General features: G+C 73.5%; 39 protein-coding genes and 2 pseudogenes. 25 read left to right on the top strand and 16 right to left on the bottom strand.

All coding sequences use genetic code 11. The features are described 5' to 3' along the window. On the top strand, positions 1-491 hold a 491-nt coding region (locus tag AB0M83_RS37220; RefSeq protein ID WP_364524555.1), incomplete at its 5' end, for an SDR family oxidoreductase. 388 nt (positions 492-879) lie between these two features. Here the strand turns inward: AB0M83_RS37220 and AB0M83_RS37215 are convergent. After that, complete coding sequence (locus AB0M83_RS37215; protein ID WP_364524553.1) at positions 880-1212, bottom strand: DUF5994 family protein; 333 nt, start codon at positions 1210-1212, stop codon at positions 880-882. A 209-nt stretch (positions 1213-1421) separates the two neighbouring features. Between AB0M83_RS37215 and AB0M83_RS37210 the strand changes: the two genes are divergently transcribed. Next, the gene (locus AB0M83_RS37210) at positions 1422-2570 is read left to right on the top strand and encodes a N(5)-(carboxyethyl)ornithine synthase (protein WP_364524551.1); all 1149 of its coding nucleotides are present in this window, start codon (positions 1422-1424) and stop codon (positions 2568-2570) included. An 8-nt stretch (positions 2571-2578) separates the two neighbouring features. Here AB0M83_RS37210 and AB0M83_RS37205 read toward each other — a convergent pair whose 3' ends face one another. Then, the gene (locus tag AB0M83_RS37205) at positions 2579-3031 is read right to left on the bottom strand and encodes a DUF6292 family protein (protein ID WP_364524549.1); all 453 of its coding nucleotides are present in this window, start codon (positions 3029-3031) and stop codon (positions 2579-2581) included. Between the two features lie 175 nt (positions 3032-3206). Here AB0M83_RS37205 and AB0M83_RS37200 point away from each other — a divergent pair, with 175 nt between their 5' ends. The 8 genes from AB0M83_RS37200 to AB0M83_RS37165 all read left to right on the top strand — a co-directional run bounded on the left by AB0M83_RS37200 (position 3207) and on the right by AB0M83_RS37165 (position 8822). Further along, complete coding sequence (locus tag AB0M83_RS37200; RefSeq protein WP_364524547.1) at positions 3207-3641, top strand: hypothetical protein; 435 nt, start codon at positions 3207-3209, stop codon at positions 3639-3641. 20 nt (positions 3642-3661) lie between these two features. Further along, positions 3662-4228 (top strand): sigma-70 family RNA polymerase sigma factor, encoded by a 567-nt coding sequence (locus AB0M83_RS37195; RefSeq protein ID WP_364524545.1) that lies wholly within the window; start codon positions 3662-3664, stop codon positions 4226-4228. Between the two features lie 158 nt (positions 4229-4386). After that, entirely contained in the window at positions 4387-5124 is a 738-nt protein-coding gene (locus AB0M83_RS37190) for a GAF domain-containing protein (protein WP_364524543.1), read from the top strand. A gap of 9 nt (positions 5125-5133) precedes the next feature. Next, entirely contained in the window at positions 5134-5886 is a 753-nt protein-coding gene (locus tag AB0M83_RS37185; protein WP_364524541.1) for a GAF and ANTAR domain-containing protein, read from the top strand. Between the two features lie 222 nt (positions 5887-6108). Continuing rightward, positions 6109-6765: a phosphoribosyltransferase family protein gene (locus tag AB0M83_RS37180; RefSeq protein ID WP_364524539.1), complete on the top strand. Its 657-nt coding sequence runs from the start codon at positions 6109-6111 to the stop codon at positions 6763-6765. A gap of 163 nt (positions 6766-6928) precedes the next feature. After that, positions 6929-8005, top strand: a complete 1077-nt coding sequence (locus AB0M83_RS37175) for an acyl-CoA desaturase (RefSeq protein ID WP_364524537.1) — start codon at positions 6929-6931, stop codon at positions 8003-8005. A 148-nt stretch (positions 8006-8153) separates the two neighbouring features. Then, positions 8154-8402 (top strand): hypothetical protein, encoded by a 249-nt coding sequence (locus AB0M83_RS37170; RefSeq protein WP_364524535.1) that lies wholly within the window; start codon positions 8154-8156, stop codon positions 8400-8402. Positions 8403-8456: 54 nt separating this feature from the next. Then, positions 8457-8822 (top strand): hypothetical protein, encoded by a 366-nt coding sequence (locus tag AB0M83_RS37165; protein ID WP_364524533.1) that lies wholly within the window; start codon positions 8457-8459, stop codon positions 8820-8822. Between the two features lie 8 nt (positions 8823-8830). Here the strand turns inward: AB0M83_RS37165 and AB0M83_RS37160 are convergent, their stop codons facing one another. Continuing rightward, on the bottom strand, positions 8831-9505 hold the full coding sequence (locus AB0M83_RS37160) for a BON domain-containing protein (protein WP_364524531.1): 675 nt from the start codon (positions 9503-9505) through the stop codon (positions 8831-8833). Between the two features lie 93 nt (positions 9506-9598). On the opposite strand from AB0M83_RS37160, the gene AB0M83_RS37155 reads away from it, so the two are divergent. Continuing rightward, positions 9599-10291 carry a response regulator transcription factor gene (locus AB0M83_RS37155; RefSeq protein ID WP_364524529.1) on the top strand — a complete coding sequence of 231 codons (693 nt, stop codon included), beginning with the start codon at positions 9599-9601 and terminating at the stop codon, positions 10289-10291. On the opposite strand, the gene AB0M83_RS37150 is transcribed toward AB0M83_RS37155, so the two are convergent. Then, positions 10239-11129: a hypothetical protein gene (locus tag AB0M83_RS37150; protein ID WP_364524527.1), complete on the bottom strand. Its 891-nt coding sequence runs from the start codon at positions 11127-11129 to the stop codon at positions 10239-10241. The genes AB0M83_RS37155 and AB0M83_RS37150 overlap by 53 nt on opposite strands. Positions 11130-11299: 170 nt before the next feature. Here AB0M83_RS37150 and AB0M83_RS37145 point away from each other — a divergent pair, with 170 nt between their 5' ends. The 4 genes from AB0M83_RS37145 to AB0M83_RS37130 all read left to right on the top strand — a co-directional run bounded on the left by AB0M83_RS37145 (position 11300) and on the right by AB0M83_RS37130 (position 16023). Beyond that, complete coding sequence (locus AB0M83_RS37145) at positions 11300-12880, top strand: GAF domain-containing protein (protein ID WP_364524525.1); 1581 nt, start codon at positions 11300-11302, stop codon at positions 12878-12880. Between the two features lie 65 nt (positions 12881-12945). Beyond that, positions 12946-13794, top strand: coding sequence for a hypothetical protein (locus AB0M83_RS37140; protein WP_364524523.1), 849 nt, complete (start codon positions 12946-12948; stop codon positions 13792-13794). Positions 13795-13918: 124 nt separating this feature from the next. Further along, positions 13919-15259, top strand: a complete 1341-nt coding sequence (locus AB0M83_RS37135) for a GH25 family lysozyme (protein WP_364524521.1) — start codon at positions 13919-13921, stop codon at positions 15257-15259. A 35-nt stretch (positions 15260-15294) separates the two neighbouring features. Beyond that, the gene (locus tag AB0M83_RS37130) at positions 15295-16023 is read left to right on the top strand and encodes a D-Ala-D-Ala carboxypeptidase family metallohydrolase (RefSeq protein WP_364524519.1); all 729 of its coding nucleotides are present in this window, start codon (positions 15295-15297) and stop codon (positions 16021-16023) included. A gap of 145 nt (positions 16024-16168) precedes the next feature. Here the strand turns inward: AB0M83_RS37130 and AB0M83_RS37125 are convergent, their stop codons facing one another. Then, positions 16169-17143, bottom strand: a complete 975-nt coding sequence (locus AB0M83_RS37125) for a helix-turn-helix domain-containing protein (protein WP_364524517.1) — start codon at positions 17141-17143, stop codon at positions 16169-16171. A 586-nt stretch (positions 17144-17729) separates the two neighbouring features. On the opposite strand from AB0M83_RS37125, the gene AB0M83_RS37120 reads away from it, so the two are divergent. Continuing rightward, positions 17730-21122 (top strand): TM0106 family RecB-like putative nuclease, encoded by a 3393-nt coding sequence (locus AB0M83_RS37120; protein ID WP_364524515.1) that lies wholly within the window; start codon positions 17730-17732, stop codon positions 21120-21122. 6 nt (positions 21123-21128) lie between these two features. On the opposite strand, the gene AB0M83_RS37115 is transcribed toward AB0M83_RS37120, so the two are convergent. After that, the gene (locus tag AB0M83_RS37115) at positions 21129-21644 is read right to left on the bottom strand and encodes a hypothetical protein (protein ID WP_364524513.1); all 516 of its coding nucleotides are present in this window, start codon (positions 21642-21644) and stop codon (positions 21129-21131) included. 224 nt (positions 21645-21868) lie between these two features. Between AB0M83_RS37115 and AB0M83_RS37110 the strand changes: the two genes are divergently transcribed. Both AB0M83_RS37110 and AB0M83_RS37105 read left to right on the top strand, forming a co-directional pair. Then, positions 21869-24130 (top strand): serine/threonine-protein kinase, encoded by a 2262-nt coding sequence (locus AB0M83_RS37110; RefSeq protein ID WP_364524511.1) that lies wholly within the window; start codon positions 21869-21871, stop codon positions 24128-24130. A gap of 181 nt (positions 24131-24311) precedes the next feature. Then, positions 24312-25145: a hypothetical protein gene (locus tag AB0M83_RS37105; protein ID WP_364524509.1), complete on the top strand. Its 834-nt coding sequence runs from the start codon at positions 24312-24314 to the stop codon at positions 25143-25145. A 46-nt stretch (positions 25146-25191) separates the two neighbouring features. Here the strand turns inward: AB0M83_RS37105 and AB0M83_RS37100 are convergent, their stop codons facing one another. The 3 genes from AB0M83_RS37100 to AB0M83_RS37090 all read right to left on the bottom strand — a co-directional run bounded on the left by AB0M83_RS37100 (position 25192) and on the right by AB0M83_RS37090 (position 28758). Further along, positions 25192-26517 (bottom strand): glycoside hydrolase family 6 protein, encoded by a 1326-nt coding sequence (locus tag AB0M83_RS37100; RefSeq protein ID WP_364524559.1) that lies wholly within the window; start codon positions 26515-26517, stop codon positions 25192-25194. 120 nt (positions 26518-26637) lie between these two features. Further along, positions 26638-28224 (bottom strand): long-chain-fatty-acid--CoA ligase, encoded by a 1587-nt coding sequence (locus AB0M83_RS37095; protein WP_364524507.1) that lies wholly within the window; start codon positions 28222-28224, stop codon positions 26638-26640. A gap of 93 nt (positions 28225-28317) precedes the next feature. Further along, entirely contained in the window at positions 28318-28758 is a 441-nt protein-coding gene (locus tag AB0M83_RS37090) for a hypothetical protein (protein WP_364524505.1), read from the bottom strand. An 88-nt stretch (positions 28759-28846) separates the two neighbouring features. Between AB0M83_RS37090 and AB0M83_RS37085 the strand changes: the two genes are divergently transcribed. Next, positions 28847-29620, top strand: a complete 774-nt coding sequence (locus tag AB0M83_RS37085; RefSeq protein ID WP_364524503.1) for a maleylpyruvate isomerase family mycothiol-dependent enzyme — start codon at positions 28847-28849, stop codon at positions 29618-29620. On the opposite strand, the gene AB0M83_RS37080 is transcribed toward AB0M83_RS37085, so the two are convergent. The 3 genes from AB0M83_RS37080 to AB0M83_RS37070 are packed head-to-tail and all read right to left on the bottom strand — an operon-like array spanning position 29580 to position 33482. Next, entirely contained in the window at positions 29580-31703 is a 2124-nt protein-coding gene (locus tag AB0M83_RS37080; protein ID WP_364524501.1) for an iron ABC transporter permease, read from the bottom strand. The genes AB0M83_RS37085 and AB0M83_RS37080 overlap by 41 nt on opposite strands. A 7-nt stretch (positions 31704-31710) precedes the next feature. Beyond that, positions 31711-32688 carry an iron-siderophore ABC transporter substrate-binding protein gene (locus AB0M83_RS37075; RefSeq protein WP_364524499.1) on the bottom strand — a complete coding sequence of 326 codons (978 nt, stop codon included), beginning with the start codon at positions 32686-32688 and terminating at the stop codon, positions 31711-31713. 32 nt (positions 32689-32720) lie between these two features. Continuing rightward, positions 32721-33482: an ABC transporter ATP-binding protein gene (locus tag AB0M83_RS37070; RefSeq protein WP_364524557.1), complete on the bottom strand. Its 762-nt coding sequence runs from the start codon at positions 33480-33482 to the stop codon at positions 32721-32723. 249 nt (positions 33483-33731) lie between these two features. Between AB0M83_RS37070 and AB0M83_RS37065 the strand changes: the two are divergent. The 4 genes and pseudogenes from AB0M83_RS37065 to AB0M83_RS37050 form a co-directional block, all read left to right on the top strand. Then, positions 33732-34196: pseudogene (locus AB0M83_RS37065) on the top strand (acyl-CoA dehydrogenase family protein); the annotation flags it as partial. Positions 34197-34438: 242 nt separating this feature from the next. Then, positions 34439-34531, top strand: a pseudogene (locus AB0M83_RS37060) (hypothetical protein); the annotation flags it as partial. Between the two features lie 259 nt (positions 34532-34790). Beyond that, the gene (locus AB0M83_RS37055; RefSeq protein ID WP_364524561.1) at positions 34791-35039 is read left to right on the top strand and encodes a hypothetical protein; all 249 of its coding nucleotides are present in this window, start codon (positions 34791-34793) and stop codon (positions 35037-35039) included. A gap of 94 nt (positions 35040-35133) precedes the next feature. Continuing rightward, positions 35134-36198, top strand: a complete 1065-nt coding sequence (locus AB0M83_RS37050) for a hypothetical protein (RefSeq protein ID WP_364524497.1) — start codon at positions 35134-35136, stop codon at positions 36196-36198. Between the two features lies 1 nt (position 36199). Here AB0M83_RS37050 and AB0M83_RS37045 read toward each other — a convergent pair whose 3' ends face one another. From AB0M83_RS37045 to AB0M83_RS37030, 4 genes are all read right to left on the bottom strand, one after another. After that, positions 36200-38449, bottom strand: coding sequence for a hypothetical protein (locus AB0M83_RS37045; protein WP_364524495.1), 2250 nt, complete (start codon positions 38447-38449; stop codon positions 36200-36202). Between the two features lie 144 nt (positions 38450-38593). After that, on the bottom strand, positions 38594-39811 hold the full coding sequence (locus AB0M83_RS37040; RefSeq protein ID WP_364524493.1) for a sigma-70 family RNA polymerase sigma factor: 1218 nt from the start codon (positions 39809-39811) through the stop codon (positions 38594-38596). Continuing rightward, positions 39811-40191, bottom strand: coding sequence for a YciI family protein (locus AB0M83_RS37035; protein WP_364524491.1), 381 nt, complete (start codon positions 40189-40191; stop codon positions 39811-39813). Before AB0M83_RS37035 ends, AB0M83_RS37040 begins: the two co-directional genes overlap by 1 nt. A gap of 106 nt (positions 40192-40297) precedes the next feature. Continuing rightward, positions 40298-41503, bottom strand: a complete 1206-nt coding sequence (locus AB0M83_RS37030) for a glycosyltransferase (RefSeq protein WP_364524489.1) — start codon at positions 41501-41503, stop codon at positions 40298-40300. 135 nt (positions 41504-41638) lie between these two features. Between AB0M83_RS37030 and AB0M83_RS37025 the strand changes: the two genes are divergently transcribed. Next, complete coding sequence (locus tag AB0M83_RS37025) at positions 41639-42325, top strand: hypothetical protein (protein ID WP_364524487.1); 687 nt, start codon at positions 41639-41641, stop codon at positions 42323-42325. A 41-nt stretch (positions 42326-42366) separates the two neighbouring features. Beyond that, positions 42367-43836 carry a serine hydrolase domain-containing protein gene (locus AB0M83_RS37020; protein ID WP_364524485.1) on the top strand — a complete coding sequence of 490 codons (1470 nt, stop codon included), beginning with the start codon at positions 42367-42369 and terminating at the stop codon, positions 43834-43836. The last annotated feature ends 122 nt before the right edge of the window (positions 43837-43958 follow it).

The following is a 43958-nucleotide window of genomic DNA, read 5'->3' as shown; positions in this document are numbered from 1 at the left end:
CGAACGCGGCCACCGCCGCGTTCGCGACGCTCGAGCAGGTCACCACCGAGGAGTACGACCGCATCTTCGACGTCAACGTCAAGGGCACGCTGCTCACCGTGCAGAAGGCGCTGCCCCTGCTCAACGACGGCGCTTCGGTGATCCTGAACGCCTCCACGGCCGCCGACAACGGCGCCCCGGCCTTCGGTGTGTACGCGGCGTCCAAGGCCGCCGTCCGGTCGTTCGCGCGGACCTGGGCCCACGAACTCACGGGTCGCGGCATCCGCGTCAACGCGGTCTCACCGGGACCGATCGACACCAACGGGATCACCGAGCTCGTCGGCGAAGAGAACGCGGACGACTTCAAGGCGAAACTGGCCGGCGACATCGCGATCGGCCGGATGGGTCACCCGGACGAGGCGGCCGCCGCGGTCGCGTTCCTCGCCTCGCCGGACAGCAGCTTCATGCTCGGCAGCAACTTGTACGTCGACGGTGGCGAGAACCAGATCTGAGGCCGGACGGCTGTGGCGTGGCTCGTCACGCCACGGCAAGAAGGCAGGGCCGCCTGGCCGGACGGCGAAGTAGCCCTCGGCCAGGCCGGCGGTCACCGGTGGGCGCGGCGCCCGGAGGGGTCGTGGGCCCGGCTGCTCGCCGTGCCGGGGCCGCCGCGCCGGGGACCGTGGCCGGCGTCGGGGGTGGGGCGGGCCGGCGGGGCGTACGTCGGCTGCAGGAACAGGCTGCCGTACCGGTCGTCCTGGGGTGCCGTGAGCGCTCCGGGCCGGATTTCCTCGGCGACGGGGTGGCTGAACAGCGGGCTGTCTAGTGCGGAAGTACTGATGAAGAGCTCCTCTCGTGCACGCGGCCGGTCGGCGGCGTGGTGGGTGCGGGGGCCGGAGTGGCCTAGTCCGCGACGTCGGTGAGCGCCTTGCGCGCGTCACCGGGGGCGGTTTCCGGGGGCACGACCCGCAGGGTCAGCCGATGCCGGTTCCAGCCGATCACCGTCAGGCTGCCCGACGGCTGGGACCGGAACCCTTCGAGCCGGACGACGCCGTCGTCGTAGGGCAGCCGGCGGTCGGGGACCGGCCAGTCCGCGAGGTGGTAGGTGACCCGGTCGATCCGTCCCAGCCGGGCGGTCATCGCCTCGAGCAGTGTGGGCAGCTCGTCGGCGAGGTCACGCGTCCGGGGCCACCACCCGCCGTCGACGGGTCCGGGGGCGGGCGTGGCCGATTTCATCCGCAACCGAGGTTCGGTGTCCGGTGAAAGGGTGTTCGGGCCCGACGGCATGTCGGTGCTCCCGTCTCCAGCCGAGGACATCGGCCGGACCAGGACCGAGGACGGCGCAGGTTCGATCACTTGCGCACGAAATGCTCCCGGTCACCACCCAGTGTAGCCGACGGCCGCGGGCGGTGTGTTAAGACTGGTACCTAGCAAAGGGGCCTCTGGTGCACCAGCTCAGTCTCGGCGTCATCGCTCGTTCACGCAAAGAGAACGAACGACGGCTGCCGATCCACCCGGACCACCTCGGCCGGATCGACGCCGACCTCCGGAAGTCCATCTTCCTCGAACACGGCTACGGCGAACCCTTCGGCGTGTCCGACGATCGGCTGGCCCGCAGCGTCGGCGGGCTGCGTTCGCGCGAGCAGCTCATCGCCGAATGCGACGTCGTCCTGCTGGCCAAGCCCCTGCGGGAGGACGTCGCCGAACTGCGTCCCGGCCAGGTGCTCTGGGGCTGGCCGCACTGCGTGCAGGACGCCGAGCTGACGCAGCTGGCCATCGACCGGCGGCTGACCGTGATCGCCTTCGAGGCCATGAACCACTGGCGCGGCGACGGTTCGTTCGGCCTGCACGTCTTCCACAAGAACAACGAGCTGGCCGGCTACTGCTCGGTACTGCACGCCCTGCAGCTGGCCGGGTCGACCGGGGACTACGGCCGCCGGCTGCGGGCGGTGGTGATCGGGTTCGGCGCGACCGCGCGCGGTTCGGTGACCGCGCTGAACGCCCACGGGATCCACGACGTCGACGTCCTCACCGCCCGCGGCCTGAGCGCGGTCGGCTCGCCGATCCACTCGGCGAACATGGTGCACTTCGACCACGACGTGAACCACCCGGGCGACCCGCGGCGCAGTCACGCGCACACCGATCACGGCCGGGTCCCGCTGGCGGGGTTCCTCGCCGAGCACGACATCGTCGTCAACTGCGTGCTGCAGGACACCGCGGCGCCGCTGACGTTCCTCGTCGAAGAGGACCTCGCCGCGTTCGCGCCGGGCAGCCTGGTCATCGACGTCTCCTGCGACGAAGGCATGGGCTTCAGCTGGGCGAAGCCCACGACGTTCGAGCGGCCGACGTTTCCGGTCGGCGACGGCCTCACGTACTACGCCGTCGACCACAGCCCGTCCTACCTCTGGAACTCGGCGAGCTGGGAGATCAGCGAGGCACTCCTGCCGCACCTGCGGACCGTCCTCTCCGGACAGTCCACATGGGACGGTGATGAAACCGTACGACGGGCGGTCGAGATCCAGAACGGCACGATCCGGAACCCGGCGATCCTGTCCTTCCAGCACCGCGCCGCGGAGTACCCCCACCTCCGCTGACGGCGTCGTCAGCCCGCCGAAGGGCGCACCCCCGGTTCGCGGGCGTCGTGCAGGTACGGCCGCAGCCGTTCGGCCAGGGAACCCCGGGCCGGGGCGTGCGCCGGGCCGGTCCGCTCCGGACCGGGGTGCCGCCCGGCGGCGGCGTCGGCGACGAACCGCGCGACCGCGCTCGGCGCCGGCACCAGGTCGTCGCCGCCCTGGCGCGCGATGAGGACCGGCTCGTCGGCGGGATCGGTTTCCACCGCCAGCGACCACCCGCGCCGCTCGCTCCACACCAGCATGACGTCGTGGTCGGGCCGGTCTGGCCAGCGCCGGGGGAGCCCGAGGTAGGCGGTGGCCGTGTCGCTGATCTCCACCGTGGTGCTCTCTTCCGGGACGCCCGTGGCGGCGGCGACCGCCTGCACGTATCCGCGCAGGCTGCGCTCGAGGGTTCGGGTGTCGGGTTCGAGGTGCTGCTCCATGTCCGCCACGCTAGAGGGCTTTCGGACGCCGTGCCGGGCGGTTCGCGGGACGAGCACGCGCGGCGACCGCGTCGCTACGGGTCTAGACTGCCTGCAACGCCCCAGACCTCGGCGCTCCTGGACCCCGGTGCCCGCCCTTCGGCTCGGCACCCGTACAGACGGCGAGGCGCACGCGATGACGAGACGCGTGGTGGTGGGCGGGCTCATCGGTCCCGGCTGCGTCCTCGCCACGATCGGCGCCCTGCTCCTGCCCTGGGAAGCCCTCCTCGCCGTGCTCCTGTCCGGTCTGCTCCTCGTCGTCGCCGGCCTGGGCGTCTCCTACCGCCGGCGGGCGCCCGCGCCCGCCGCGGCCGAGCCGCATCCCATCACCAGGTCCCAGCCCCCGCCGGTGGCCGACATGGCGACCGAGGACCTGTGCGTGGCCTGGCGGCGCAGCTACTTCCTCCTGCACCTCGCGGTCGACGAGCGGACCCGCCGGCTCGTCGTCCAGCGCCGGCAGGACTTCCTCGACGAGATCGAACGACGGGACCGCCGCGGATTCCTTCGCTGGCTCGACAGCGGCGCGAAGGCCGGCAGCGATCCCGCCCCCTACCTGACGCACGGGGGCTGACCGAGCGGAAAGGGCGTGGCATGGCGAGGGTCGACGGCACACTTCTCGCGTCGGCGGTGTCGGGTGATGGCACCGCGACGGACACGCTGCTGCGGCAGCTGCGCCCGGAGGTGCTGAGGTACTGCCGCGCGCGGCTGGGGGACCGGCGCTACCGCGACGGCGACGCCGACGACTGCGCGCAGGAGGTGCTCATCGGCGTGCTGGGCGCGCTGCCGGAATACCGGTACGGCGCCGCCCGGTTCCCGGGCTTCGTCCACGCCGTCGCCGCGCACAAGGTCGTCGACGCGTACCGCCACCGCGGAGACGACGTCAGCGTCCCGGTCCCGGAGTTCGCCCCGGCGCCCTCCGACCTGCCGGAGCCGGACCGCCACGTCGAGGTCCTCGAGCTGCGCCGGCGGGTGCGCCTCCTGCTCGACCTGCTGGTTCCGGCGCAGCGGGCCATCGTCGTCCTGCGGGTCATGGTCGGGCTCTCGGCCGAGGAGACGGCGGGCGAGCTCGGCGTCGCCAGCTCGGGCGCGGTGCGCGTGAGCCAGCACCGGGCGCTGTCCACGCTGCGCCGGCACCTCACCACCGCGGAGGTGCGGTGATGCCGGGGCACCGGGTAGTCGTCCGGGTACGATCCGGGGTACGGCCGCCACGGCGGTGCTGATCCGGATCAGGTCGTGTCCGAGTCGGGGCGACCACGAACATCGACTCGAAGGGGACCGGATGCGGCACTGCGGAGTTCGCCGGTCGTGGGCTCGCGGTGGCTGACGTCGAAGTCCTGCGCGCGAGCGTGCTCGCCGCGTTGAACGAGGTCGGCGCCGGCAGCGGGGTCGACCTCGTGGGCCGGGTGTGCCGGGCGTGCGTGCGCCTGCTGCCGGTGGACGGCGCCGCGGTCTCGGTGATGGTCGAGGCCGGACACCGCGAAATCGTGTACGCGAGCGACCCGGTGAGCTCCGCGCTGGCGGAACTGCAGTTCTCGCTCGGTGAAGGGCCGTGCTTCGAGGCGTACGTCGTCGGCGGGCCGGTCCTGGTGCCGGATCTGGCCGGCGGGCCGCCGCCGGCGTGGCCGGTGTTCGCCGCCGAGGCCGCGACCCACCCGGTGGCCGCGCTGTTCACGTTCCCCGTGCAGATCGGGGCGGTGCGGGTGGCGACCCTCGACACCTACCGGGCGACGCCGGGTTCGCTGAGCGCCGACGAGCTGTCGACGGCGCTGCAGGTGGCCGACATCGCGGCGCTCGCCATGTCGGGACTGTCGGGCGGTGGAGGCCGCTGGCTCGACGGGGACGGCCGGTGGATGGAGGGCGCGGGCATGCGGTACCGGGAGGTGCACCAGGCCACCGGGATGCTGATCGCGCACCTGGATCTGCCCGCTGCCGCCGCGCTGGCCCGGCTGCGGGCGTACGCGTTCGGGCACGGGCGCCCCTTGCTCGAGGTCGCCGGAGACATCGTGGCGGGACGGCTGGGATTGGACGAGGAGTTCGGTGGGGATTCACCGTGAAGACAGCTGATGGACGAGGAGATGGTGGGCATGGCCGATCGTGAACGGCAGGTGACGCGGGCGTTCGTGGCGCTGGCGGACACGTTGGTCGATGACTACGACGTGGCGGACCTGCTGCACACACTGGTGCGGCAGTGCGTGGAGCTGATCGACGTCGCGGCGGCGGGGCTGACCCTGGCCGACGAGCGGGGTGGCCTGCAGGTGCTGGCTTCCTCCACCGAGCAGGCGCGCCTGCTCGAGTTGTTCCAGCTCGACATCGACGAGGGCCCGTGCGTCGAATGCTTCACCACCAGCACCCCGGTCCTGGTGGCCGACATCGCCGCGCAGGCGGAGCGCTGGCCGCGGTTCGCGGCCGAGGCGGCCAAGGACGGGTTCGCGTCGGTGCACGCAGTGCCCATGCGCCTGCGCAAGCAGACGATCGGGGCGCTGAACCTCTTCGGGCGCAACTCGGGGGAGCTGTCGGCCGACGACGTCGCGCTCGCGCAGGGCCTGGCCGACACCGCGACCATCGGCATCCTGCACGAGCGGGCGGTCCGCGAGGGCGCGGTCCTGTCCGAGCAGCTGCAGACCGCGTTGAACAGCCGGGTGATCATCGAGCAGGCCAAGGGGGTCCTCGCGGTCAGCGGGCAGCTGACCATGGAAGCGGCCTTCCGGGCGTTGCGCGGGTACGCCCGGCGGAACAACGTCCGGCTCAGCGACGTGGCCCGCGCGCTGGCCGACCGCCGGCTCGCGCCCACGATCGTGCTGAAGCCGGCGACCTGAGCGGCGTCCGGATGTCCATTGTGGACACCGGATGCCCCGCTTTCCCAGCGCCCCAAGGTGGCCTTGGTTGCGTCAGACGCACCCAAGGCGGCCTTCGGTGCGTTGAGCGCACCGAAGGCCACATTGGGGCGCTTTGGTGGGCGCTGACCGGCGAGCTTGGGCCGGGGTGCGCGTACCGTGGGGCCGGAGACGGTTTACCGGTCTCCGACCCCGGGAGTTCCCATGCGGTTCCGTGATCGCCGGGAAGCCGGTGAACGGCTGGCGCTCCGCCTGCGTCCGCTCCGCGGTGGCCGGGCCGTCGTGCTCGGCTTGTCCGAGGGCGGGCTGGTGGTGGCCGCCGAGATCGCCGACGTCCTCGGCGCGCCGCTGGACGTCCTGCTCACCCAGCGGATCGAATCCGCCGGATCGCCGCCGGTGCTGCTCGGCGGCGTCGGCGAAGGTGGCTTGCTCGTCTGGGACCACAGCGCCATCCGCCGGTTCGACATCGCGGCGGAGGAGCTCACCCGGCTGGCCGGCCTGGCGCGGGCCGGGCTCGCCCGGCAGGTGGCGGTCTACCGGCGTGACGTCGCGCCGGCGGCGATCGCGGGCCGGACCGTCGTGCTCGCCGACGACGGCGCGGCCACGGGCACGACCGCGCACACGGCGATCCGCGTCCTGCGGGCCCGCCAGGCCGGGCGGATCGTGCTGGCCGTCCCGGTGGCCCAGGCGCCCGTCCTCGACCGGCTCGCCCGCGAGGCCGACGAGTTCCTCTGCCTGCGCCCGCTGCCCTGGCTGCACGCGGTCCGCAACAGCTACCGGAGATTCCCCGCCGTCGCCGCCACCGAGGCGATCGAGCTGCTGCACCGCGAGCCCCGCCGGCCGACCGAGGTCGCCCGCTGAAGTCCACAATGGATCATCGAGCCGGTCCGCACGTTACGCGCTTGTGGCGCCGGGGAAACGATCCGGGCGCACCCTGTTCCCCGCGGCGGCGGGGGCCTAGGGTGGGGCACTGGCCCTGGACCACGGCGACCGGAATGCACCTCCACCCGAGGAGAATCCGCTGATGACGACCAGTGTCAAGGAGCTCGGCGCCGCCGAGATCGAGCAGCTCGGCACCGAGCTCGACGAGCTGCGCCTGCGGATCGCCGCCGATCTGGGCGCGGAGGACGCCGACTACATCCACAACGTCGTCGCGGTGCAACGGTTTTGTGAAGTCTCCGGCCGGCTCCTGCTGTTCGCCGGGTGGTTCCCGCCCGCGTGGGCCGGCGGGGTGGCGGCGCTGGCGTTGTCGAAGATCCTCGACAACATGGAGATCGGGCACAACGTCATGCACGGCCAGTACGACTGGATGAAGGACCCCGCGCTGAACTCGCGGACCTTCGAGTGGGACATGGTCTGCCCGGGCGAGCAGTGGCGCCGCTCGCACAACTTCATGCACCACACGTACACCAACATCCTCGGCCGGGACCGCGACGTGGGCTACGGCATCCTGCGGATCACCGAGGACCAGCCGTGGCACCCCTACTACCTGGGCAACCCGGTCTACGCCGCCGCGCAGGCGCTGTTCTTCGAGTACGGCATCATGCTGCACGACCTGGAGGTGGACCGGATCGTGCAGGGCCGCCGGCACTGGGCCGACGTCCGGCCGCTGCTGAAGCCGATGCTGCGCAAGGTCGCGCGGCAGGCCGGCCGGGACTACGTGGTCCACCCGCTGCTCACGGGGCCGCTGGCGCCGTTGACGTTGGCGGCGAACGTCACCGCCAACGTGGTGCGCAACCTCTGGGCGTTCTCGATCATCTTCTGCGGCCACTTCCCCGACGGGGCGGAGGTGTTCACCGAGGAAGAGGCCGAAGACGAGAGCCGGGGCCAGTGGTACCTGCGCCAGCTGCTCGGCTCGGCGAACATCACCGGGAGCCCGGTGTTCCACGTGCTCTCGGGCAACCTGAGCCACCAGATCGAGCACCACCTCTTCCCGGACCTGCCGAGTCACCGCTACCCGCGGATGGCCGTCGAGGTGCGGGAAATCTGCGAGCGCCACGGCCTGCCCTACACCACGGGATCCCTGTCCCGCCAGCTCGGCTCGGTGGCACGGAAGATCTTCCGGCTCGCGCTGCCGGCGAAACGCCCGGCCTCCCGGTGAGGTGCGCCAGGTCGTCCACAGAGGACTGACCCGGGATTCGCCGGACAGGACCACCCGGCTGGCGCTGCCGGTCGGGTCGTGGTCCGGCGTAGCATGGAGCATCGCCCCGGACCTCGGCGGAAATTCGTCGACGGAATCGGGGTTTGCCGTGGAATCAGGGGTGGACGACCTCTACGACGCGTATCCGGTGGGCTGGGTCCTCACCTACCGGCGTGGCCGGGCCCCGGGTCCGCCGTCCGGCGGCTACCTGGCCGGCGTGGTCGCCGGCCCGCCGGTGCGGGATCCGCGCACCGGCCTCGAAACCATCCCGCTTTCGCCTCTGGGCGGCGGTCGCACGGTCTGGATTCCGGACCGGGACGTCGTCGGGTTCGAGCCTCGCCGGCTCCCTCTGTCCTGAGTGGACACCGACTGCGCGTGTCCGGGATGATCTTCGAGTGAGCGGGGTGGGAGCATGGGTACGGGCGAGGGCACCGGCACGGACCGGCGCTGGCCGGCGCGGCACGGAGGCGGTTACCCGCCGGGCTGGCAGGTGCGCTACCGCGGGCGCCGCCGGGTGGCCGGGTCCGCGGACGACCTGATCGGCACGATCGCGGGTCCCGCCCTGCGCGACGAGCACACGGCCACCACGTGGGTGCCGGTCCGCCCCCGGACCGCGACCACGGGCAAACCCCAGGTCCTGGTGCGCGCGCAGGACATCGTCGACGCGCGGCCGCCGGGTGAACCGGGTTTCGAGACCGCGGTCGCCTCCGAAGACGAAGCCCGGGAGGTGGTCGTCGAACTGCCGCGGCGAGGGCCCGACGGACACCCGGTGCGCTAGGGGAGGGCTCAGCCGGAGAGCTTCACCTGGTTGTCGACCGCGGTCACCCCGCGCGCGAACCACGCGGTCCGCTCGGCCGAACGGCGTTCGGCCGCGGTGAGGACGGCGCCGGTGAGGGTGACCTGGCCGTCGTCGACGCCGACCTCGACGTGCTGGGCGAGCTCCGGGGCGTGCCGGGCCAGCGCCGCGACGATCTTCGTCTTGATCTCGGCCGGTGCCACGCCCGGGGAAGGCCGCAGCGTGATCAGGTTCCGCACCCCGCCGATCCCGGGGAGCGCGGCCACCGCTTGGCGGGCGGCTTCGCGCTGGTGGTGCCAGTCCACCGACCCGCGCAGCGTGATCACCCGGTCGCGCACGTCGACCTGCACCGCGTCCTTCGGCACGAGCACCGTCCGGCGGTCGAACACGATCATGGCTTCCCGCGCGAGATCCACGTCCTCCGGCGCACCGTGGCCGTGCCGCACGAGGATCCGGTCCACGGCGGTGGTCACGCCGTGGACGCGGGTCGCGGCGCGCAGCGCCTCTTCCTTCTCGGGGTACGTGCCGACGTGACCGGACAGCGTCGCGATCCCGCTTGCGACGGTCACGCCGATTTCTTCGGCGTTGACGCTGGGGGTCCAGGCGAGCTCATCGGTGACGGCGGTCTTGAGGTGATGATCGGGCCTGTGCTGCATCTGTGTCATCCCGTCACCGTGCTCTTCGCGTGCGCCCGCGGCCTAGGGTCACGGGACCTCTGTTCCGGGGTCGTTCGGCGCGGGTGGGCGTAGCCTGGGGCGGTGGAGGACAGCCCGCAGCGCGCTCGGCCCGTCATCACGGTCTTCCTGGTCGACGACCACGAACTCGTGCGGCGCGGCGTCGCCGAACTGATCGACGACGAAGCCGACCTGAGGGTCGTCGGGCAGGCTTCTTCGGTGGCCGAGGCCATGGCCAGGGTGCCCGCGCTGCGGCCGGACGTGGCGGTGCTGGACGTCCGGCTGCCCGACGGGAACGGGGTGGCGCTGTGCCGCGACCTGCGCGCGGCGCTGCCCGGCCTGCGGTGCCTGATGCTGACCTCCTTCACCGACGAGGATTCGATGGTCGAAGCGGTACGGGCCGGTGCCGAGGGGTACGTGATCAAGGACGTCAAGGGGCTGCAGCTGGTCGACGCCATCCGCCGGGTGGGGGCGGGCGAGACCCTGCTCGACGGCCGGGCGGTCGCCGCGCTCGTGACCGAGCTGCGGGCCGGCACCGACGCGCCGGGCCCGCTGGCGGGGCTGAGCGAGCAGGAGCTCGTCCTGCTGGACCTGCTGGGGGAGAGCCTGACGAACCGGCAGATCGCCGAGCGGATGTTCCTGGCCGAGAAAACCGTCAAGAACTACGTGTCCCGCCTGCTGGCGAAGCTGGGGCTGGAGCGGCGGTCCCAGGCGGCGGTCCTGGTCACCGGGATCCACGGCGCGCACCGCCGGCCGGGAACGGATGCTCGTCGCTGATCACGATGTCCTCGAGCGGTGTCCGCGCCAAGGACGGCACCGCGGTGCCGTGCCCGAGGCGCAGCATGATCTGGGGCCATAGCCCGCCGCCGAGCAGCTGCCGCAGTTCGCGCCGGGTCGCCGGCCCGGCCATCGCCTGGGAGGAGAGCGCCGCCGAGAGCCCCGCGGCGGTGGCCGTCAGCAGGACCCGCTGCATGGCCTGACCGGACTGGAGCCGGCCGAGCGCGGTGTCGTGCAGGGAACCGATGACCACGACCAGCCGGTCGGGTTCGACGTCGAGGTCCGTTCCGCCGCCGGCCCCCGGCGTCGCCGGCGGGACTTCCGTGTGGCGCATGATCTCCCGCAGCTGCGGTACCTGGTCGGCGGTGATGGTGGCCAGCCACGCGCGTTCCACTTCCGCCGCCCGCCGGAGCTGCCGTTGCACCACCGAGGGGATCACGGCGGCGGTGAAGGGACGCCGGTTGCTCTGCCGGTCGGCGATGGCCGCCACGAGCTCCCCGTCGTGCGGTGCGATCGTCTCGTACCCTTCCGGCCGCACGACGGCGAGCAGGTCGGGCCGGCCGGCCGAGGGGAACAGCCGCACGTCGGCGTGGCTGCCCTGCGCCTTGATCGCCAGCCGGAGGTTCAGCAGGGCCGCGCCGCAGTCGAGCAAGCGTTCCCGCTGCTCGCTGTCGGTGCCGGTGGTGAGCGGATCCGCGAACAGCTCGATGGCGTCCGGCGTGCACTGGAACCGCCACGGCCGCGCGTTCCGCAGCGGCGGGGGAGCCGTGGCCGCGAGGAGGACGGACCGCACCTGGCTCGCGCTGAGGTGCCCGACGGGCATGACACCGGTCTTCATGAATGGCTCCGAATTCCTGGATTCCTGGGTGCCCCTCACCGTCCGCCGCGGCCGCGGCCGGAGCCAAGTGCCGAACGGCACCCGTGGCGGGGCGAAGGTCGCAGGTTGCGAACGCGGTCCGGTTTCCCCGGAAGCCGCCACCCGCCCGGCCGCCGTGCCACTGTGGTGCCATGCCCGAGGAAACCACGTCGGGCCGGGACCGCATGGCCGCGCTGCCGGCGGCCGTCCTCGCCTTTTCCGCCGGCCTGGAGCTCGAGACCACGCTGCACCGGATCGTGACCGCCGCCGCCGGCCTGGTCGACGCCCGGTACGGCGCGCTGGCCCTGCTCGACGAGGACGGCCGGACGACCGCGTTCGCCGTCACCGGCGTCGACGCCGCCACCCGGGACCGGATCGGCTCGCCCCCGGACGGCCACGGGCTGCTCGGCGAGCTCGTGACCGGCCGGACTCCGGTGCGCCTGCCCGATCTGGGCGCGCGGCGCCTCCCGCCGGGGCACCCGCCGATGCCGGCCTTCCTCGGTGTCCCGCTGGTGGTGCGGGGCGCGATCGTCGGCCGGCTGTACCTCGGCGGCGAGCAGCCCTTCACCGCCGACGACGAGCGCGCGATCGTGGCCTTGGCGGCGGCCGCCGGGTTCGCCGTGGACAACGCGCGGCTGTACGAGGAGAGCCGGCGCAGGCAGCGGTGGCTGGAAGCGACCGGGGAGATCTCCGCCGAGCTGCTGGGCGGCGCCGACGTCCACGCGGTGCTGCGCCTGGTCGCCAGCCGGGCCGCCGAGCTCACCGGCGCCGACGACGCGCTCATCGCGCTGCCCGTGTCGCCCGGCGGTCCACTGGCCGTCACGGTGTGCGCGGGCCCCGACGCCGAGGTGCTGACCGGGCGCCGGATCCCGCTCGACGGGTCGACGTCGGGCGCGGTCCTGCGGGACCACGTGCCGCGCAGCGTGCCGGCCCTGGCCTACGACTTGGGCGTCGACCTCGGGCCGGCACTGGCGGTCCGGCTGCGCTCCGGCTCGCGATCGGGGGCGGCGGTGCTCCTCGCGATCCGCGCACCGGGGGCGGCGCGGTTCGACGAGCAGGAGCTCCAGCTCGTGTCCGCCTTCGCCGACCAGGCCGCGCTGGCGCTTCGCGACGCCGAAAGCCAGGCCGCCCGCCGGGAGCTGGACGTGGTGGTGGACCGCGACCGGATCGCCCGCGACCTGCACGACCACGTCATCCAGCGGCTGTTCGCGGTCGGCCTCGGCATCGAAGGCACCCGTCGCCGGTCGGCCGCACCCGCGGTGACCGCCCGGCTCACCCAGCACATCGACCAGCTCCAGGACGTCATCGAGGAGATCCGCAGCGCGATCTTCGCCCTGCACGGCCAGCCGGGAGCGGGCCGGCGCCTGCGCACGCGCCTGCAGAACGCGATCACCGACACGACGGCCGACTCCGCGATCCGCACGACGGTGCGGCTGTCGGGCGCGATCGACCGGGTGCCGGCCGGCCTGGCGGAGCACGCGGAGGCGGTCGTCCGCGAAGCGGTCAGCAACGTTTTGCGCCACGCGCGGGCGGCGGACCTGACGGTCACCGTTTCCCTGGACGGCGATCTGGTCGTCGAGGTCTCGGACTCGGGAATCGGCATGCCGGCCGCCGTGGCGCGCAGCGGGCTCCGCAACCTGGAGCAGCGCGCCGCGGAAGCGGGCGGATCACTGCGCCTCGAACGCCCGGAGGCGGGCGGCACCCGCCTGGTGTGGACGAGTCCGGTGCCCTGACGCGCCCTCCGGGTGCGTACCGGCGTGGACCCGCGCCGTACCGACTGGATGGTATGTTCGCCCGCGTGATCGAAGCGGCGCGCCGGACCTGGCGATTTCTCGAGCCCTACCACGGAATGATCTACTTCGCCCCGGAAGCGGCGGCCGCCTACGAGGAACTCGGTCTCACCGGCCGCGCCGGCTATTTCGCGTCGAGGTCGGCGGCGCTCGGTGCGGTCCCGGCGCCGGTCGTGGTCGCGACGTTCTACAACTTCAACCCGGCCCTCGTCGAAGCGTCGATCACCACCGCCTGGTCCACGACCGACCCGGCCGCCGTGCTCGCCGCGCGGTACGCCGCGGCCGACCGGGCTTTGCGCGGCATCCTGGGCGACGCGATCACCTCACCCGAGATGCGCCGGGCCGCCACCCTCCTGCGCGAGGCCGCCGAGACGGTCACCGGCGACGTCACGGGCCGCCCGCTCTTCGCCGCCCACGCCGCCCTGTCGTGGCCCACCGAGCCCCACCTGGTGCTGTGGCACGCGCAGACGCTGCTCCGCGAGTACCGCGGCGACGCCCACATCGCCGCCCTGCTGACGGCGGGCCTGCGCGGCATCGAAGCCCTCGTCACGCACGCCGCCTCCGGCGCCGTCCCCGCCGAGACCCTGCGCACCTCCCGTGCGTGGTCCGAGGAGGACTGGAACCAGGCCGTCACCGGCCTCCGCGAGCGCGACTGGCTCACCGGCGACACCGCCCCGACGTTCACCCCGGCCGGCGCGGCCCGCCGCGCGGAGATCGAGAAGGCGACCGACGAGAACAGCGTGACTCCCTACGCTCATCTCGGTGAGTCCGCGTGTGCGGAGTTGCAGGCTTTGGTGCGGCCGTTCAGCCGGGCGCTCGCGGAGAAGCTCATGCCTTGGGCCCTCGCGAGGCAGTAGCGCGTCCCAGCCGCGTCCCACCGGGGTGGCGTTTCCGCTGGTCCGGTGCGGTGGGACTGTCCCGGCGTCCCGAGTCGGCCGCTGACCGGCGACCCGGGGGCCGGGCACTGCCAGCCTGCTCGCCATGCAAAGACTCGCTCTGGCCGTCGCCGTGCTGCTGGTGTTCCCCGCCGCGACCGCAGCCACCGCCGCGACCGCGGCCGAACCAGTCGCGGCCGCCGCCGTCGCGGTGTGCGGGCACACCAGCGCCCAGCCCACCCTGAAACAAGGGGCGACCGGCGCCGAAGTCGCCGAGGCCCAGTGCGAACTGAACCTGGCGACCAAGGCGAGCCGGTACACGCCCCTCGGCGCGGACGGCTCCTTCGGCGCCGCGACCGACGCCCGGGTCCGCGTGTTCCAGCGCTGCGCCGCGCTGAGCGTGGACGGCCAGATCGGGCCGAACACATGGGCCGCGCTGAACGCGTGGGCCGCACACCCGAAGAAGTGCGCGACCCAGGGCACGTCCGACGCCGCGCAGAGCGTCGTCTGCGGCCACTCCACGGCGCGCCCGACCCTGCAGAGCGGGTCCACCGGCACCGACGTCAAGGAACTCCAGTGCCGGCTGAACCTCGCCATGGAGCCCGGCCACTACCCGCCGCTGACCATCGACGGCAACTTCGGGGACGGCACCCGCAATCGGGTGATCCAGTTCCAGCACTGCGTCAACGCCAGTGCCGACGGCGTCGCCGGGCCCACCACGTGGGCGAAGGTCGCCGACTGGTCCAGCCGCAACACCTACTGCACGCCGCCGAAACCCGCCGGCCATCCGATCGACGGCGTGGACACGGCGAAGTACCAGCACCCCGGTGGCGCGCCGATCAACTGGGGCGCGGTGAAGGCGTCCGGCGTCGAGTTCGCGACCGTCAAGGCGACCCGCGGCCTGAACACCACCGACGACTACCTGGCCACCGACCTGCCCGCCGCGCGCAACGCCGGCCTGGCCGTGGGGCCGTACCACTTCTACACCGGCACCGCGGCCAACACCGGCGGAACGCAGGCGGACCGGTTCATCGCCGCCGTGAAGGCCACCGGGTACACCGGCAAGCGCGCCGGTGACCTGCCGCCGGTGTTCGACCTGGAGTGGAAGGACGACGGCTCCGGCGGCTGCCCGCCCTACGTCACCGTCGCCGACGCCAAGGCGTGGCTGAACAAGGTGCAGGCGGCGTTCGGCCGGACCCCGATCATCTACACGCAGAAGTCGTTCCTCGACGCCTGCCTGGGCGGCACCACGGCGCTCTCCGCCTATCCGATGCAGCTCGCCGACTACCGCCAGTCCGTCACGCAGCCGGCGCTGCCGGCCGGGTCGACGACCTGGCTGATGTGGCAGTACACCGACGCGGCCATCGCCGACGGCATTCCCGCCCCGGCGACCGGGGACGTCTTCAACGGCACCCAGGCCGATCTCGACCAGCTCGCCAACCGCTGAATCCCCGCTAGGAAAGGACGAGAATGAGTCTCCCCATGAGCCGCCGCACGATGCTGCGCGGCGCGGTGGTGGTCGGCGCGGCCGCCGCGGTCAGCCCGCTGCTGCTGACGGGCACCGCGCAGGCGTACCCGTGGTCCCGCACCCTCGCGCAGGGCAGCACGGGCGCCGACGTCACCGAACTCCAGATCCGCGTCGCCGGCTGGGCGGCCGACTCGCCCAGCCACAGCCGGGTCTCGATCGACGGCGAATTCGGTCCCGGCACCGCGGCGGCGGTCCGCAGGTTCCAGGCGGCCTACGGCCTGGGTGTGGACGGCCAGGTCGGCTCGGCCACCCAGGCCGCGCTCAACGCGCTGGAGCAGAGCGACGGGTCCACCGCGCACTTCAACTTCAGCGAGTTCACCGACCGGGTCAGCGGCACCTTCAACGGCGGCAAGGTCAGCGCGGCCACCGCCAAGGAGAACGCCCGCCGCTGCATGTACAAGCTGGAGGCGCTGCGCAAGAAGCTCGGGAACAAGGCGATCACGGTGAACTCCGGGTTCCGCAGCATCGCGCACAACGAGGAGATCGGCGGCGCCAGCGACAGCATGCACATGTACGGCACCGCGGCGGACCTCGACGTGCCGGGCGTGGCCAACAAGACCGTCTACCAGAAGGCCGAGACGAGCGGGTTCTCCGGCCTGGAGACCTACAACACCGACCACCAGCACGTGGACAGCCGCGCCGACCTCGGCCGCGCGTGGTGGTGGGAGAACGGGACAGTCTGACCGGCGACTGGGGGTCTGACGCCGGAAACCCCGCCCTCGGGGGTTTCCGGCGTCAGCGATTCCCGCACCGTGCCGCGAAGCCCGCACCCTCCTGGTCCGCTCCCGGGCCGCCCCTCGCGGAGGGCGCGGGCTTCGCCCTGTCCGCTCAGTGCGCCTGCGGGTTCTCGAGGGCCGCCGAGCAGGACGGCCAGTCGTGGAAGTCGTGGTGCGCGCTCCACAGGCGGTGCGCCGCGTCGATGTTCCAGACCGGGTCGAACGCCTGCCGCGGTGTGCCGCCCAGGTCCAGCAGGCGGGCGTCGGAGATCTGGAAGATCCCCCAGTTGCGGCTGCCGTTCGTGTTCGGCAGCACCCACAGCGGATCGAGGAACGAGGCGCAGCGGGCGATCGCGACCGCGGTGTCCGGCGCCTCGGTGAACACGGCCCGGATCCGCTGCTCCACCATGGCGCCCGACCAGCCCGCCAGGCTGGTCCGGTGGTCGTAGAGCGCGGTCTTGGTGGCCTCGTCGACCACGCCGCGCGGCGGCAGGCCGGCCAGCACCTGGAACGCGGTGACCCGGCGCAGGGTCTCCGGCCCGAACGAGCCGTCGACCGAGAGCCGCCCCTGGGCCGCGACCAGCAGGTTCTGCACCTCGGTGACGCACTCGTCGTGCTGGCCCATGCTCACCGGCGGCTGGCAGGCGGCGGAGAACAGCATCCGGTCGGCGTACCGGCCGGCGGCCGGCACGGACCCGTCGGCGGTGACCCAGACCAGGCCGCCCGCCAGCAGGACCACGATCGCGATGGCCACCGCCAGGTACCCGCGTCGGCCTGACGACCGCGCGACGTCCTCGCCGGTCGCGGTCTCGGCTTGCTCCGTAGGCACGTCCTCGACCCGGGCGGCGTCCGCCAGCGCCCACAGCTGGTGCAGCTCGCGCAGCTCCTCCGCGGACGCGCCGCAGACCTTGGCGAACGAGTGGACCACGCGGTAGTCGGCGGGCACGCTCTTGCCCGAGCAGTACCGGTGCAGGCTCGAGCCGCTGGCCCCGGCCTGCCGGCCGAGCCGTTCGTAGCCCTGCCCGCTGCGGTCCTTCAACATGCGCAGGTAGGCGGCGAACTTGTCCGCGTGCACTGTCACGGTCACTGTCACACCTCGCTCGGGCAGCATCCGGCCGGACGGAAACTAACACCGTCCGGCCGGATACCGGGCGGAAACCGACGGATTGCGCCACCCGGCGGTGCCCACCCGGCCGGGTGGTGGCGACGCGCGGTCACACCAACGGTTCCCGCATTCCGCGCGAACCGGGGCCGGGCGGTGAACCGGGGCCGGGCGGTGAACCGGGGCCGGGCGGTGAACCGGGGCCGGGCGGTGAACCCGGGGCCCGGCGGTGAATCGGCGCCCGGCGGCGAACCCGGGGCTCGGCGGTCAACCGGGGCCCGGCGGTCAACCGGTGCCCGGCGGCGAACCCGGGGCTCGGCGGTCAACCGGCACCCGGCGGTGAACCGGGGTCCGGCGCCGAACCGGCGCCTGGCGGCAAACCGGGGTTCGGCGGCCAACCGGGGTCCGACACCGGGGCCGGGGTCGCCGCGGCCGTTGCGGGAACGGACACGCGCCCAGCCGGTCTGCGCGCTCGCCGCCGCGGGCCGGCCGGCCGACGCACTCCGGCGGTCGGCGTGTCGGGCGGACGGTGCTCCGGCCCGGGTCTCCGCCCGTGTCAGACTCCGCTCCGATGGACACCCCAGCCGATCTCGCCGACCTGCTCGAATGCGAACACCGCAGCGTGCTGAACCAGGCACTGGCCGCGGGCCTGCCGGGAACGCCGCGGCCCGGCCCCGGGCCCGACCAGCCGGAGGTGCGGCGGGGCCGCGCGGCGGTGGCGGCGCTGCTCGCCCGGTTCCGCGGCGAGGGCCGCGACGTGGTCGAGATCGACGTCCGGGACCCGGGGGCGGCCGCGAAGGCGACCGAGGCGGCGGTGCGGGCGGGGGCGCCGGTGATCCACCGGGCCGTCGTCGGCGACAGCGAGTTCTCGGGACGCGCCGACTTCCTGGTCCGGGACGGCGAAGGCCGCTACGAGGTCTACGGCGCGAAGCCGGCTCGGCAGGCGAAGCCCGCCGCGGTGGTGGAGCTGACCGCGTGCGCCGACGCGGTGCGGCGGGCCGGCTGGCCGGCCGGGCCCCACCTGCACCTGGTCCTCGGCGACGGCAGCACCCGGACGTTGCGGGTCGAGGACTTCCTGCCCCTGGTGGACCGCCTGCGGACCCGGCTGCGCGGCCGGGCACCGGAGCTGCCGGCCCGGCTGTGGGCCGACGAACGCCCGGCCTGCGCCGGCTGCCGCTTCGCTCAGCACTGCTCGTCGGCCCGCGAAGCCGACCGCGATCTGTCGCTCGTGGCCGGCCTGCGCGGCGACCAGCGCCGCAAGCTGGTGGCCGCCGGGCTGGGCTCGCTCGACGCGCTGGCCGCGGCCACGCCGGGCGACCGGCCGCGCGACCTGTCCGTCACCGCGTTCGAGACCCTCCGCGCCCAGGCCGCGCTGCAGGTCCGGCAGGACGCCACCGGCGAGGTCGCCTACGAGGTCGTCGATCCCGGCGCGCTGGCCGGGCTGCCGGTCCCCGCGCCGGGGGACGTGTTCCTCGACCTGGCGGGCGATCCGCACGCGTTGTCGGGCGAAGGGCTCGAGTACCTCTTCGGCGCGGTGACCGTGGAGGACGACCGGCGGTTCACCCCGTTCTGGGCGCACAGCCGCGCCGAAGAGAAACGCGCGTTCGAGGAGTTCGTCGACTTCGCCGCGGCGCGGGTCGCCGAACACCCCGGCTCGCACATCTACCACTACGCGCCCTACGAGGTCACCGCGATCAAGCGGCTCGCGGCGGTGCACGGCACCCGGGAGGAGACCGTCGACCACCTGCTGCGCAGCGGGGCGGTCGTGGACCTGCACGCGGTGGTGCGCAAGGCGATGCGCGTGTCGCAGCGGTCGTACTCGATCCGGCACCTCGAGCCGCTCTTCCAGCCCGGCGCCCGGGACGGCGGCACGAAGGCCGCGATGTCGGATGTGGAGGCGTACGAGGAATACCTGGCGTTCGCGCGCTCGGGTGAGCCGGAGCGGGCGGGTGAGGTCCTGCGCGGCATCGGCGAAAACACCGAGTACGACTGCGTTTCGGCCCTGCGGCTGTTCGAGTTCCTCCACCAGGTCCGCGCCGAAGCCGGGATCGACGTGCCGGTGCCGGAGGAGGAATCCGCCGAGGACGCACTGCTGCGCGCGGCCGAGGAGGACGTCGCCGCCGAGCGCCGCGCCGAACGCGCCGCCCAGCTGGCCGCGCTGGTCGACCCGCTGCTCGAGGGGCTGCCGGACGATCCGGGCGAGTTCACCGCCGACGAACGGGCCCGCGCGCTGCTCGCGGCGTCGGTCGGCTACCACCGCCGCGAGACGAACCCCGCGTGGTGGGAGTACTTCCGCCGGCTCGCCGCCCCGCTCGGCGACCTCGAGATCGACACCGCGTGCGCGGTGCCGGTGTCGCTCGAAGCGGGGGAGTGGGTGCCGCCCGCTGGGCGGACCCGCACCGCGAAACGGACGCTGCTCGTCACGTGCGACCCGGACCGGCCGCACCCGTTCACCCCGGGCGACGAAGTGCGGCTGCGCTACGGCGCCGACGCGCGGGACGCCAAGGTCGTCGCCGCGTCGGCCGTCGAGCTGACGCTGGAGGAGAGCTGCCCGCCGGACGCCACCACCGCGGACCGGCCGGTCGCGGTGCTGCCCGGCAGCCCGGTGCGGCCCTCGCCCAAGGACGAGGCGGTCGCCGACCTCGCCCGCCTGGTCGTCGACGCGCTCCCGGAGCTGCCCCGGCACCCCGGCGTCGACCTGCTCCGCCGGACCCCGCCGCGGCTGCGCATGGGCGCCGCGCTGCCGGAACCGGGGGAAGACCTGGTCGCCGCGGTGATCGCCGCGGTCGAGGAGCTCGACGGCTCCGCGCTCGCGGTGCAGGGACCGCCGGGGGCGGGCAAGACGTACCTCGCGGGCAAGCTGATCGCCCGGCTCGTGCGCGCCGGGCGGACCGTCGCGGTCACTTCGACGAGTCACAAGGCCGTCGAGAACGTGCTGAGCGCGGCGAAGAAGAGCGCGCCGGACCTGCCGTGCGCCAAGCGGGCGAAGAAGACCCCGGACCCGGCCGCGCCGTGGGAGCAGCCGAAGAGCAACCCGGCGCTGGTGAAGTGGCGCGAAGAGCACACCGACGGGCACCTGGTCGGCGGGACGGCGTGGACGTTCGCCAACGCCGCGATCCGGGAGGAGCCCTTCGACCTGCTGATCATCGACGAGGCGGGGCAGTTCGCCCTCGCGGACGCGCTCGCGGTGTCGATGTGCGCGCGGAACGTCCTGCTGCTGGGCGATCCGCAGCAGCTTCCCCAGGTCGTGCAGGGCACGCACCCGGCGGGCGCGGAGGCGTCGGCGCTGGGGCACGTGATCGGCGGGGCCGACATCGTGCCGGCGTCGCTGGGCTACTTCCTCGACGAGACGCGGCGCATGCACCCGGCCGTGTGCGAACCGGTGTCGAACCTGTCCTACGCCGGCCGGCTGCACGCCCACCCCTCGGCCGCCGGCCGCGGTCTGGACGGCGTCGCCGCGGGGCTCTACCTGGCTGAAATCGACCACCACGGCAACACGACCCGCTCGGCGGAGGAAGCCGCCGCCGTCACCGCGATCGTGGCCGGCCTGCACGGCCGCCCGTGGACCGACCACGGCACGACCCGGCCGCTCGGGGACGCCGACATCGTCGTCGTGGCGCCCTACAACCTGCAGGCGCGGACGGTGACCCGGGCACTGGAAGAAGCCGGGTTCCCCGGCGTCCGGGTCGGCACGGTCGACCGGTTCCAGGGGCAGGAGGCGCCGGTGGTGATCACGACGATGACGTCGTCGTCGGCGATCGACCTGCCCCGCGGGCTCGACTTCCTGCTGTCCCGCAACCGGCTCAACGTGGCCCTGTCGCGGGCGCAGGCCCTGGCGATCCTGGTGTGCTCGCCCCGGCTCGTCGAGGCCGACATCCGGACGGTGGAGGAGATGCGGCTCGTCGCGGGCATGATCGGCCTGATGACCGAGGCGCGGCCGTGGTCCACAGTGACCGTCCGATGAGGACCGTCAGTCGGTGATGTACCACTTGCCGCCGCGGAGCTCGAGGACGGCGTCGCCGAGGTCGCCGCTGCTGAACTTGACGCCGGCCTGGACCGCCTTGGCCGGGATCTCGACCTTATTCGGGCCTTCGGTGACGCGGCCCCGGTCCACGGTGGCGGTCCGCAGCGCCTTCCGCTGTCCGGCGGAGAACATCTGGAACGAGATCGGGAGCGTCTTCTCGCACGGCCCCCAGCCTTCGTCTTCCGCCTTCTTGGCGGCGGGCGCGGCGATCTCGCAGGCCGTCGTGACGTCTTCGTCGCCCACCGCGTGCAGGTAGGCCTCGTACCGCTCGACCGCGCCGCCCGGCTTCGCCGGGGTGGACGGTGGCGTGGTCGTCGGCTGCGGCGTCGTCGTGGGGGTCGTCGTGGGGGTCGGGGACGCCGTGACGGTGACCGGCGGCGTGGCGGTGCCCGACGGCGCCGCGGAGTCGTTACCCCCGCCCGAACATCCGGCGAGCACCAGGGCGACGAGGCCCGTGGTCAAGAACGGTAGTGCGCGAGCGGACACGGAACACCCTTCGAGTCGGGAACGGGGGCAGCATAAGCGGCGGCGACCGCCACTGTGGGGTGATCCCGGGACGTCGGCCCCGAAGTGGCCGGAACCGGCCACTGTCCCGGACCGGGTGCCACTTCCGGGTGGTGGAGCCCGGTCGATCGTGGTCGGATGTCCTCCGCGGGAAGAGACAGGGTGAGGGGAAAGCGGCGGGGATGAACGACACCTGGAGCGTGCCCGGGTACGCCGAAGTGGACGTGCTCGGCACCGGCGGGTTCGGGCGGGTCGTGCTGGCCAAGCACGAGGCCACGGGGAAGATGGCGGCGATCAAGTACCTGCGCGCCGATTTCGTGGCCGACGCGCGGATCGTGGACGGGTTCCGGCGGGAGGCGTGGCTGCTGTCCGGCGTGCGGAGCCCGCACGTGGTCCGGCTCTTCGACTTCGTCGAGACACCGCGGGGCGCCGCGCTGGTCATGGAGGCGGTGCCCGGCGTGTCGCTGCGCGCGCTGCTGGTGGCGGAGAACGTCCTGGCGCCCGAGGCGGCGCTGGCGATCCTGAAGGGCTCGCTGCTCGGCCTCGCCGACGCGCACGCGGCCGGCGTGGTCCACCGGGACTACAAGCCGGGGAACGTGCTGGTGTCGCGGGAGGGCGAGTCGAAGCTGGTCGACTTCGGACTAGCCACTTTGGACGGCCACAACGGACTGACCGCCGGTTCGCCGTCCTACATGGCGCCGGAACAGTGGGCCGGTCAGCCCGGCCGGCCCGCCACCGACGTGTACGCGGCGACGTGCGTGTTCTACCAGTGCGTCACCGGGCAGCGGCCGTTCGAGGCGGACACGAGCGAGCAGCTGCGCGACCTGCACGGGAACGCGCCGGTGCCGCTGGAAGCGATGCCCGAGCCGCTGCGCCCGCTGATCGCGCGCGGCATGGCGAAGGACCCGGCGTGGCGACCGGCGACGGCGGACGCCTTCGTGACCGAGCTGGAAGCCGTCGCCCGCAAGGCCTACGGGAAGAACTGGGAGAAGCGCGGCTGGAAGCGGCTGGCCACCTCAGCCGCGGCGCTGACGGCGCTGACGCCGTTGGCGCTCCTGACGGCCGCCGGCACGGCCGCCGCACCGGTCGCGGCGGCCGGCGCCGGGGCCGGCGTGACGGCAGCGGGCACCGGGACGGGGGTGACCGCGGCGATGGTGGGCAAGATCGCCGCCGCGGTCGCGATCGCCGGCGGCCTCGTCGCCGGCGGGCTGGTGATCCTCCGGAGCGGGGAGGACCCGCCCCCGCCCCCGCCGCCGGCGGCGCTGTCGGTGGCCGTGCAGACCCTGTCCGGGCGGGACCCGGCGCTGCCGATCAGCTACGAGCTCCAGTACCCGCAGGTGTCCGGCGGGTCCGACGCCGCGGTCCGGCAACGGGCCAACGACGCGTTGCGGGCGCCGATCGACAAGCGGCTGAAGTCGGTCCGGGACGCGGTCGCGGACCCGAGCACGCTCGAGCAGATCCGGCAGGGCGGCGGAACGGCCGGGCTGCGCTCGTCCGCGCGGGTCCTGCTGCGGACGCCGAGCCTGCTGTCCGTGCGGTACGACCACGATCTCGACTCGGACGTGCTGGGGCACGCCACGTGGCGGTTCCCCGAAGCGCTCTCCGTCGACCTAGCCACCGGGCAGGTGGTGGGTCCGCAGGACGTGTTCCGGCCCGAGATCCTGACCGCCGCCGGCATGCGGACGCTGACCCGGCGGCTGACACCGCACACGAAGGACGGTTTCTGCACCGTGCCCTCGGTCACCGGGTACGCGGAGCAGCAGGTCACCATGGACGCCGCGGACCGGCCCGGCGGCGGTGACCACGTGCCGGCCGCGACGTTCGGGTTCACCGAGGCCGGGGCCGAGTTCGAGATCCGGTGGTACGACCTCGGCTGCGACTCGGCGGCCGGCGACGAGACGGTGGTGCTGCCGTACGCCGAACTCGACGACCTGCTGCAGCCGAAGTTCCTGACGGTGCTGGGCCGGACGGTGCCGGCCGCTTCTTCGACGCCGCCGACGCCGGGGCCGCCGGGCGCCAGGACCACCTACACGAACTCCCGCTTCGGCTTCAGCACACAGGTGCCCCCGGACTACGCGGCGTCACCGTGGGTGCCGGAGAACGGCGAAGGGATGCGGTTCACCGACGCCCGCTTCGGCGCGACGCTGACGGTGTGGGGAACCAACTCGGGGGGCCGCCGGCCCGCGGACAAGCTCGCCGAGGTGGTCGCCTCGGTGGAAGGGAACGGCGGCCGGGTGACCTTCCGCTCCGCCGAGGGCGACGGCTACACGGTGTCCGGCTACCAGGGCGACGGCAAGATCTTCTACGAGCACGAGTCCCTCGGAGCCGGTTCGACGGCCGGGCTGCGCTGGGTCTACCCGGCCGAGTACAAGAGGGAGCTCGACAAGACCGTCACCGACACGGTGAAGGCCTTCGACCCCGGGGATCTCTCCCGGCCGCACTGACGCTCCCGGCCGGGGCGCGGGGCAGTGGTCACGCCGGCGGTGTCTTGAATGAGTCATTCAGGTCTTGCGAGGTCCTGAATGACTCATTCAAGACGGTTGCCCGAGGCGCCACGCCCGTCGACCCGTCGTCCCCGGGCACCGGCCCGGTCGCCGGTCTCAGGCAGGCTGAGAGACTCAGGCCGTGATCCTCGGATACGTCCTCGCCGTGCTGGCCGCCGTCGCCTCGGGTAGTGGCTCCATCCTGGAGTCCGCCGGGGTGCGGCGGGCCGGTGCCTTCGGCGGCTCGCCTCAGGACCTCGTCGCGCTGCGCCGGCAGCCGCTCTACTTCCTCGGGGTGGGGGTGGACCTGCTCGGGTTCGTCTTCGCCGCCGCCGCGCTGCACCGGCTGCCGCTGTTCCTGGTCCAGTCGGTGCTCGCGTTCAGCGTCGGCGTGACCGCGACGATCTCCGCGGTCCTCGGCGTCCGGCTGGTCGGCGCCGGCTGGGCCGCGCTGGGGGTCGGTGCGACGGGTCTCGTCCTGCTGGGCCTGTCCGCGGATCCCGGCCCCGCCCGCGCGCTGGCGACCGGGTGGAAGCTGCTGCTGGTGGGCGTGGCGGTGGTGATCGCGGTGATCGCCTTCACCGCCCAGCGCAACAAGGGCCGCTGGTCGCCGATCGTGCTCGGGTTCTGCGGCGGGCTGGGGTTCAGCGCCGTCGGGATCTCGGCGCGGACGCTCGACGCGTCCGGGCCGCTCTGGCGCCTCGCGCTGGAGCCGGCGCTGTGGGCGATGATCGCCAACGGGCTCGTCGCGGCGGTCGCGTTCGCGATGGCCCTGCAACGCGGCCGGGCGACCGCGGTCACCGCCATCATGTTCACCACCAACACGGCGGTGTCCTCGCTCATCGGCGTGGCGGTGCTGGACGACCGCGTCCGGGACGGCTTCACCGCCGCGGCCGCCGCCGGGTTCGTCCTGGCCGTCGCCGGGGCGATCGGCACCGCGCACTACGCGGCCGCCCACCGGACGACCACCGCCTGAGCCCGGTCGCGAGGGCCGGCTCCGAGCCGGCCCCCGCTGGCTGAGATCAGGCGCACGACCTGCCGTTGAGTGTCGGCGACAGGAAGGGCGGCGTGCCCCCGCCGTAGTTCGCGTTGTACCCGATGGTGACCGTCGCGCCGGTGGCGAGACCACCGTTCCACGAGGTGCTCGCGGCCGTGACCACGTCCCCGGTGTCGGTCCAGGTCCCGTTCCAGCCCTGGCTGACGGTGACCCCGGGGGCGGTGAAGGTGAGCGTCCAGTGGTCGAGGGCCGCTCCGCGGTTCTCGATGACGATCTCGCCGGTGTACCCGGTCGGCCAGGAGCTGACCACCCGGTGCGTGACCTTGCAGCCATCGGACGGCTGCGGGGTCGTGGTGGTCGGGGTCGTCGGGGTCGTGGTGACCGGGGTGGTGGGCGTCGTGGGCTCGGTCGTCGGCCCGGCCGCGATCGCGAGGTCATAAGCCCGCTGAGGCACGAACTGGCCGGCCGTGGCGATGCAGCCGTCCGCCTCGCCCGGCGGCTTGACCCACAGGTACGCCGCGATCTGGCCATCGCCGGTCTGGTCGGTGCTCGGGGTGCCGATCGCGCGCCCGGAGGGGTCGCACCATTCGCTGCCCTGCGGGCCGTTGCCGTTGCGGCTCGTGTCGATGACCGCCTTCAGCCGCGAGTCGCCGAGCTGGCCGAGCACGGACTTGTCGTACGACACCTCGTCGGCGGTCGCGCGGTAGTTCGACACGTTGGTGGCGATGCCGTCGGCGCTGTTCGCGATGTCGGCGGCCCGCAGGCGGTTCGCGGCGTCCCCGGGGGAAAGCCAGGCGGAGTGCCCGATGTCGAAGTAGACCTTCGCCTGGGCCGACCCGGCCTTGAGTCGTTTGCCCGCGTAAGCGATCGACGCGGTGGTCTGGCTCTGCTGGTCACCGCTCTGGCAGCTCGTCATGAGCGCGAGCACGTCGGGTTCGAGCACGATGGCCGCGGGGCGTCCCGCCAGGCCGGCCGCGACCTGGTCGACCCACGCCCGGTACGCGTCGTGGGACGGCGCGCCGCCGCTGCTCGCGCCGCCGCAGTCCCGGTTGGGGATGTCGTAGACCACCATGATCGGGATCTTCCCCGCGGCGGCCGCGGCCCCGACGTAGGCGTCCACCTCGCCGCGGACCGTGCTGGTGTTCGTGGTGGTGAACCACCTGGCCTGCGGCACCGCGGCGACGCGGTCGCGGATGACCGCGGTCCGCGAGTCACCGGGGTTCGCCGCGACCCACTTGGCCGCGTTGGTGCCCGGGTCGACGTAGTACGCCGAGACGGCGGCCTGCGCGCTGGTCCAGGTGGTGACGACGACGCCGGTCGCGGCGCAGGCGGCGATCAGGCCGGCCGCCAGTGTCCTGTTTCGCATGCACTTCTCTCCCTTGGACGACGGGGCGGACTACCTGTCCGCCCGCCTGCCTGGGAGCGCTCCCAGTGAGTGACTGTAGCCGGTGCGGGGTCATCGGAAAACCCCTCAGGCGAACGCGCCGTCCGAAGAAGACGAGGAGTACTCGGTGTAGGCGATGTCCTGCCCCGAACTCCGCCGGAGCACGTCGGGGCAGTTCGGGCCCTCGGCGGCGAGCCGGCGCTTGACGACCTTGAACGTCGACGTCCGCGGCAGCTCGCGGACCGTGCGCACGTACTCCGGCACCTGCTTGGGCCCGAGGTCCGGCTGGCCGGCGAGGAAGCGGCCGAACTCCGCGGGGTCCAGGGGCGTGCCGTCGGTGACGACGGCCGCCATCACCCGGTCCCCGGTCACCGGGTCGGGCACCGCGTAGACGGCGGTGTCGGTGATCGCGGGGTGCCGCAGCAGGATGCGCTCGATCGGCGCGGTGCCGAGGTTCTCCCCGTCGACGCGGAGCCAGTCGCCGAGCCGCCCGGCGAAGTAGCAGAACCCCGCGGCGTCGGCGTAGGCGAGGTCGCCGGTGTGGAACCGGCCGTCGCGCAGCCGCTGCGCGTCGGCTTCGGGGTCGCGGTAGTACCCGGCGAACCAGCCGGCGCCGGTGGTGTTGACCAGTTCGCCGACGGCTTCCCCGGCGTTGACCAGCCGGCCGTCGGCGGCGAACTCGGCCGGGGGGCACGGGCGGCCGGTGTGCGGGTGCAGGATGGCCACGTCCTCGGTGGGCCTGCCGAGCGAGCCGGGCGGGGTGTCGTCGGTGCGGGCGAACCCCACACCGCCCTCGGTGGAGCCGAACGCGTCGACGACCCTGCAGCCGAAGCGTTCCCCGAACGCGGCCAGGTCGGCACTCGCTCCTTCGTTTCCGTAGACGAGGCGCAGGGGGTTGTCCGCGTCGTCGGGACGCGGGGGAGTGGCGACCACATAGGACAGTGGTTTGCCGACGTAGTTGGCGTACGTCGCGCCGAACTTCCGCACGTCGGGCAGGAAACCGGACGCGGAGAACCGGCGGCGCAGGGCGATGCCCGCGCCGGCCGCGAGCCCGACCGCCCAGCCGGCCATGATCGCGTTGGAGTGGAACATCGGCATCGTGACGTAGACCGTGTCCGCTGTGGACAGTCCGAAGCGCTGGGCGAGCATCGCGCCGGGAAACGCGATCTTGCCGTGGGTGCAGCGCACCGCCTTCGGGTCGCCGCTGGTGCCGGAGGTGAAGATCAGCATGAGCAGGTCGTCCGGCGACGCGGGGACGGGATCGAGTGGCGTGTTCGCCGACGGCCACGATTCCAGGTCCCGCACGGGAATCCCGCCGAGGTCCAGCCCCTCCAGGAGCGGCTGGTACTTCTCCTCGGCGAGCACGAACTGGCAGTCGGCGAGCCGGACGTCCCGTGTCAGGGCTGCTCCGCGCCGGGTGGGGTTGAGCCCGACCAGCACCGCCCCGGCGAACGCGCAGGCGCCCAGCAGGACGGAGAAAGCCGGTACGTTGTCGGCGAGAATGCCGACGTGCGGCGGCTTGTCCCGGTCCAGCGTCGCCCGGAGGTCGGCCGCTCGGCGTGCGGACGCCCGGACGTGCTCGGCCCACGAATACGTCTCGTCCTCGAAGAGCAGACCCGGGCGCTCGTCCCCGGCGCGGGCCAGCAGCAGCTCGGTCACCGTCGGAACGCTCATCCGTGCACCCCAAACACCGGCGGTCAGAAGTGGAACACGTTCTACTTCTACCACGGTGCCCGCCGCCGGGTCCACCGCGCGGCGGCGCTCCGGTCAGCGGCGGCCGGTGGCCAGGACGACGAGGAACTGACCGCCGCCCGGCTCGACGCCGGCGGTCACCGGCAACCCCGGGACGAGCCGGGAGAACCGGTCCACCAGCCAGTCGGCCGCCTCCTGTGCGTCCTGCTCGGTCGGGCACCGGGCCACCAGCTCACGGCCGCCCTTGCGCTCCAGCCGGCCGGCCACGGTGATCAGCGGCGCGGGGTCGGCGACGTGCAGGCGGTCCGGCCAGGCGATGACCACCTTGACCGCGCCCTTGCGGGTGTTGCACCCGCGGTGGGCGAGCCGCTCGGCGACCTTGGCCTTCCGGTCGGCGGTGCGGCTGTCGACGCTGGGCCCTCGCGGGTCGTTCACCGACATGCCGGGGTCGACCGGTTCGTCGCACACCCAGCACCGCCAGCCGTCGCGCTCGGCGACGTCATCGAGGAGGCTCATCCGAGCAAACTAGCCTGCCCGGCCGCGGGGCCGCGCACCGCACGGTGATCAGCGGAACACCCGCGGCCCGCCGGGAGTTGAGGGGGGCATGAACCAACTCGTGGACCGCACGATCGCCGCCCTCCGCGCCGAGCACGACGAGCTCGCCGGCCTCGTCCGCACCCTCACCGACGATCAGCTGGCCACCACCAGCGGCGCCGCGGACTGGACGGTCGCCCAGGCCCTTTCCCACCTCGGCAGTGGCGCCGAGATCGGCCGCGCACCGATCGCCCGGGCCGCCGGAGAGACGGTGGAGGCCGAAGACAACCCGACGATCTGGGCCCGCTGGGACGCGTCGGCGCCGCGAGCGCAGGCCGAGGGCTTCCTGGAGCACAACGGCCGCTGGCTCGAGCTGGTCGAGGCGCTCACGCCGGAGCAGCGCTCGTCGCTGACCGTCGACCTCGGCTTCCTGCCGGAGCCGGTCCCGCTGGTGACCGCCCTGGGCATGCGGCTCAGCGAGGTGGCCAACCACTCGTGGGACGTGCGGGTGGCCTTCGACCCGGACGCCGGGGTGGCCGCCGGGTCGGCCGAGGTGCTCGTCGACCTCCTGACCGGGCCGCTGGGGTTCATGCTGGGCTTCCTCGCGAAGCCGGCGGAGCTGGCGGCCCCGGTGTCCGTCGCGGTGCCCGGTGGCGGTCTCGTGATCGACGACGCGGTCACCGTGGCGGACCACCTCGAGGCGCCGTCCGCGACGTTCACCGGATCGCCCGAAGCCTTTGTCCGGCTGGTCAGCGGCCGCCTGAAGGCACCGTACGACCAGGGCGTCACGGTCGAGGGCAGCGTCACGCTCGACGACCTGCGCCGCGTGTTCCCCGGCTTCTGACCGACGTCTTCGTGCGGTGCCGGTACAGGAGCCACACGAAGTAGGGCGCGCCGATGATCGCGGTCATCAACCCGGCGGGCAGCTGACCCGGGGCGATCACCGTGCGGCCGACGGTGTCGGCGGCGCAGACGAGGGTCGCCCCGAGCAGCGCGGCGGTGGGCAGCAGGCGGGAGTGCCTGCTGCCCACGATCGCGCGGGCCGCGTGCGGGGCGACCAGGCCGACGAACGTGAGCACGCCGATTCCGGCGACCGCCGCGCCGGTCAGCAGGACGGCGCACGAAAGCAGGAGCAGGCGCGAGGGCGCGACGGGCACGCCCAGCACGCGGGGCGTCTCGTCGTCCAGCGAGAGCAGATCGAGCTCGCGGCGCATGCGGACCAGCACGGGCGCCACCAGCAGCAGCGCCAGCGCCATCGGCACGAGGTGCGTGAAGGTCCGGCCGTAGGTCGAGCCGCCCAGCCAGGTCAGCGCCTTCGTCTCGTTCCACGGGTCGGACAGGGTGATCAGCAGCGTCACCAGTGCCTGCGACGCCGCGTACACGCCGAAACCGATCAGCACCAGGCGTTCGCTGCTGAAGCCGCCCCGGGCGGCCACGGCGAAGACCACGGCCATCGCCAGGGCGGCACCCAGGCCCGCGGACCCGGTCAGGGTCCAGAACCCCACCCCGGACACGAGGGTGATCACGGCGACCGCGCCGAGGCCCGCCCCGCCGACGACGCCGATCATGCCGGGTTCGGCCAGCGGGTTGCGGGCGACCGCCTGGGTGAGGGCTCCGCCCAGCGCCAGCGCCGCGCCCGCCAGCAGCGCGGCCACCACGCGGGGTACGCGGGTGTCCAGTACGCCGGTGACGATCGGGCCCGCCTGGCCGGTCACCCAGTTGAGGACGTCGCCCAGCAGCAGTTTCGCGTCTCCCAGCAGGACCGCGCCGACGGCGGCACCGACCGTCACGAGCGCCAGCACGCCCAGCACCACCGAGTACCGGGCCGTGCTCACCCCGCCCCGCGCGCCCGCCGTGGGGGGATCGGCCGGTGTGGAGGTGATCCGGGCCGTGCGGGCCAGCACCACGAGGAAGAGCGCGCCGAGGATCGTCGTCACGACGCCCGTCGGCACCTCCAGGGCGCGCTGCGGGCTGATGATGGTGCGGAGCAGCACGTCGGCGCCCAGCAGGAGAGCCGCGCCCAGCGCCGCGGAGAACGGGAGCAGGGCGGCGTGCCGGTGCAGGCCCGGCACCACGGACGCGAGCAGCCGGGCCAGGGCCGGCGCGGCGAGGCCGACGAAACCGATGGGACCGGCCAGGGTCACCGCCGCCGCGGCCAGCAGCACGGCCAGCGTGATCGCGGCGAAGCGGACGCGTCCGACGTGGATCCCCAGCGTCCGGGCGTGGTCGTCGCCGACGTGGATCAGGTCGAGCCGCCGGGACATCCCGAGCAACGCGGCCAGCGCCACGCCGGCGAGCGGGCCGAGCGTCCGGATTCCGCCGAGCCCGTTCTGCTCCAGCGATCCCTCGCCCCACGCGAACAGGCCGCGGGTCTCCTGGGCGTAGAGCAGCAGCAGGACCTGGGTCACCGAGATCAGGGCCAGCGCGATGGCGGTGCCCGCCAGCACCAGCCGCACGATCCCGGTGCCGCCGGTGCCCGACAGCGCGAGCACGAACACCGCCGCGGCGAGCCCGCCCGCGAACGCGACACCGGTCGCGCCGAGCAGCGGCAGCGAGACGCCGAACGCCGCGACCGCGACGACGGCCAGGTGCGCACCCGCGTTGACGGCCAGGGTGTCCGGCGACGCCAGGGCGTTGCGGGACACCGACTGCAGCACCGCGCCGGCCACGCCGAGGGCGCCGCCGACGACGAGTGCCGCGAGCAGCCGCGGCAACCGCGACTCGACGACCACCGCGGCCGTGTCGCCGGTCCCGCCGCCGAACACCAGCCGCAGCACGTCCAGCGCGTCCACGTTCGCGGTGCCCTGCGTCAGGTGCACCGCCGAACCCGCCGCGATCAGGGCGGCGAGCCCGATGCCCAGCAGGGTCAGCCGGCCGCGCCGCCGGACGGTGGGCGCGGCCGGCGGCGGCTCGGTCAGGGTCTTCACTCGGGCGCTATCCCTTGAGCGCGACGAGGGCGGCGTCGACGAACTGCTCCATGGACTTCGGGCCGCCGAACATCCACAGCGCGTCCGGGAAGCGGTGCACCTTGCCGCTCTTGACGAACGGCAGGTTCTTCCAGATCGTGTTGCCGGCCAGCTCCTGCTGGTACGGGTCGCCGTCGGCGTTGTTGGCGATGTACCAGAACCGCACGTCGGGCAGCTGGGTCAGGCCCTCGACGTCGGCCTGGGCGAGCCCGTAGGACGCGTCGCCCGTCATCGGCCAGGCGGTCTCGAGGCCGAGCCGGCCGAACACCGCGGACACCAGCGCGCCCTTGGTGTAGGGGCGGATGCTGACCGAGCCGGAAGTGACGTAGGCGTCGGAGAACGCGACCTTCTGCCCGGCGGCGCCGAGCTTCTCCGCTTCGGCCTTGCCCGCGGTGAGCTTCTGCTCGAACTCGGACTTCAGCCGCGCGGCCTTGGCCTCGGTGCCGGTGGCCTTCGCGACGGTGTCCAGGTTGGCGTACATCCCGGCGATCGGGTCCTGGGCGTTGCCGCCGTCGAGGACGATCACCGGCACCTTCGCCTCGATCTGCTGAAGCGCGCCTTCGGTCACGCTGTCGGTGACGATCACCAGGTCCAGCCCCAGCGAGCCGAGCGTGTCGAGGCTCGGCTCGCCGCGGGTGCCGATGTCCTTCGGGGTCGTGTCGAGCGGCGCGGCGCTCACCCACTGGCCGTAGCCCTTGATGTCGGAGACCCCGACCGGCATGACGCCGAGCGAGACCAGGTGCTCGACGCCGTTCCATTCGGTCGCGGCGACGCGCTTGGCCGGGCCGGGCAGCTTCACCTCCTTGCCGCGCGAGTCGACGACCGTGACCGGGCCGGAACGCGTGGTGGTGGCGGTGGTGCTCGCCGCTTCCTCGGTGGTGCCGCAGGCGGCCACGAAGAACGTGGCGGCCGCGGCCAGGCCGAGAAAGGTCCTGGTGCTGCGCATGTTTCTCCTGTTTCTCAATGACGGCGTACCGGTCAGACCGACGCGGTGCGCGCTTTCGAGTCGTTGAAGCGGCCGACCGCGCGGGTGTGGATCCGGCCGTCGGCCGGGTCGAGCCGGACGTCCACGCGGATGCCGTACGCACGGGTGAGGTTCGCTTCGGTCAGCACGTCGGCGGGCGCGCCTTCCGCGGTGACCACGCCGGCCTCCAGCAGGAGCACCCGGTCGGCGACGGCCGCGGCCTGGTCGAGGTCGTGCAGCACCACGCCGACCCCGACGCCGTGCCGGTCGGCGAGGTCGCGGACGACGTCGAGGATCTCCACCTGGTACCGCAGGTCGAGGAAGGTCGTGGGTTCGTCGAGCAGCAGGAGCGCGGTGTCCTGCGCCAGGCAGCCGGCGAGCCACACCCGCTGCGCCTGCCCGCCGGAGAGGGCCTGCACGGGCCGGTCGGCGAGGGCGGACAGCCCGGTCAGCTCCAGGGCGCGCTCGACCGCCGCGGGACCTTCGGGGTCGCGGCCGCCCCAGCGGGACCGGTGCGGGTGCCGGCCGAACTCGACCAGCTCCCGGACGCTCACGCCGCCCGGCGCGGTCCGCTGCTGCGACAGCAACGTGATCCGCTTGGCGATGTCCTTTCCGGACAGTGCGCGCAGGTCCGCGCCGTCGGCGAAGGTGACCGAGCCGGCGACCGGCGGGTGCAGCCGCGCCAGCGCACGCAGCAGTGTCGACTTCCCGCTGCCGTTCGGGCCGATCAGCGCGGTCACCGTGCCCGCGTGCAGGGAGAGGGACGCGGCGCGCACGACGACGTCGCTGCCGTAGGCGACGTCGACCGCACGGGCGTGGACGCCGGTGCCGGCGCGGTGGGGAACGAGGGACACGCGAGGACAATAAGGTCAGGCTAACCTAACGGCAAGGGTCAGTGGCGGTCGGCACAGTGCCGTGAATGTCGCATTGAGGGACTTCAAGTCTCTCGATGCGACATTCACGGACCTTGCCCGCCGGCCACGCGGTGACAGGGTGGCCGGGTTCACCGTCTCCCAGGGGGGCACGGGTTCGCGCAGATGATGCGGGGCCTCGAGGTCGGCCGCATCCAGGTCGCCGCCCGCGCGACCGGCGTCGCGCGGGCCGCCTTCGACGACGCCCTGAAGTACGCCCAGGAACGGGAATCGTTCGGCAAGCCGATCTGGCAGCACCAGTCGGTCGGCAACCACCTGGCCACGATGGCGACCAAGCTGACCGCCGCCCGTCAGCTGCTGCTGCACGCCGCGGGGCGGTACGACGCGGGGGAGCGGGCCGATCCGGAAGCGGGGATGGCGAAGCTGTTCTGCTCGGAGACCGCGATGGAGGTGGCGCTCGACGCGATCCGCGTCCACGGCGGTTACGGCTACTCGACCGAGTTCGACGTCGAGCGGTACTTCCGCGCCGCGCCGCTGATGATCGTCGGCGAGGGGACCAACGAGATCCAGCAGAACGTCATCGTCGGCCAGCTCGTCGCCCGGGGAGGTCTGCGGTGACCGACCTGCGCGACGCCGTCGCCGGTTGGCGGCCCGAGACGTCCGACGTGATCGGTCCCTGGCCGGCCGCGGCGTTCTCCGGGCTGCTCGACCTCGCCGCACCGGCCGCCCGGCTCGGCGAGCCGCTTCCGGTGCTGTGGCACTGGTTCCACTTCCTGGAGCCGGTGCCGCAGGCCGCGCTCGGCGAAGACGGCCACCCGGCGGACGGCCGGTTCCTGCCGCCGATCCCGGACCGCCGCCGGATGATCGCGGGTGGCCGGGTGGAGGTGCGGGCGCCGATCCTCATCGGTGACCGGATCGAGCGCCGCAGCGAACCGGCCGACGTGGTGGTGAAGGACGGGCGGAGCGGGCAGCTGGCGTTCGTGACCGTCCGGCACGAATACCGGCGCGGTGACGAGCTGCTCCTGACCGAGCACCAGGACGTCGTCTACCGCTCCCAGCCCGCGGTGAACGCCGGCGGGCGGCCACGCCGGTCCCCACCGGCGAGCCACCCCCCACGACTGGAAGATCGCCACGCCGACCGGGCCGCGGCTGCTGTTCCGGTTCAGCGCGCTGACCTACAACACCCACCGCATCCACTACGACCGGCCGTACGTGACCGATGTCGAGGGCTATCCCGGTCTGGTCGTGCACGGGCCGCTGCTCGCGTTGCTGCTGCTGGAGATCCCGCGCCGCCACGCGGACCGGCCGGTGACGTCGTTCGGGTATCGCCTGTCCGGCCCGGTCTTCTCCGGCGCGACCGTCCTGACCCACGGCCGGCGGGAGGACGGCAAGCTCGTTCTGCCCGGCATGGCCGAAGGCGGCGCCAGGGCGATCACCGGCCGTGTGACTTTCGCGCAGTGACGTGAAACCTGGGTTCGGTAGCGCCCGGCGCGGTCCAGCCTGGGGGTACTTCCGCGGAGCCCGCGGGAGACCTTCGACAGTCCGGAGCTCCGCCATGTCCACCGTGCCCGCCGCGCCGGTCCACCGCCGTCCGGTCGCCCTCGCCCGCGGGTTCCTGACCGGCGGCGTCATCGGCGCGACGCTGAGCGCTTTCGTCGTCGGCATCATCCTCGAGCGGGTGCCCCTGATCCTCGCCGCGCTGGGACTTCCGCTCGCCTACGGCGTGCTCGTCTTCGTCGCCGGCATGCCGCGGCGTGCGCGGGAGGCGGCGGTCGTGCCCCGCGTGGCGCTCGCGAAGGTCGAGAGCCTGCGCGCCGGCGGCACCGAGACCGGAGACGTGCCGGTCGACCTCGTCCTGACGGTCGCGCCGGACGACGCGCCGTCGTACCGGGCCGAGGTGACCCACCAGGTCAACCTGGTCGACCTCCCGGGCTTCCGGCGGGGTGACGTCGTCGTGGTCGAGTACCCGCCGGACCGGCCGTGGCAGGTCCGGATCGTGCCGCGCCCGGCACCGGCGTGGGAGCGCCGGAGGGCGGGCGCCACCGTCGAATCCGCTCCCGAGTCCGCTTTGGTGCGTTCCCCGCCGGAGGGGTGTGCGGCCGGGGCGGTCACCTTGACGGGGTTGCTGCTCGCCGCGGCCGCCGTCCTGGTGCTGTTCCGTGCCGACCTGTTCGGTCCGGAAAGCTCCGAGCCGCCGATCGAGCCGCCGGCCACGTCGGTCACGTCGTCCGCGGGTTCCGCCACGGTGACGGTGGGACCCGGCCAGACCCTGCTAGACGCGGGGGAGTTGCGCCGGGTCGTCGACTCGCTGGCGGGCAACGCGGACGTGTCCCAGGTGCTCACCGCGGTCGTCGAGGAGCGCCGGCTGTCGGTGGTGTTCGCGCCCACCGCCGCGGCCGTCCCGCGGTTCGACCTTCGCGCCGTGCCCTTCGAGCAGATCCCGGACCTGGTCGGGAAGGCCGTACACACCTCGGACGCCGGGTCGCCGCGGAGCTGGCAGGTCGTCGTGGACCCGTTCAGCGTCCGGGTCACGGTGACCGGCCCGGAAGGCAGCTCGTCCAGCACCCCGTGCGGCGGATCACCGGCGGCCGAGGGGTGCGCTTGGCCGCCGGGCCGCTGAGTCAGGGCCGGGTGTAGCCGATGTCGTCGACGAACCAGTCGTCGCCGGTCGCGGCGGTGCCCGTCGAGGACAGCTGGTTGCCCGTCAAGCCGCTGAACGGCTGGGACGGCGTGACGGTGGCGACCGCCTGGCCGTTGACGGTCAAGGTCGCCGACGAAGGCCCGGCGGCGACCCGCACCGAGTTCCAGGTCCACGACCCGACGGTCACGGTGCCCAGCGGCGCGCCCCAGGTCGCGTTCGCGAAGTCGTAGCGGTAGAACTTGCCGCTGACCGCGTCCAGCAGGAAGTGGTACGGCGTCACCGGGTTGCCCGCCGAGTCCGTGCCCAGGACGCTGAACAGCAGGCCGTGCGTGCTCGTGCCGCTCGCCCGCACCTTGAACTCGTAGTCCGCACCGGCCGAGGCGCCGTGGTTCCAGGCGATGCGGGACAGCACGGTGTCGCTGGTGTCGGTGATCCGCAGGAACCGCGACGAGATCGGCTCGACCGCCGGGGCCCCGGCGACGACCACCGCGCCGGTCGCCGTGGCCAGGCCGTTCCCGGCGGGAGCCGCGCCCGGGACGTTGGCTTCGAAGCCGTCCAGCGTGCTGTAGAGCTGGAGTTCGTCGAGGAACGACGAGCCGTCGCCGGTCGGGGGATTGGGGTCGCTGAGCCGGACGTACCGGGCGGTCGTCGGCGCGGCCAGGGGATACAGGATGCCGGACCGGGTGCCTTGCGCGGGCGTGGACCAGGTCACGCCGTCGAGCGAAGTTTCGATGGACAGGCCGGCGGGCCCGGTGAGATGGGCGTGTGCGCCGATGCCGGTCAGCGCGTAGGCGCGGTCCAGCCGGAGCGTGACGCTGCGGTTCGCCGTCACCACGGAGGAATCGGCGCGGACGTCGCCGTCGAAGGCGTACGCGCCGATCGACGTCCGGCCGTCGCCGTAGGTGGTGAACGCCGGGTCGACGAAGGAGATCTCCCCGCGCCGGAACTTCGACTGCAGATCGATCGTCCCCCACTGGGCGGTGTTCACCTCGAGCACCGATTTCCACAGTGACTGCGAGGTGCCGTGCGGGTAGCCCGACGCCGTGGCCGGGCAGCCCCAGCTCGCGCAGTTGTCCCCGACCGCGAGCGCGGTGTTCGCCGTGAGGGGCGTCATCGCGAGGGTGTTGCTGGAGCCGGACGCCGCGAGCGAGCGCCCGCCCGTGCCCGTCCCGGCGGTGGGCTGGTTGGTGTAGATCGTCGTGCGGCCGGTCCAGTCCTGCCAGCCCGACGTCCCGGAGTACTTGTACCGCACCACGTTGCCGGGCCGGCCCGATGCCTGCAGCGCCGCGCCGTTGCCCAGCAGCACCGACCCCGGCGAGTTCCCCGTGTCCGAGGCCATCTTCACCGGTGCCGTCCAGCTTCCCGAGCCGTCCACAGTGGACGACTGCGTGTAGTAGAGGTCGGGCAGGAAGCGGTCTTCCCCCGCGACGGTGGTGTCCCGCCGCAGCCAGGCCATCAGCTTGCCGTCGGAGGTCGGTGCGACGTTCGCCTCCGACCAGCCCGCCCCCTCCGCCAGCCGGGTGACCTGGATCCAGTTCGCGCCCTGGTCGGTGCTGCGCATGAGCGCGGTGAACGGGCCGCTCGCGGTCGCGCCGTACACCGTGGCCAGCAACGTCCGGCTGTCCGGCAGCAGCAGGATGCCCCGCTGGAAACGGGCCCAGAGGGTCGGCGGCGAGCCCGGATAGCTCGTGGTCGCGGTCCCGGCGGCCGTCATCGTGGTCCCGGTGAGGGTCCAGCGGCCGAAGACCCGGTCGTTCTCGTTGTACGGCGTGGACGGGTCCGGATCCGCGGCCGAACGCGACAGCGTGATCGGTTCGAAGTCGACCGCCACCACCGTCCCGGCGGCGTCGGCGAGCCGGACGGCGTTGGTGATCCCGGCCCACCGGCTCGGCAGGGCGACCGGGCTCCAGGTGGCGCCGTCGTCGGTGGAGGTCCGCATCGCGGCGGCGTTCGTGCCCGGCGAGTCGGTGCCGACGCCGTAGGTGGTGAACAGCCGCGAAGTGCGGCTGCCGTCCGGGTTCGTCACGCTCGCGTTGAACAGCGAGGGGAAACCCGCGTTCGGCGCGGCGGGGTCCGTGCCGGGGTTGGTGTAGAAGGTCCGCCCCGCGGGGAGGCTCACGTGCGGTTGTCCGGGCGACGGTGGCTCGACGCCCTCCGCCGGAGCCGTCACCGCGGCGGTCAACGCCACCGTCGTGAGCGCGAGGGCGGACGTCCGGGCAAGAGCGCGCATGAGCGGATTCCCCCAGGTGGAGCGGAACTTCCGGTAGGTGTGCGCACGGACCACTCCGGACGTCGCCGACCGGTTGACGCCCGGCCCGGATGCCACCCGATCGGCGCAGCCGTGGCCCGGGGGAGATGTCCACTTCGGACGGTTTCAGGCCAGTGCGGCCGCCTTGCGCAGCAGCACCGAGCGTTCGCGCTGGTTGGCGCACAGCCGGGCCGCCAGCTCCAGCTCGGCCCGGGCCTCCGGGCGCCGGCCGAGGCGGGCCAGCAGCTCGCCGCGCACGGTCGGGACCAGGTGCGAACCGGGGAGCCGGTCCGCGGCGACCAGCTCGTCCACGATGGCCAGGCCGTGCGCCGGCCCCGACGCCATCCCCACGGCGACGGCCCGGTTGAGCTCGACCACCGGCGACGGCGCGACCCGGCCCAATGCCTCGTAGAGCACCACGATCCGGTCCCAGTCGGTCTCGCCGACCGAAGGCGCCGCCGCGTGGGTGGCCGCGATCGCCGCCTGCAGGCCGTAGGGACCGAGTCCGCGAGCCGACGCCTTGGCCAGCGCGGCCAGCCCCCGGTGGATCGCCGAGAAGTCCCACCGCCGCCGATCCTGGTCTTCGAGCAGGATCGGCGCACCGTCCGGGCCGGTCCGGGCCGGGAAGCGCGCGGCGGTCAGCTCGCACAACGCGAGCAGGCCGTGCACCTCCGGCTCGTCCGGCTGCAGCGCGGCCAGCGTGCGGGCCAGCCGGATGGCCTCGTACGCGACGTCGGGGCGCAGCAGCGCGTCGCCCGACGTGGCCGTCGACCCCTCGGTGAAGATCACGTAGAGGACGCTGAGCACGCCGCCCAGCCGGTCCCGCCGTTCACCGGCCGCCGGCAGCTCGAACGGCACGCCGGCCGCCGCGATCGTCTTCTTGCCCCGGGTGATGCGGGCCTGCACGGTCGGCACCGGGACGAGGAACGCGCGGGCGATCTCCTCGCTGGTCAGGCCGCCGACCACGCGCAGGGTCAGCGCCACCCGGGCCTCTGGGGAGAGCACCGGGTGGCAGCTCACGAACATCAGCGCCAGGACGTCGTCGTCGATCCGGTCCGGGTCGACATCCCCGGGGTCGGCTTCGCCGTCGGCGGCCAGCAGGGCGTACCGGTCCTGGAGGGCGGCCCGGCGGCGGATCGCGTCGATCGCCCGCCGCCGGGCCGTGGCCCGCAGCCAGCCGGCCGGGTTGGCCGGCGGGTCGAGCGGCCACGACACCAGCGCCTCGGCCACCGCCTCCTGGGCGGCGTCCTCGGCGAGCCCGAAGTCGCCGGTGAACCGGGTCAGCGCGGCGACGATCCGCGCCGACTCGATCCGCCAGACGGCCTCGACGTCGGCCGGGTGCATCAGCTCTCGTCCGCGGCCTGGTTCGGGACCTCGTCGTCGCCGGCCACCCGGCGGACCTCGATCTTGGTCCCGCGGGTCGCCGGCATCCGCTTGGCCCACTCGACCGCTTCCTCCTTCGAGGCGACGTCGAGCAGGAAGTAACCCCCGAACAGTTCCTTGGTCTCCCCGTACGGCCCGTCGGTGACCACCGGGGCCTCGGCACCGAAGTCGACCACGACACCGCGGCTCGGGTCGTCGAGCCCTTCGGCCGCGAGGAGGACACCGGCCTTGAGCATGTCTTCGATGTACTGGCGGGTCGAGGCCATCGACGCCTCGATGTCGGCCATCATGGCCGCGTTCGACTCGTCGGTGCCCCGCATGATCAGCATGTACTTCGGCATCGTGTGCTCCTCGTCCGGCGGGGCCGCCTCTCGGCCCTCGCCCCCTCTTGTCGAACGAGCGGCCCGCGGATCAACACGGCCCGGAAAATATTTTCGCGCGCCCGGCTCACCGGAGAGCGTCGAGCAGCAGGAGCGCGGCCACCGCCGCTCCGTCGGCGCGGACCTCGGCGGCCAAAGCCGCCGCCCGCGCCCGGGTCCCGGGCGCCAAAGCCGTGTCGAAGGCCTCGCTCAAGGACTCGAAGGTCGCCGTCGGGCCGTCGAGGGCCGCGCCGACCTTCCGGGCCGCCACCCGCCCGGCCCAGTACGGGTTGTCCGCCACAGGGAGGGGGACGACCACCTGCGGGACGCCCGCGCGGGCGGCCGTCTGCGTCGTGCCCGCGCCGCCGTGGTGGATCACCGCGGCCAGCTCGCCGAACAGGCGCTGGTGGTTGACCTCGCCGAGGGCGAAGCAGTCGTCCTGGCCGTCGACCAGGTCCAGCTCCGCCCAGCCGCGGGAAACGAGGACGCGGTGACCCCGGGCGCGGCTCACTTCGACGGCCCAGCGGGCGATGTCCGGCGCCGGGCCGATGCTGCCGAAGCCCACGTAGACCGGCGGCGCGCCCGCGTCCAGGAACGCCACCAGCTCGGCCGGCAGCGGCCGCTCGTCCGCCTGCGTCCACGCCCCGGTCTGGACCACTTCGAGGCCCGGGGTCGCCGGCCACGGCCCCAGGGCCGGGTCGGCCGCCAGCCACGGCCGCTCGGAGTAGACGTGGCCGCGCACGTCGTCCACCGGGGGCAGGCCGAGGACGGCCCGGTGCCGGTTGAGCGGCGCACGGAACTGCGCGTTCACCCGCTCGGCGTCCAGCTGCCACAGCGTCGCGTTGTCGGCGCCTTCGGGCTCCGGCCAGCCGGGCCGCGGGGGCGGTGCGTGGTGCGGCGACGGCAGGTTGACCGCCGCGTAGGTCGTGTACACGTAGCGGATGCCCGCGGCTTCGGCCACGGACCGCGCGCCGACCTGCGCCAGGCCGGCGACCACCAACGCGTCGCACCCGTCGGCCGCGGACGGGAAGACGTCGAACTGCGTGTTGACCAGTTCGGTCCGGTACCGGGACAGCTCAGCCGCCGTCGGGGGAGCCGTCCCGCTCATCAGCGCCCGCACCGGCGGCCCGACCGGCACCGCGTCGATCCCGAGCCCGCCCAGCCGGTCCGTGAACTCTTCGTCCGGCGGGACGCACATCCGGACCTCGGCGCCGAGCTTTCTCAGCTCCACTGCGAGTGCCACCAGCGGTTCGACGTCACCGCGTGTCCCGTACGTGGAGAGCAGCACTCGCATGCGCGTCCTCTTCGCTTTCTCTCGTACGTTCCGGCCAGTCTACGGTGATCGACACGCTCTCGCGCGGAGCTGCCTCCGGTGACTACTGTGGCGTGTAAGGGCTCCTGACCGTCAACAGAACTTGAGGGCCACTCGATGCCTGCTTCGTCCCCTGATGTTTCGATCATCCTGCCCTGTGCCGGACTGGGAACGCGCTTCGGAGCGCCGTACGCGAAGGAACTGCACTGCCTGGAACCCGGGGTCACCATCCTCGACCGCAGCCTGGAGGCCGTCGTCGAACTGGCGAAGAGCGGGCTCACCGTCCGTGTGGTCGTGGTGTTCGGGACGCACAAGCTGGACACGGTCAAGTACCTGGCGCGCTACGCGGCAATCTTCCAGCTGGTCTTCGTCTACCAGGACGACGAGGCCGAACCGGGGCTGGACGGCGCGATCCGGTGTGCCTTGCCGATGACGGGGGGACCGGTGGCCCTCGTATTGCCTGACATCGTTGTCAGCGGCGTGGGGAGCCTGCTCGCCGCCGTGCGGCAGACCGAGGTGGCGGGCTGGAGCGTGGTGGCCGCCGAAGAACGGGATCCCGGCACGCTGCGGCAGATGGGCGCGCTGACGGTGGCCGCCGAGGACGGCGTCGTGACCGTGGCGGCGGCCGCGGAGAAGCCGGCGGATCCTTCGGGCTTCAACGCGCTGTGGGGCATGGTGGCGGTCGCCGAGGAGGAGGCGCACCGGTTGCCGGACGTGGCGAGGAGGGACGCGGACAGCCCCCTGGCCGGCGCGGTCGCCCTCATGGTGGACCGGATCGTCAACTACAACACCGCCGAGGGCTGACTCGGTCCTTTGTGGACCGTCAATACGTTCTGAGGAGAAGCATGCTCGACGAGGTGATGACGGCGCTCGGCACCGTCCTGCCGCGGCTGGCCGCCGTCACCGGCACCCCCGGGGTCGCCGTCGCGGTGGCGACGAGCGACGAGCTGCGGACAGCGGCGACCGGGTTCGCGGACCTGGCCGCGCGCACGCCGATGACCGCCGAGACGCCCGCGCCGGCGGGCTCGCTCACCAAGCCCGTCACGGGGCTGGCCTTCATGCAGCTGACCGAAGCGGGCTTGGTCGGCTTGGACACGCCGGTCGACCAGGTGCTGCCCGCGGGTCTGCGGGGTGCGGACCCGGCGCCCGTCACGACGGCCATGCTGGCCGCGCACCAGGGCGGCTACTACAGCGACATCGTCACCGCCACGGCGTCCACGGCGCCGGCCGAGCCGATCCTCGACTACGTCCGGCGCCGGCACGAGGCCGGCCGCGCGGTGGAGTACGGCGGGGTGCTGCCGCTGGTGACGGCGCCGGGGTCGTACTCCTACTCGAGCTTCGGCGTCGGGGTGCTGGGCGGGGTGGTCGAGCACCTGACCGGCGAGCCGTACGGCGCCCGCGTCCACCGGGAAGTGTTCGCCGCGACCGGCATGAACGACACGAGCATCGACGACGGCACCCGGGCGCCCGGGTCTTCGAGCGCGACCGGGTACATGGCGTTCGGCGACTGGTGCCTGCCGAGCCCGCCGCTGCGCACCTCGGCGTACCCGGGGGTCGGGATGTACACGAGCGCCGCGGACTTCGCGCGGCTGCTGCAATCCTTGCTGCGCACCGCCCGGGGCGACCGCGGCCTGATCGGACCGGACTCGCTCGCGGCGATGGTGACCCCGCGCGCGCCGCGGCCGAGCCCGCACGGCGTCCGTTCGTTTTCCGGCCTGACGCTCGAGCTCGCCGACCCTGACCTGGGCGAGGACTGGTGGTGGGGGCACACCGCGGCGTTCCCGTGGGGATTCTGGTGGGAGGCAAGGGTCTGGCCGCACCGCGACCTGGCCGCGGTGGCGGTGGGCAACCGCTGGGACATGGCCCGCTTCCACAACCCGGCCACCCGCAGCGCGCCGGGCCTGGCCGTCGAGTGGGCCGGCCGCTGGGCGGCGTCCGGCGCCCCGGCGAAGCTGCCGGACATGGATGGCCGGCCCCGCTGGACGGGGCCCCGGCCCACCCCGGAGAGCTCACGCTGGATGGGAGTGCTGACGGGGGAACGTACCCACGGCCTGCTGGCGGTGGCGGAACCCCTTCCGGTCACGTCGCTGACGGAGGGCGCACGTTCCCTCGGCGACACGGATTCGGGCGGCTGGGACCCGGAGGCCTTCGCGCGCGGAGTTGAGCAGGCCCGCGCGGTGGCCCCGGACCCGGCCGCGCTCGAGACACTGGGCCGCGAACTCGGCCCGGCGGCGGCGTTGTGGATGCTGGAGTGCGGCGCGTCGAGCGCGGATTTGACGATGCCGGTCGGGTTCTACGCCCGCGCACCGCGGTAAGCGAAGGTTTCGAACCTCCGCGTCGTGGCGACCGAGCCCAGCGGCTGCCAGCGTTCGTCCAGCCCGAGGACCTCACGGACGATGCCGGCGGCAAAGATCGTCGACCCGATCCAGCACGAGCC

Source organism: Amycolatopsis sp. NPDC051106 (assembly GCF_040682775.1).
Taxonomy (GTDB): domain Bacteria; phylum Actinomycetota; class Actinomycetes; order Mycobacteriales; family Pseudonocardiaceae; genus Amycolatopsis.
Note: the sequence above shows the minus strand (reverse complement) of the source record. Positions and strands in the feature narration are given on the sequence as shown.

Excerpts from the sequence above, each read along its gene's own strand:
- AB0M83_RS37215 (WP_364524553.1), bottom strand. The coding sequence starts at position 1,212 with ATGAAATCGGCCACGCCCGCCCCCGGACCCGTCGACGGCGGGTGGTGG.
- AB0M83_RS37205 (WP_364524549.1), bottom strand. The coding sequence starts at position 3,031 with ATGGAGCAGCACCTCGAACCCGACACCCGAACCCTCGAGCGCAGCCTG.
- AB0M83_RS37200 (WP_364524547.1), top strand. The coding sequence starts at position 3,207 with ATGACGAGACGCGTGGTGGTGGGCGGGCTCATCGGTCCCGGCTGCGTC.
- AB0M83_RS37195 (WP_364524545.1), top strand. The coding sequence starts at position 3,662 with ATGGCGAGGGTCGACGGCACACTTCTCGCGTCGGCGGTGTCGGGTGAT.
- AB0M83_RS37185 (WP_364524541.1), top strand. The coding sequence starts at position 5,134 with ATGGACGAGGAGATGGTGGGCATGGCCGATCGTGAACGGCAGGTGACG.
- AB0M83_RS37180 (WP_364524539.1), top strand. The coding sequence starts at position 6,109 with ATGCGGTTCCGTGATCGCCGGGAAGCCGGTGAACGGCTGGCGCTCCGC.
- AB0M83_RS37175 (WP_364524537.1), top strand. The coding sequence starts at position 6,929 with ATGACGACCAGTGTCAAGGAGCTCGGCGCCGCCGAGATCGAGCAGCTC.
- AB0M83_RS37165 (WP_364524533.1), top strand. The coding sequence starts at position 8,457 with ATGGGTACGGGCGAGGGCACCGGCACGGACCGGCGCTGGCCGGCGCGG.
- AB0M83_RS37160 (WP_364524531.1), bottom strand. The coding sequence starts at position 9,505 with ATGACACAGATGCAGCACAGGCCCGATCATCACCTCAAGACCGCCGTC.
- AB0M83_RS37150 (WP_364524527.1), bottom strand. The coding sequence starts at position 11,129 with ATGAAGACCGGTGTCATGCCCGTCGGGCACCTCAGCGCGAGCCAGGTG.
- AB0M83_RS37145 (WP_364524525.1), top strand. The coding sequence starts at position 11,300 with ATGCCCGAGGAAACCACGTCGGGCCGGGACCGCATGGCCGCGCTGCCG.
- AB0M83_RS37135 (WP_364524521.1), top strand. The coding sequence starts at position 13,919 with ATGCAAAGACTCGCTCTGGCCGTCGCCGTGCTGCTGGTGTTCCCCGCC.
- AB0M83_RS37130 (WP_364524519.1), top strand. The coding sequence starts at position 15,295 with ATGAGCCGCCGCACGATGCTGCGCGGCGCGGTGGTGGTCGGCGCGGCC.
- AB0M83_RS37120 (WP_364524515.1), top strand. The coding sequence starts at position 17,730 with ATGGACACCCCAGCCGATCTCGCCGACCTGCTCGAATGCGAACACCGC.
- AB0M83_RS37110 (WP_364524511.1), top strand. The coding sequence starts at position 21,869 with ATGAACGACACCTGGAGCGTGCCCGGGTACGCCGAAGTGGACGTGCTC.
- AB0M83_RS37095 (WP_364524507.1), bottom strand. The coding sequence starts at position 28,224 with ATGAGCGTTCCGACGGTGACCGAGCTGCTGCTGGCCCGCGCCGGGGAC.
- AB0M83_RS37090 (WP_364524505.1), bottom strand. The coding sequence starts at position 28,758 with ATGAGCCTCCTCGATGACGTCGCCGAGCGCGACGGCTGGCGGTGCTGG.
- AB0M83_RS37085 (WP_364524503.1), top strand. The coding sequence starts at position 28,847 with ATGAACCAACTCGTGGACCGCACGATCGCCGCCCTCCGCGCCGAGCAC.
- AB0M83_RS37075 (WP_364524499.1), bottom strand. The coding sequence starts at position 32,688 with ATGCGCAGCACCAGGACCTTTCTCGGCCTGGCCGCGGCCGCCACGTTC.
- AB0M83_RS37050 (WP_364524497.1), top strand. The coding sequence starts at position 35,134 with ATGTCCACCGTGCCCGCCGCGCCGGTCCACCGCCGTCCGGTCGCCCTC.
- AB0M83_RS37045 (WP_364524495.1), bottom strand. The coding sequence starts at position 38,449 with ATGCGCGCTCTTGCCCGGACGTCCGCCCTCGCGCTCACGACGGTGGCG.
- AB0M83_RS37040 (WP_364524493.1), bottom strand. The coding sequence starts at position 39,811 with ATGCACCCGGCCGACGTCGAGGCCGTCTGGCGGATCGAGTCGGCGCGG.
- AB0M83_RS37035 (WP_364524491.1), bottom strand. The coding sequence starts at position 40,191 with ATGCCGAAGTACATGCTGATCATGCGGGGCACCGACGAGTCGAACGCG.
- AB0M83_RS37030 (WP_364524489.1), bottom strand. The coding sequence starts at position 41,503 with ATGCGAGTGCTGCTCTCCACGTACGGGACACGCGGTGACGTCGAACCG.
- AB0M83_RS37025 (WP_364524487.1), top strand. The coding sequence starts at position 41,639 with ATGCCTGCTTCGTCCCCTGATGTTTCGATCATCCTGCCCTGTGCCGGA.
- AB0M83_RS37020 (WP_364524485.1), top strand. The coding sequence starts at position 42,367 with ATGCTCGACGAGGTGATGACGGCGCTCGGCACCGTCCTGCCGCGGCTG.